The 55,360-nt window shown below is 73.3% G+C and carries 50 protein-coding genes and 1 riboswitch; of the genes, 29 read left to right on the top strand and 21 right to left on the bottom strand.

What is annotated here, in order from left to right:
• Positions 1 to 178 precede the first annotated feature (178 nt).
• A complete protein-coding gene (locus ACWEK3_RS28395) occupies positions 179 to 709 on the bottom strand; it encodes a hypothetical protein (protein WP_450546853.1) in 531 nt (176 codons plus the stop codon).
• Positions 710 to 1,236: 527 nt separating this feature from the next.
• Between ACWEK3_RS28395 and ACWEK3_RS28390 the strand changes: the two genes are divergently transcribed.
• The 3 genes from ACWEK3_RS28390 (at position 1,237) to ACWEK3_RS28380 (ending at position 3,355) form a co-directional block, all read left to right on the top strand.
• Positions 1,237 to 1,863 (top strand): lipoprotein, encoded by a 627-nt coding sequence (locus ACWEK3_RS28390; RefSeq protein WP_450546850.1) that lies wholly within the window; start codon positions 1,237 to 1,239, stop codon positions 1,861 to 1,863.
• Between the two features lie 92 nt (positions 1,864 to 1,955).
• Positions 1,956 to 2,420: a low molecular weight protein-tyrosine-phosphatase gene (locus ACWEK3_RS28385; RefSeq protein ID WP_450546851.1), complete on the top strand. Its 465-nt coding sequence runs from the start codon at positions 1,956 to 1,958 to the stop codon at positions 2,418 to 2,420.
• A 113-nt stretch (positions 2,421 to 2,533) separates the two neighbouring features.
• The gene (locus ACWEK3_RS28380) at positions 2,534 to 3,355 is read left to right on the top strand and encodes a fructosamine kinase family protein (RefSeq protein WP_453250912.1); all 822 of its coding nucleotides are present in this window, start codon (positions 2,534 to 2,536) and stop codon (positions 3,353 to 3,355) included.
• 2 nt (positions 3,356 to 3,357) lie between these two features.
• On the opposite strand, the gene ACWEK3_RS28375 is transcribed toward ACWEK3_RS28380, so the two are convergent.
• Positions 3,358 to 3,819, bottom strand: coding sequence for an SRPBCC family protein (locus tag ACWEK3_RS28375; RefSeq protein WP_453250909.1), 462 nt, complete (start codon positions 3,817 to 3,819; stop codon positions 3,358 to 3,360).
• Positions 3,820 to 4,068: 249 nt separating this feature from the next.
• On the opposite strand from ACWEK3_RS28375, the gene ACWEK3_RS28370 reads away from it, so the two are divergent.
• From ACWEK3_RS28370 to ACWEK3_RS28355, 4 genes are all read left to right on the top strand, one after another.
• The gene (locus ACWEK3_RS28370) at positions 4,069 to 4,533 is read left to right on the top strand and encodes a hypothetical protein (RefSeq protein WP_450547789.1); all 465 of its coding nucleotides are present in this window, start codon (positions 4,069 to 4,071) and stop codon (positions 4,531 to 4,533) included.
• 255 nt (positions 4,534 to 4,788) lie between these two features.
• Positions 4,789 to 5,481, top strand: a complete 693-nt coding sequence (locus ACWEK3_RS28365; protein WP_450538668.1) for a GAF and ANTAR domain-containing protein — start codon at positions 4,789 to 4,791, stop codon at positions 5,479 to 5,481.
• A 206-nt stretch (positions 5,482 to 5,687) separates the two neighbouring features.
• Positions 5,688 to 8,447 (top strand): SpoIIE family protein phosphatase, encoded by a 2,760-nt coding sequence (locus ACWEK3_RS28360; protein ID WP_453250908.1) that lies wholly within the window; start codon positions 5,688 to 5,690, stop codon positions 8,445 to 8,447.
• Between the two features lie 117 nt (positions 8,448 to 8,564).
• Complete coding sequence (locus ACWEK3_RS28355) at positions 8,565 to 9,329, top strand: chitosanase (RefSeq protein ID WP_453250911.1); 765 nt, start codon at positions 8,565 to 8,567, stop codon at positions 9,327 to 9,329.
• 32 nt (positions 9,330 to 9,361) lie between these two features.
• On the opposite strand, the gene ACWEK3_RS28350 is transcribed toward ACWEK3_RS28355, so the two are convergent.
• Positions 9,362 to 11,206: a glycoside hydrolase family 15 protein gene (locus tag ACWEK3_RS28350; RefSeq protein WP_450538649.1), complete on the bottom strand. Its 1,845-nt coding sequence runs from the start codon at positions 11,204 to 11,206 to the stop codon at positions 9,362 to 9,364.
• Between the two features lie 200 nt (positions 11,207 to 11,406).
• Here ACWEK3_RS28350 and ACWEK3_RS28345 point away from each other — a divergent pair, with 200 nt between their 5' ends.
• The gene (locus ACWEK3_RS28345; protein WP_141355358.1) at positions 11,407 to 11,613 is read left to right on the top strand and encodes a hypothetical protein; all 207 of its coding nucleotides are present in this window, start codon (positions 11,407 to 11,409) and stop codon (positions 11,611 to 11,613) included.
• 159 nt (positions 11,614 to 11,772) lie between these two features.
• A complete protein-coding gene (gene sthA / locus ACWEK3_RS28340) occupies positions 11,773 to 13,176 on the top strand; it encodes a Si-specific NAD(P)(+) transhydrogenase (RefSeq protein WP_453250907.1) in 1,404 nt (467 codons plus the stop codon).
• A 13-nt stretch (positions 13,177 to 13,189) separates the two neighbouring features.
• Here the strand turns inward: sthA and ACWEK3_RS28335 are convergent, their stop codons facing one another.
• From ACWEK3_RS28335 to efeU, 3 genes are all read right to left on the bottom strand, one after another.
• The gene (locus ACWEK3_RS28335; RefSeq protein ID WP_450538645.1) at positions 13,190 to 13,675 is read right to left on the bottom strand and encodes a DUF5709 domain-containing protein; all 486 of its coding nucleotides are present in this window, start codon (positions 13,673 to 13,675) and stop codon (positions 13,190 to 13,192) included.
• Positions 13,676 to 13,776: 101 nt separating this feature from the next.
• The gene (efeB, locus tag ACWEK3_RS28330) at positions 13,777 to 15,057 is read right to left on the bottom strand and encodes an iron uptake transporter deferrochelatase/peroxidase subunit (protein ID WP_453250906.1); all 1,281 of its coding nucleotides are present in this window, start codon (positions 15,055 to 15,057) and stop codon (positions 13,777 to 13,779) included.
• Between the two features lie 56 nt (positions 15,058 to 15,113).
• Positions 15,114 to 17,774: an iron uptake transporter permease EfeU gene (gene efeU / locus ACWEK3_RS28325; RefSeq protein ID WP_453250905.1), complete on the bottom strand. Its 2,661-nt coding sequence runs from the start codon at positions 17,772 to 17,774 to the stop codon at positions 15,114 to 15,116.
• Between the two features lie 354 nt (positions 17,775 to 18,128).
• Here efeU and ACWEK3_RS28320 point away from each other — a divergent pair, with 354 nt between their 5' ends.
• The 3 genes from ACWEK3_RS28320 to ACWEK3_RS28310 are packed head-to-tail and all read left to right on the top strand — an operon-like array spanning position 18,129 to position 20,121.
• Positions 18,129 to 18,797: a DedA family protein gene (locus ACWEK3_RS28320; RefSeq protein WP_361417998.1), complete on the top strand. Its 669-nt coding sequence runs from the start codon at positions 18,129 to 18,131 to the stop codon at positions 18,795 to 18,797.
• Complete coding sequence (locus tag ACWEK3_RS28315) at positions 18,794 to 19,396, top strand: phosphatase PAP2 family protein (protein ID WP_453250904.1); 603 nt, start codon at positions 18,794 to 18,796, stop codon at positions 19,394 to 19,396. Before ACWEK3_RS28320 ends, ACWEK3_RS28315 begins: the two co-directional genes overlap by 4 nt.
• Positions 19,393 to 20,121: a phosphatase PAP2 family protein gene (locus ACWEK3_RS28310; RefSeq protein WP_453250903.1), complete on the top strand. Its 729-nt coding sequence runs from the start codon at positions 19,393 to 19,395 to the stop codon at positions 20,119 to 20,121. Before ACWEK3_RS28315 ends, ACWEK3_RS28310 begins: the two co-directional genes overlap by 4 nt.
• Before the next feature lie 525 nt (positions 20,122 to 20,646).
• Here the strand turns inward: ACWEK3_RS28310 and ACWEK3_RS28305 are convergent.
• A complete protein-coding gene (locus tag ACWEK3_RS28305; RefSeq protein ID WP_450538637.1) occupies positions 20,647 to 22,143 on the bottom strand; it encodes a hypothetical protein in 1,497 nt (498 codons plus the stop codon).
• Positions 22,144 to 22,374: 231 nt separating this feature from the next.
• On the opposite strand from ACWEK3_RS28305, the gene ACWEK3_RS28300 reads away from it, so the two are divergent.
• Positions 22,375 to 22,758, top strand: a complete 384-nt coding sequence (locus ACWEK3_RS28300) for a BlaI/MecI/CopY family transcriptional regulator (RefSeq protein ID WP_450538635.1) — start codon at positions 22,375 to 22,377, stop codon at positions 22,756 to 22,758.
• Positions 22,755 to 23,648, top strand: coding sequence for a M56 family metallopeptidase (locus ACWEK3_RS28295; RefSeq protein WP_450538634.1), 894 nt, complete (start codon positions 22,755 to 22,757; stop codon positions 23,646 to 23,648). Before ACWEK3_RS28300 ends, ACWEK3_RS28295 begins: the two co-directional genes overlap by 4 nt.
• A 35-nt stretch (positions 23,649 to 23,683) precedes the next feature.
• Here the strand turns inward: ACWEK3_RS28295 and ACWEK3_RS28290 are convergent, their stop codons facing one another.
• Together ACWEK3_RS28290 and ACWEK3_RS28285 are read right to left on the bottom strand one after the other, a co-directional pair.
• Entirely contained in the window at positions 23,684 to 26,026 is a 2,343-nt protein-coding gene (locus ACWEK3_RS28290) for a glycoside hydrolase family 65 protein (RefSeq protein WP_450538632.1), read from the bottom strand.
• Positions 26,023 to 26,775, bottom strand: a complete 753-nt coding sequence (locus tag ACWEK3_RS28285; protein WP_450538631.1) for an HAD family hydrolase — start codon at positions 26,773 to 26,775, stop codon at positions 26,023 to 26,025. Before ACWEK3_RS28285 ends, ACWEK3_RS28290 begins: the two co-directional genes overlap by 4 nt.
• 205 nt (positions 26,776 to 26,980) lie before the next feature.
• Here ACWEK3_RS28285 and ACWEK3_RS28280 point away from each other — a divergent pair, with 205 nt between their 5' ends.
• From ACWEK3_RS28280 to ACWEK3_RS28265, 4 genes are all read left to right on the top strand, one after another.
• Positions 26,981 to 27,646 carry a nucleoside/nucleotide kinase family protein gene (locus ACWEK3_RS28280; protein ID WP_453250902.1) on the top strand — a complete coding sequence of 222 codons (666 nt, stop codon included), beginning with the start codon at positions 26,981 to 26,983 and terminating at the stop codon, positions 27,644 to 27,646.
• Between the two features lie 90 nt (positions 27,647 to 27,736).
• Positions 27,737 to 28,660, top strand: a complete 924-nt coding sequence (locus ACWEK3_RS28275) for a MurR/RpiR family transcriptional regulator (protein WP_384436064.1) — start codon at positions 27,737 to 27,739, stop codon at positions 28,658 to 28,660.
• A 331-nt stretch (positions 28,661 to 28,991) separates the two neighbouring features.
• Complete coding sequence (locus ACWEK3_RS28270) at positions 28,992 to 29,372, top strand: hypothetical protein (RefSeq protein WP_172632751.1); 381 nt, start codon at positions 28,992 to 28,994, stop codon at positions 29,370 to 29,372.
• A gap of 143 nt (positions 29,373 to 29,515) precedes the next feature.
• A complete protein-coding gene (locus ACWEK3_RS28265; protein WP_450538665.1) occupies positions 29,516 to 31,897 on the top strand; it encodes a SpoIIE family protein phosphatase in 2,382 nt (793 codons plus the stop codon).
• Between the two features lie 50 nt (positions 31,898 to 31,947).
• Here the strand turns inward: ACWEK3_RS28265 and ACWEK3_RS28260 are convergent, their stop codons facing one another.
• Both ACWEK3_RS28260 and ACWEK3_RS28255 read right to left on the bottom strand, forming a co-directional pair.
• Positions 31,948 to 32,676 (bottom strand): peptidoglycan-binding protein, encoded by a 729-nt coding sequence (locus tag ACWEK3_RS28260; RefSeq protein WP_453250901.1) that lies wholly within the window; start codon positions 32,674 to 32,676, stop codon positions 31,948 to 31,950.
• Between the two features lie 103 nt (positions 32,677 to 32,779).
• Positions 32,780 to 33,613 (bottom strand): hypothetical protein, encoded by an 834-nt coding sequence (locus tag ACWEK3_RS28255; protein WP_453250900.1) that lies wholly within the window; start codon positions 33,611 to 33,613, stop codon positions 32,780 to 32,782.
• A gap of 160 nt (positions 33,614 to 33,773) precedes the next feature.
• On the opposite strand from ACWEK3_RS28255, the gene ACWEK3_RS28250 reads away from it, so the two are divergent.
• Together ACWEK3_RS28250 and ACWEK3_RS28245 are read left to right on the top strand one after the other, a co-directional pair.
• Positions 33,774 to 34,535, top strand: a complete 762-nt coding sequence (locus tag ACWEK3_RS28250; RefSeq protein ID WP_453250899.1) for a TetR family transcriptional regulator — start codon at positions 33,774 to 33,776, stop codon at positions 34,533 to 34,535.
• Positions 34,536 to 34,681: 146 nt separating this feature from the next.
• Positions 34,682 to 35,095: a Zn-ribbon domain-containing OB-fold protein gene (locus tag ACWEK3_RS28245; RefSeq protein ID WP_450538663.1), complete on the top strand. Its 414-nt coding sequence runs from the start codon at positions 34,682 to 34,684 to the stop codon at positions 35,093 to 35,095.
• Positions 35,096 to 35,129: 34 nt separating this feature from the next.
• On the opposite strand, the gene ACWEK3_RS28240 is transcribed toward ACWEK3_RS28245, so the two are convergent.
• Positions 35,130 to 36,389, bottom strand: coding sequence for a glycosyltransferase 87 family protein (locus tag ACWEK3_RS28240; protein ID WP_453250898.1), 1,260 nt, complete (start codon positions 36,387 to 36,389; stop codon positions 35,130 to 35,132).
• Between the two features lie 74 nt (positions 36,390 to 36,463).
• On the bottom strand, positions 36,464 to 36,844 hold the full coding sequence (locus ACWEK3_RS28235; protein ID WP_450538622.1) for a PPOX class F420-dependent oxidoreductase: 381 nt from the start codon (positions 36,842 to 36,844) through the stop codon (positions 36,464 to 36,466).
• Between the two features lie 84 nt (positions 36,845 to 36,928).
• Here ACWEK3_RS28235 and ACWEK3_RS28230 point away from each other — a divergent pair, with 84 nt between their 5' ends.
• Together ACWEK3_RS28230 and ACWEK3_RS28225 are read left to right on the top strand one after the other, a co-directional pair.
• The gene (locus tag ACWEK3_RS28230; protein WP_450538661.1) at positions 36,929 to 37,939 is read left to right on the top strand and encodes a hypothetical protein; all 1,011 of its coding nucleotides are present in this window, start codon (positions 36,929 to 36,931) and stop codon (positions 37,937 to 37,939) included.
• 130 nt (positions 37,940 to 38,069) lie between these two features.
• Positions 38,070 to 39,440, top strand: coding sequence for a S1 family peptidase (locus ACWEK3_RS28225; RefSeq protein ID WP_453250897.1), 1,371 nt, complete (start codon positions 38,070 to 38,072; stop codon positions 39,438 to 39,440).
• Positions 39,441 to 39,498: 58 nt separating this feature from the next.
• Here the strand turns inward: ACWEK3_RS28225 and ACWEK3_RS28220 are convergent, their stop codons facing one another.
• The 7 genes from ACWEK3_RS28220 to ACWEK3_RS28190 form a co-directional block, all read right to left on the bottom strand.
• Positions 39,499 to 39,684, bottom strand: a complete 186-nt coding sequence (locus ACWEK3_RS28220; protein ID WP_376407832.1) for a hypothetical protein — start codon at positions 39,682 to 39,684, stop codon at positions 39,499 to 39,501.
• A gap of 150 nt (positions 39,685 to 39,834) precedes the next feature.
• Positions 39,835 to 40,530, bottom strand: coding sequence for a L,D-transpeptidase family protein (locus ACWEK3_RS28215; RefSeq protein ID WP_450538618.1), 696 nt, complete (start codon positions 40,528 to 40,530; stop codon positions 39,835 to 39,837).
• Between the two features lie 137 nt (positions 40,531 to 40,667).
• On the bottom strand, positions 40,668 to 41,474 hold the full coding sequence (locus ACWEK3_RS28210; protein ID WP_376606367.1) for an SDR family NAD(P)-dependent oxidoreductase: 807 nt from the start codon (positions 41,472 to 41,474) through the stop codon (positions 40,668 to 40,670).
• Positions 41,475 to 41,614: 140 nt separating this feature from the next.
• Entirely contained in the window at positions 41,615 to 42,529 is a 915-nt protein-coding gene (locus tag ACWEK3_RS28205; RefSeq protein WP_450538615.1) for an SDR family oxidoreductase, read from the bottom strand.
• A gap of 170 nt (positions 42,530 to 42,699) precedes the next feature.
• The gene (locus ACWEK3_RS28200) at positions 42,700 to 43,329 is read right to left on the bottom strand and encodes an MBL fold metallo-hydrolase (protein ID WP_361417925.1); all 630 of its coding nucleotides are present in this window, start codon (positions 43,327 to 43,329) and stop codon (positions 42,700 to 42,702) included.
• Complete coding sequence (locus tag ACWEK3_RS28195) at positions 43,329 to 44,414, bottom strand: S-(hydroxymethyl)mycothiol dehydrogenase (RefSeq protein ID WP_365418035.1); 1,086 nt, start codon at positions 44,412 to 44,414, stop codon at positions 43,329 to 43,331. Before ACWEK3_RS28195 ends, ACWEK3_RS28200 begins: the two co-directional genes overlap by 1 nt.
• Positions 44,415 to 44,549: 135 nt before the next feature.
• Positions 44,550 to 44,696 carry a hypothetical protein gene (locus tag ACWEK3_RS28190; RefSeq protein ID WP_450538613.1) on the bottom strand — a complete coding sequence of 49 codons (147 nt, stop codon included), beginning with the start codon at positions 44,694 to 44,696 and terminating at the stop codon, positions 44,550 to 44,552.
• Positions 44,697 to 44,869: 173 nt separating this feature from the next.
• On the opposite strand from ACWEK3_RS28190, the gene ACWEK3_RS28185 reads away from it, so the two are divergent.
• The 3 genes from ACWEK3_RS28185 to ACWEK3_RS28175 all read left to right on the top strand — a co-directional run bounded on the left by ACWEK3_RS28185 (position 44,870) and on the right by ACWEK3_RS28175 (position 47,582).
• Positions 44,870 to 45,058 (top strand): hypothetical protein, encoded by a 189-nt coding sequence (locus ACWEK3_RS28185; protein ID WP_450538611.1) that lies wholly within the window; start codon positions 44,870 to 44,872, stop codon positions 45,056 to 45,058.
• Positions 45,059 to 45,290: 232 nt separating this feature from the next.
• Positions 45,291 to 45,376: riboswitch (ZMP/ZTP riboswitch) on the top strand.
• Between the two features lie 20 nt (positions 45,377 to 45,396).
• A complete protein-coding gene (locus tag ACWEK3_RS28180; protein ID WP_450538609.1) occupies positions 45,397 to 46,245 on the top strand; it encodes a bifunctional 5,10-methylenetetrahydrofolate dehydrogenase/5,10-methenyltetrahydrofolate cyclohydrolase in 849 nt (282 codons plus the stop codon).
• 107 nt (positions 46,246 to 46,352) lie between these two features.
• The gene (locus ACWEK3_RS28175; RefSeq protein ID WP_450538659.1) at positions 46,353 to 47,582 is read left to right on the top strand and encodes a glycosyltransferase; all 1,230 of its coding nucleotides are present in this window, start codon (positions 46,353 to 46,355) and stop codon (positions 47,580 to 47,582) included.
• Between the two features lie 535 nt (positions 47,583 to 48,117).
• On the opposite strand, the gene ACWEK3_RS28170 is transcribed toward ACWEK3_RS28175, so the two are convergent.
• Positions 48,118 to 50,088: a GTP-binding protein gene (locus tag ACWEK3_RS28170; protein WP_453250896.1), complete on the bottom strand. Its 1,971-nt coding sequence runs from the start codon at positions 50,086 to 50,088 to the stop codon at positions 48,118 to 48,120.
• Positions 50,089 to 50,342: 254 nt separating this feature from the next.
• On the opposite strand from ACWEK3_RS28170, the gene ACWEK3_RS28165 reads away from it, so the two are divergent.
• The 4 genes from ACWEK3_RS28165 to ACWEK3_RS28150 are packed head-to-tail and all read left to right on the top strand — an operon-like array spanning position 50,343 to position 54,981.
• Positions 50,343 to 50,849, top strand: a complete 507-nt coding sequence (locus ACWEK3_RS28165; protein WP_453250895.1) for a (2Fe-2S)-binding protein — start codon at positions 50,343 to 50,345, stop codon at positions 50,847 to 50,849.
• Positions 50,846 to 53,239 (top strand): xanthine dehydrogenase family protein molybdopterin-binding subunit, encoded by a 2,394-nt coding sequence (locus tag ACWEK3_RS28160; protein ID WP_450538604.1) that lies wholly within the window; start codon positions 50,846 to 50,848, stop codon positions 53,237 to 53,239. Before ACWEK3_RS28165 ends, ACWEK3_RS28160 begins: the two co-directional genes overlap by 4 nt.
• On the top strand, positions 53,236 to 54,090 hold the full coding sequence (locus tag ACWEK3_RS28155) for an FAD binding domain-containing protein (protein ID WP_453250894.1): 855 nt from the start codon (positions 53,236 to 53,238) through the stop codon (positions 54,088 to 54,090). Before ACWEK3_RS28160 ends, ACWEK3_RS28155 begins: the two co-directional genes overlap by 4 nt.
• Before the next feature lie 15 nt (positions 54,091 to 54,105).
• A complete protein-coding gene (locus tag ACWEK3_RS28150) occupies positions 54,106 to 54,981 on the top strand; it encodes an AAA family ATPase (RefSeq protein WP_453250893.1) in 876 nt (291 codons plus the stop codon).
• Positions 54,982 to 55,360: the final 379 nt, after the last annotated feature.

Raw genomic sequence — 55,360 nt, 5'->3', positions numbered from 1 at the left:
TGAGCAGGGCGTCCAGGTCATTCGTCACAGATCGATCTTGGACGCCCTGTCCGCGTTCCCAAACGCACCGTCAGCATTCGGAATGACTCGTCTAGTTGGCGCGGGGCAGGTCAGTGCCAGGGATGCCCTGCCTTGCCAAGGGTCGGATCCCGCGGGTCGGTGCCGGGGCCGTGTCAGGTCAGGCAGCGAAGGCTTCGCCCTGTTCCTCGAGGCGGGCGAGGAGTTGGGGGTGGTGGAGGGTGGAGACCGGGGCGAGGAGGTCGGGGTGACGGAGCAGAGCCGCTGCCCGCCGGTCGCCGTCGTCGGGGGCGACCAGGCGGCGGAACTCCGGGGGCGTGGAGGCCGGTTCGGTCGCCTCGGTGAGCGCGTCCACCGCGCGCCCGGCCAGTTCGGGGTCGATGAGCAGGCAGGCGGCCCAACTCAGCACGACCTCGTCCACCCAGGTGCGCCAGGCGTACGCGTCCGGGTCGTCGGTGTCGACGCCGTCCGCGCCGGCGATCCAGTCCAGACGGGCCGAGCCTCCGGGGCCGGCCATCATCACCAGCGCGGCGTCCATCGGCGTCGGGTAGCGCAGCCGCGCCGCGACCGTCACCGCCTGGCGCGCCTGCACCTCGCACAGGGCGCAGGCCAGCGCGCCGCCGGACGCCGGGTACGCGCTTGTGAGCCAGTGGGTGGTCGCCGCGATGAGCGGGGAGAGATCTTCGTGCACTGCCAGGCCGTTCGAGCCGTTCACGGACAAAAAGGACTGCGTGAAACGGTAGCCCGCGCCCCGGGCCGAGCAGTATGACCCAGGCCGCCTCCGGGGCGTGGCTTCCGCCACATTCCCCTGCGGCCGTGAGCGGCGGTGCCCGACCGGAGGCGGCCCGGAGGCCGTTGCCCGTACGTACCGGTGCCGGTCAGGCCCCGGCGGAGAAGCGTTCCCAGACGCGGTGGGCGCCCAGAAGGGAGATGATCTCCTCCAGCATGGCGGACGGCCTTGCCCTCGGGCACCGTGGGCGTCGGGCCGTTCCTCCGCTCGTCGGCCGTTCCGCTGCGGGCCGCGGCCGCGTGCTGTCGGGGTACTGGTGGTCGCCCGCCGTGGGTCGCCGCCGAGCGCGTACCGCCCGCGCCATGGGCACCGTCAGGGCCTCCGAGCCGCAACGGGCCTGGGCCGCCCCGATTACAGTGACGCACCGGCAAAAAGGGGAGAGAGCGGTGCGGGTTCGGGCGGGGACGGCTTGGCGGGGTTCGGCCACAGTGGTGGTACTGCTGCTGGCCGGGGCGCTGACGGCGTGTTCGGGGGCGCCGCGGGAGGGTGCGTCCACCGTGCGGGCGACGAACGCGACGGGCGCGACGGACGCGGCCGTCCGCAGCGGGGGCACGATCGGCGCCCGGGGCTCGGTGTGCGAGCTTCCCGTCACCTTCGACGTCGCCGAGGGCTGGGAGGCCGAGGCGGTGGATCCGGCGGCGGCCGGCGACTCCCCCACCGGCAAGGAGGTCGCGGACGCGCTGCTGCGCCAGGGCCCGGTGACCGCCGTGTGCGAGGTCGACGCCAAGCCCGCGGGGAACATCGGCTTCCTCCGCGTGTTCACCGGCTCCCCGGGCGCGGGGGACGCGAACACTGCGCTGCGGGCCTTCGTCGCCGCAGAGGAGGGCGTGAGCGGGGAGACGTACCGCTCGTTCACGACGGGCGGACTCGAAGGCGTCGAAGTCGAGTACCTGCGTACGAGCGAGCTCCTGGACGAGTCGAAGAAGGAACGCGCCCTGGCCGTCGGCACGGCCCAGGGCCCCGTGGTCCTGCACCTCGGCGGCATGGACACCGAGGAACACGAACAGATGCTCTCCGCCTACGAGCTCGCCAGGCGCACTCTGCGCGGCGCCTGAGCCTCCCCCGCGGAGCGACGGGCCCGGCCGGCCGGTCTCCGGAGTACGGCGTCCGGTCGGCGGCTTTGGGAGGGGCCCGTACTCTGGGGGCCGTGCACATCTGTTTCGTCTGCAGCGGGAACATCTGCCGGTCGCCGTCCGCGGCGCTGGTGTTCGCCGAGCGGTTGCGCCGGGCGGGGCTCACGGACGCGGTTCGGGTCAGCAGCGCCGGCATCGGCCCGTGGCACGCCGGGGAGGCCATCGACGAGCGGGCCGGTGAGGTGCTGGTCCGGCACGGCTACCCGGTCCGGCACGTCGCCGCCCAGGTCGGCGCCGAGCACCTGGACGCCGACCTGCTCCTGGCCATGGACCGCGGTCACGAGAAGGCGCTGCGCCGGCTCGTCGACGATCCGTCCCGGGTGCGGCTGCTGCGCTCCTTCGACCCGGACGCGACCGGGGACCTGGACGTGCCCGACCCGTACTACGGCGGCGCGGAGGGGTTCGAGGAGGTGCTGGCCATGATCGAGGCCGCGACCCCGGGCCTGCTCGGCTGGGTGCGCGAGCGCCTGCCCACGTGACCGGGCGACCGCCCTCCGGCTCCGGCTCCGGCTCCGGCTCCGGCTCCGGCTCCGGCTCCGGCTCCGGCTCCGGCTCCGGCTCCGGCGAGGATCCCGCTGCCGCGGCCGCCCGGCTGACCGGGCGTGCGGCGGCCGGCCGCAGCCCGTCGGCGGCGAGCCCCACCGAGGTGACCCTCGACGACGGCGCGGTGGTCGTGGTCAAGGGCGGTGAGGATCCGCAGGCGGTGCGTGCCGAGGCCGCGGGGCTGCGCTGGCTCGCCGAGGCGGGCGCGGTGCGGGTCCCCGCCGTGCACGGCCACGACCGGCGCTGGCTGGTCACCGACCGGGTTCCACCCGGCCGGCCGAGTCCAGGGGCGGCGGCGCGGTTCGGCCGTGACCTCGCCGCCCTGCACGCCGCCGGGGCGCCCGCGTTCGGTGCCGCTCCGCCCGGCGGGCCGCGGGAGGCGTACATCGGACTCGCGCCGATGCGCAACGTTCCCGGCAGCGACTGGCCTGGCTGGTACGCCGAGTACCGGGTGCTCCCCTATCTGCGCCGCGCGGTCGACGACGGCACCCTGCGCCCCGCAGAGGCGGCCGTGTTCGAACGCGTACTGGAACGGCTGCCCGAACTGGCCGGCCCCGCCGAACCGCCCGCGCGACTCCACGGCGACCTGTGGAACGGCAACGTGCTGTGGGGCGCGGACGGCGAGGTCTGGCTGATCGACCCGGCCGCGCACGGCGGGCACCGGGAGACCGACCTGGCGATGCTGCATCTGTTCGGCTGCCCGCACCTGGACCGCGTACTGGACGGATACCAGGAGGTCGCACCGCTCGCCGACGGCTGGGCCGGCCGCGTCGGGCTGCACCAGCTCTTCCCGCTGCTGGTGCACACGGTGCTCTTCGGACGCGGCTACGCCGAACAGGCGGTCGCGGCGGCCCGCGGCGCCGGCCGGTGACCCTACCCGTCGCCCTCCACCAGCCGGGCGAGGTTGTCCAGGGCCATGCGCGTCCCCAACTCGTTGTCCGCGCGCGGCACCTCGTCGGGGATGCCCTCGTGCACGATCACGACCTCCGTCCCGCCGTCCACCTCGGCCAGTGACGTGGTCATCGTCATCGTGCCGTGCAGGGCGTCCTCGTCGGTCTCGAACGCGAGCACCTCGACCACCAGCCGATCGGGTACGAGCCGGGCGAAGTGCCCCCGGTAGGTGTCCGTGCGGGCACCCGACTTGCCCCGGGCGCCCGGCTCGTCGTACGAGAGGGACACCCGGAACGTGCCGCCCTCACGGGCGTCGAACGTGTGGACATGGGCGGTCATGCCGTCGGGGACGCGCCATCCCGCGACCGCGTCCGGGTCGGTGAGGGCCCGGTAGACGGCGGCGGGAGACGCCTGCACCCGCCGTGAAACCCGTGTGGCATACATGGCAGCAACGTACACACGCGGTGCCCGGAGCCGGGACCGAACCGTACGACACCGGACGGACGGTGCCTCACGATTGTCCCGGTTCTGTCACCAAGTGGCCCTGGAGTCCCAGGTGTTGCTCCCGCACATTCACCGCGTGCTAAGAAATACGGCGTCACAGTGGCGCGTAGCGTCCCACGGGGACGCCGCACGCCATGTCGGTCCGGTCCGTGAGGGCCGTAGGGGGAAGGTGTCACCTCAGTGAACCGCATGCGCACGACCGTCGCGGCGCTGGCCGCGGCCGGTGTCGTCACCGCCGCTCAGCTGGGCTTCGCCGCGGCCGCTTCCGCGGCGACCGCCGCACCGCAGAGCTCCGGCTGCCCGATCAACATCGTCTACCCGTCCCGTTTCTACGTGGACCACAACGGGTGGGTGACGAACGGCGGCCTGTACTTCGGCATCAAGAGCAAGACCACGAAGCAGTTCAAGAACGTCACGTTCACGGTCACCAACGTCAAGAACATCCGCTTCGGCACGGCGACGCCGAAGGGCGGCAAGATCAGCCACAGGACCTCGCAGACCGTGTCGGTCCGCACCACGACCTTCAAGGGGAAGGCAAGCCTCGGCTTCAAGGTCCGGACGCACCTGCTGAACACCAGGAGCTACAAGGTGAAGTTCACCCTGCACGGCTCCGGCTGGAACTGCGCCGTCAACCAGGGCACCTGGGGCGCCTGACCTCGCGCGCACCGGACGGCCGGCGACCGTTTCGGTCCCCCGCCACCCTGCGTGCCGATGCCCCCGGCCCCTGCGGCCGGGGGCATCGGCACGCGCGGCCGAGGCGCGGGAGTGCGCGGGACCGTGACGTGCCGGGACCATGATCGGTGCGGCCCGGATACACACGTGACCGCGGGGTACGCTGCGATTGCCGGCCGGTTACGGGCGATGCCATGTGCGCACCGGTGCGCATGGCGGGGAGAAGGGCGGGTGCGGATGGACTGGCGCGAGTTCGCCGAGCAGATGGCCCAGCTGGCCCGGCGCCTGCTGGCCCAGGACTCCGCGCAGGAGACGCTCGACGAGATCGTCCGGGCGGCCGTCGAGCTGATCGACGGGTGCGAGGCCTCCGGGATCCTGGCCCTGCGCAAGGGGCGCGCCGTGACGCTGGCCGCCTGCGGGGACATGGTCCGGGAGTCCGACCGGTTGCAGGGCGAGGTCGGCGAGGGCCCCTGCTTCGACGCGGCCCGCCGCGTCGACGGGGACCGCCTCTTCCGCATCGCCGACCTCACGCAGCCGCAGCCGGCGTGGCCGCGGTACGCGCCGGCCGCCCGCGACCTGGGCATCGGCAGCATGATGGGTTTCCTGCTGTACACCCACGACCAGGACTTCGGCGCGCTCAACCTCTACTCCAGCCGTCCCGGCTCCTTCACCAAGGACAGCGAGACCGCCGGCTGGCTGTTCGCCTCGCACGCCGCCGTCGCCGTGGCGGGTGCCAGAACCGTCGACCAGCTCGAACACGCGCTGGAGACCCGGCACGCCATCGGTGAGGCCATGGGCATCCTGCGGGAGCGCCACGGCATGAGCGAGGAGGACGCCTTCGCCGTCCTGCGCCGCATCTCCCAGCACCACAACGTCAAGATCCGCGACGTCGCGCAGACCATCCGTACCGACGCCTCCAAGCAGAGCTGACACGGGCCGAGCGGGCCGGGACTCCCCTGCGCCGTCCCCCGGCTGGTGGGTGCTGAGCGGCCGGTGGACGGTGTCGCGGTCATATTCGGGGGGCCAGGACCGCCCGTTCGGGTGGCGCCGCCCGCGCGGGCGCCCTCCGCCCGCCCTCGTGACCGAGGGGGTGACTGCCTCTCGCCTCACGCGGCGCGGCAGTGTAGACATGGCTCATGGTCCGACTCCCGGGTCGTACCGGCCCCCGGTCGGCCCGCCGTCTCAGCGGACGGCGTCTCCAGCTCGCGTCCGGCCCGGCCCGGCGGGCGCACGAGCTGGCCGGGCATGGCCGATCGGGCCGGAGCAGACCGTCCGGGCTGCGGTCGCTCGGCGGGCGCAGCGTCGCCGGACAGGTGTTCCTGCTCCAGGTCGCCATCGTGGTGCTGCTGGTCGCGGCGGCCGTGGTGGCGCTGGTGCTTCAGGTGCGGCACGACAGCGGCCAGGAGGCCCGCAACCGCTCGCTCGCCGTCGCCGAGACGTTCGCCAACGCCCCGGGCGTCCGGGAGGCGCTCGCCGCCCCGGACCCGACGGCGGTGCTGCAACCGCGGGCCGAGGCGGCCCGCAAGGAGGCGCACGTCGACTTCCTCGTCGTGATGAACACCAAGGGGATCCGCTACACCCACCCCGAGCCGGACCGCATCGGCAAGAAGTTCGTCGGCGCCCTCCAGCCCGCGCTGGCCGGCGGCACGGTCGTCGAGCAGGTCGACGGGACGCTCGGGCCACTGGTGCAGGCCGTGGTGCCGGTCCAGGCGCCGGACGGCAAGGTGGTGGGCCTGGTGTCGGCCGGCATCACCACCAGGAACGCCGGCGGCCTCGTGGACCGGCAGCTGCCGGTCGTCCTGGGCGCCGCGGCCGTGGCCCTGGCCCTGGCCACGGCGGGGACCGCGCTGGTCACCCGCCGGCTGCTGCGCCAGACCCACGGGCTCGGCCCCCGGGAGATGACCCGGATGTACGAGCACCACGACGCGGTGCTGCACTCCGTCCGGGAGGGCGTGACCATCGTCGGCGACGACGGGAGGCTGCTGCTGGCCAACGACGAGGCGCACCGCCTGCTCGGCCTGCCCGAGGACGCCGAGGGCCGGCATGTGCTCGACCTCGGACTCGCCCCCGAGACCGCCGACCTGCTGGCCTCCGGCCGGATCGCCACCGACGAGGTGCACCTGGTCGGCGACCGGCTGCTGGCGGTCAACCAGCGGCCCACGGACATGGCGGGCGGCCCGTCGGGCACCGTGGCCACGCTGCGCGACTCCACGGAGCTGCGCGCCCTGTCCGGCCGGGCGGAGCAGGCGCGGGAACGCCTCAGCCTGCTCTACGACGCCGGGGTGGGCGTCGGCACGACCCTGGACGTGACCCGGACCGCCGAGGAACTCGTCCGGGTCGCCGTTCCCCGGTTCGCGGACTACGCCACCGTGGACCTGTACGACGCCGTGCTGGACGGCGAGGACCCGGATCCGGGGGCCGCGCTGCGCCGTACGGCCTGCGCCGGGATCCGCGAGAACACACCGCTCTATCCGCTGGGGCAGGAGATCCGCTTCGTCCCCTCCACCCCGCAGGCGCTCGGTCTCAAGGCCCGCCGGCCGGTCCTCGAGCCCCGGCTGGAGGCGGCCCCGGGCTGGCAGGCCCAGGACGCCGAGCGCACCGAGCGGGTGCTGGCGTTCGGCATCCACTCCCTGATCACCGTGCCCGTGCGGGCGGGCAATCTGGTGCTGGGCCTGGTCAGCTTCTGGCGGTCGGAGAAGGACGAGCCCTTCGACTCCGAGGAGCTGGCCCTCGCCGAGGAGCTGGTCGCCCGGGCCGCCGTCTCCATCGACAACGCCCGCCGCTACACCCGCGAGCACGGGCTGGCGGTCACCCTTCAGCGCAGCCTGCTGCCGCGCAGCCTGCCCGAGCAGAACGCGCTGGACGTCGCCTACCGCTATCTGCCCGCGCAGGCGGGCGTGGGCGGGGACTGGTTCGACGTGCTGCCGCTGTCCGGGGCGCGGGTCGCGCTCGTCGTCGGGGACGTGGTCGGCCACGGGCTGCACGCCGCGGCCACGATGGGGCGGCTGCGGACCGCGGTCAGCAACTTCTCCGCCCTGGACCTGCCGCCCGAGGAACTGCTCGGGCTGCTGGACGAGCTGGTCGGCCGTATCGACCAGGACGAGACGGCCGACGGTGCCGGCGCGCCCGTCACCGGCGCGACCTGCCTGTACGCGATCTACGACCCGGTCTCGCGCCGGTGCGCGGTCGCCCGCGCGGGGCATCCGCCGCCCGCCGTGATCGGGCCCGACGGGGACGTGACGTTCCCCGACGTGCCCGCCGGTCCCCCGCTCGGGCTGGGCGGGCTGCCGTTCGAGACGGCGGAGCTGGAGCTGGCGGAGGGCAGCCGGCTGGTCCTGTACACGGACGGGCTCGTGATGGACCGGGAGAGGGACATCGACACGGGCCTCGAGGAGCTGCGCACCGCTCTCGCCTCCGCCGGCGAGTCGCCGGAGGACACGTGCCGGGCCGTCCTGGACGTCCGGCGGCCGTTCCGGCCGGTGGACGACATCGCGCTGCTCGTGGCCCGCACTCGCGCCCTGGGGCCCGGGCAGGTCGCCGAGTGGGACGTGCCCGGGGAGGCGGCGGCCGTCGGGGGCGTGCGCGCGGCGGTGATCCGGCGGCTGGCCGAGTGGGGACTGGACGAGCTGACGTTCACCACCGAGCTGATCCTGAGCGAGCTGGTCACCAACGCGATCCGGTACGGCGCCGAGCCCATCCGGGTCCGGGTGCTGCGTGACCGCGCCCTGATATGCGAGGTCTTCGACAGCAGCAACACCTCCCCGCACCTGCGCTATGCGGCGAGCACGGACGAGGGAGGCCGCGGACTGTTCCTCGTCGCGCAGCTATCCGAGCGGTGGGGCACCCGCTACACGCCCACCGGCAAGGCAATCTGGGCCGAGCAGCCACTGCCCTGAGACGCTTCTCCCACCATCGAGTCTCTTGGAGCCCTTTTGGCGCACGACACCCCCGGCACGACCGCACCGGCCGGCAGGACCGCGCCGCAGGGCGCGGCCCGCCGCAGCGTCCTCGCCCTGGTCGGCGGTTCGCTCGTCGCCCTCCCCCTGCTCGGCGCCCGGGGCGTCGCCGCGGCCCCGGGCCTGGACGCCCCGGCGAAGAAGGAGGTCGCCATGAAGCTGGTGTCGAGTGCGGAGAACTCCACGCTCGACTGGAAGGCCCAGTACGCGTACATCGAGGACCTGGGCGACGGACGGGGCTACACGGCCGGCATCGTCGGCTTCTGCTCCGGCACCGGCGACATGCTCGGCCTGGTGCGGCACTACACCGACCGCAGGCCGCACAACGTACTGGCCGGGTACCTCCCGGCGCTGCGCCAGGTCGATGGCACCGACTCGCACCGGGGACTGGACCCCGGCTTCCCCGAGGACTGGCGCAGGGCGGCGCGGGACACCGCGTTCCAGCGGGCCCAGAACGACGAGCGCGACCGCGTCTACTTCGACCCGGCCGTCGCCCAGGGCAAGGCGGACGGGCTGCGCGCCCTCGGCCAGTTCGCCTACTACGACGCGACCGTGATGCACGGCGGCGGTGGCCTGACCGGTTTCCGCGGCATCCGCGAGCGGGCCTTGCGCACGGCCCTCCCCCCGGCCCGGGGCGGCGACGAGGTGACGTATCTGAACGCGTTCCTCGACGCACGCCTGTGGGCCATGCGGCAGGAGCCGGCCCATCGCGAGACCAGCAGGGTCGACACCGGGCAGCGGGTCTTCCTGCGCCAGGGCAACCTCGATCTGGAACCGCCGCTGGACTGGAAGGTGTACGGGGACGGCTACCACCTCGGCTGACGCCGCGGCGGACCGGGGCCCCGCGCTCGGCGTCAGCCCAGGGCGCGGTCGAGGTTGTAGGCCGCGCTGATCAGGGACAGGTGCGTGAAGGCCTGGGGGAAGTTGCCCTGCTGCTCGCCGGTGGGGCCGATCTCCTCGGCGTACAGGCCGAGGTGGTTGGCGTAGGTGAGCATCTTCTCGAAGGCGAGTCGGGCCTCGTCGAGGCGGCCGGCCCGGGTGAGGGCCTCGACGTACCAGAACGAGCAGATGGAGAACGTGCCCTCGTCGCCGCGCAGCCCGTCGGGGCTGGCCTGTGGGTCGTACCGGTAGACGAGCGAGTCGGAGACCAGGTCGCCGGTCAGCGCGTCGAGGGTGGACAGCCACTTGGGGTCGGTCGGCGCGATGAACTTCGCCAGCGGCATCATCAGCATGGCCGCGTCCAGTACGTCGCCGTCCTCGTGCTGGACGAAGGCCTGCCGCTCGGCGGACCAGCCGCGGTCCATGATGCGGCGGTAGATGGCGTCCCGGCTCTGCCGCCAGTGGGGCAGGTCGGCGGGCAGGCCGCGGCGGTTGGCCAGCCGCATGGCGCGTTCGACGGCCACCCAGCACATCAGGCGCGAGTACAGGAAGTTCTTCCTGCCGCCCCGGGTCTCCCACACCCCCTCGTCGGGCTGGTCCCAGTTCTCGCACACCCATTCCACCAGCGCGGACACGTCGTCCCACTGGGCGCTGGAGATGGGCTGGGCCCACTTGTCGAAGAGGTAGATCGAGTCGATCAGGGCGCCGTAGATGTCGAGCTGGAGCTGGTCGGCGGCGGCGTTGCCGACCCGCACGGGCGCGGAGCCCCGGTGCCCCTCCAGGTGGCCGAGTTCGCGTTCGGGCAGTTCACTGCGGCCGTCGATGCCGTACATGATCTGCAGCGGGCCGGTGGCCTTGCCGTCGCCGGGGCTGATGTGCCGGGTCAGGAAGCGCATGAACGCCTCGGCCTCGCCGGCGAAGCCGAGCCGCAGCAGCGCGTAGACGGCGAACGCGGCGTCGCGCACCCAGACGTAGCGGTAGTCCCAGTTGCGCTCACCGCCGACCCGCTCGGGCAGGCTCGTGGTGGGTGCGGCGACGATGGCGCCGGTCGGGGCGTAGGTGAGCAGTTTGAGGGTGAGGGCGGAGCGGTGGACCATCTCGCGCCAGCGGCCGCGGTAGCGGGACTGCGCGAGCCAGCGGCGCCAGTAGGCGACCGTGGCGCAGAACTGCTCCTCGGCCTCGGCGTGGGCGCACCGCCGTGGGGCCACCTCGCCGCCGACCTGGTCCAGCGCGAAGACGGCCGACTCGCCCTCGGCGAGCTTGAAGTCCGCGCGCAGGTCCGTGCCGTCGCTCTCCAGGGGCACGGTGGACGTCAGGGCGAGGGACAAGGTCGCCGACTCGAACAGGGCCGTGCAGCCCTCCAAGCGGACCGTGTGCGGGTCGGCGCCGTAGTTGAAGCGGGGAGCCACCCGGGCCCGGAACGGCAGGGTGCCGCGTACGCAGAGCACGCGCCGGATGAGCCGGTGCCGTTCGGTCTCGGCGGATCCCTGCCGGTCTCCGGACACCGGCATGAAGTCCTGCACCTCACCGACGCCGTCCTCGGTGAAGAACCGGGTGATCAGCACATTGGTGTCGGGGAAGTAGAACTGCTTGGTGCGCACCGCCTCGGCCGCGGCGAGCTCGAAGCTGCCGCCGCGCTCGGCGTCCAGGATCGCGGCGAAGACGCTCGGGGCGTCGAAGGCGGGGCAGCAGTACCAGTCGATCGTGCCGTCGGTGCCGACGAGGGCGACACTGCGCAGGTCGCCGATCAGGCCGTGGTCGGCGATCGGAACGTAGCGGGGTGGGCCCGTCTCGGGCCCTCGGCTTCGGGTGTCGGCCATCGCGGCTTCCTCCTGTCCCCCTCGCATTCCCCCTCGCACGGAGCGGTACTCGCGGCTCCCGCGATTCCTCCAGCTTAGGAGCGGTCTTCCGGATGCAGGGCGCCGTCCGACGGGCAATCGTGGGAGGAGGTCCCGCTCCCGCAGCACGAGGGCCGCAGTCCGGACCCGGGCGGGGACCCAGCCGGACCCGAGGAGGACACATGTCGACGTCACAACCCGATGCATCCCGCGAGCCCGGGGAGCGCTGCACCCCGGACGACGTGCTCCACGCCCGTACCGGCACCGACGTCTCGCCCGAGGACGTGGTGCTGGCCGCGGGCCGCGACATCACCCCGCGCAACCTGGAGTGGGCCAAGCGCAAGATCGAGACGGAGGGCCCGGCCGCCCTGGACAAGCTGCTGCCTTAGGGGCTTTCGTGTGGATCAGGCCGGCCCGCGAGCCCGGCCTGATCCACACGAGAGGCCGTAGGTCTTCCGGGCCGTGTGCGAGGGATCGGAGCCCTGTCGTTCCGGTCCCTTTCGTTCGTCCCTTTCGCTTGCGGGCGTCGCTCTGCGAGACTCCGGGGCGTGCCCGACTTCGACATGATCGTCATAGGATCCGGACCGGGCGGCCAGAAGGCCGCCATCGCCGCGGCCAAGCTGGGCCGCCGGGTCGCTGTCGTCGACAGACCCGACATGGTCGGCGGGGTCTCGATCCACACCGGAACCATTCCCTCCAAGACCCTGCGCGAGGCGGTGGTCTACCTCACCGGACTCACCCAGCGCGATCTGTACGGTCAGAGCTACCGGCTGAAGGAGGACATCACCGTCGCCGACCTGACCGCACGCACCCAGCACGTGGTGGGCCTCGAGGTCGACGTCATCCGCAGCCAGCTCTCCCGCAACCATGTGGCCCTGCTCGCCGGGACCGGCCGCTTCGTCGACGAGCACACCGTCGCGCTGCGCGAAGTGAACGGCGAGGAAAGGCTGTTGACCGCCGAACACATCGTCATCGCGACCGGTACGCGGCCGGCCCGTCCGGACAGCGTGGAGTTCGACGGACGCACCATCATGGACTCCGACAACGTGCTCACACTGGAGCGGGTGCCACGGTCGATGGTCATCGTCGGCGCGGGGGTCATCGGGATGGAGTACGCCTCCATGTTCGCCGCGCTCGGCAGCAGGGTGACCGTCGTCGAACGGCGGCCGGGCATGCTCGACATGTGCGACGTCGAGATCGTGGAGTCGCTCCGCTACCACCTGCGGGACCTCGCCGTCACCTTCCGCTTCGGAGAGACGGTGGCCGCCGTGGAGCGGCACGAGAACGGCACGCTCACCGTGCTGGAGAGCGGCAAGAAGATACCGGCCGACGCGGTGATGTACTCGGCGGGCCGGCAGGGCCTCACCGACGGACTCGACCTGGAGAAGGCCGGGTTGAGCGCCGACGCGCGCGGCCGGATCGCGGTCGACGAGCACTACCGCACGCAGGTGCCGCACATCTACGCGGTCGGTGACGTGATCGGCTTCCCCGCGCTCGCGGCGACCTCGATGGAACAGGGGCGGGCGGCGGCGTACCACGCCTGCGGGGAGCCGGTCGGCAGGATGAGCGACCTTCAGCCGATCGGCATTTATACAATCCCGGAGATCAGCTTCGTGGGGCGGACCGAGGACCAGCTCACCGAGGACCGGGTGCCGTTCGAGGTGGGCGTCTCCCGTTACCGGGAGCTGGCCCGCGGGCAGATCATCGGTGACTCGCACGGCATGCTGAAGCTGCTGGTCTCGCCGGAGGACCGCACGCTGCTCGGGGTGCACTGCTTCGGCGCCGGGGCCACCGAACTCATCCACATCGGGCAGACGGTGATGGGCTGCGGCGGCACCGTGGACTACCTCGTCGACGCGGTGTTCAACTACCCGACGCTCGCGGAGTCGTACAAGGTGGCCGCCCTGGACGCGACGAACAAGCTGCGGCAGATCGACCGGATCGGGGGCTGACCCCGGGGCCGGGTCAGGGCTGGGTGCCGTCGTCCGGCAGCGTGTCGTCGTGGACGATGTGGACGGCGGCCTCCTCGGCTCCGGCGGCTCCCGCGTCGATGCCCATGTCGGCGGCGACCTCCTCCTTGGTGGTGTCGCCGCGGACACCCTCGTCCGGGGCGACGAGGCGGCCGGCGCGATCCCCGCCCGCCTCGGGGTCGACCGGTTCGCCCTCACCGCCGGGCAGGTCGCCCACACCGTCGCCCTCGGGCCCGGCCTCATCGGGCCGCTCCTGCGCCAGCCGCTGGTCGAGGCTCTCGCCCTCGCGCTGTTCGGCGGCCGTCGTGCCGAACTTGGTGACGCCCAGCGGCTTCTCCGGCGGGGAGTAGCCCTCGTCGAGAACGTCGTCGTAGGTCCGCTCCCCCACCGCGTTCTCCATGTCCGGCGGCGCGGCGTCTCCCTGTTCCTCGCTGTCCCCGGTGGGCTGGTAGACGTCTTCTGCCATCGGATCGGTGCTCACGGGTTCCTCCCTGGCGGGCCTTGCGGCGTGACCTGATCCGCGTTTCCCGCAGGGCCCGTCCCAATCACCCCGGCGTGTGGGAGGGAATGGTCCCGCGTCCGTCAGGCGGACAGCAGTCCGCGGCCGAGCCAGTCGGAGGAGTCGCGGACGCCGGGCAGGGCGAAGAAGTAGCCGCCGCCGGTCGGGGAGATGTAGTCGACGAGGGGTTCGTCGATCAACCGGGTCTGGGTGGCCTCGAACTGGCGGACGACGTCCTGCTGATAGCAGCAGAAGACCAGGCCCATGTCGAGGTTGCCGACGCTGTCGACGCCGCGATCGTAGTTGTAGCCGCGGCGCAGGATGCGGGAGGTGTCGGTGGCGGGGGTGCGCGGGTTGGCCAGCCGTATGTGGGAGTCCAGCGGGATCGCCGTGCCCTTGGGGTCCTTGGCGTACTGGGGAATGTCGGTCTCCTTGGCGCCGTCCAGCGGGGCGCCCGTGTCCTTGCGGCGGCCGAACATCTTCTCCTGCTCGGTCAGCGACACCCGGTCCCAGAACTCCACCAGCATGCGGATGATCCGGATCACCTGGTAGCTGCCACCGGCCGCCCAGGCCGGCTCACCCTGGCCGTCGCCCACCCAGACCAGGCGGTTCGTCTCCCGGGCGGAGGCGACGTCCGGGTTGGCGATGCCGTCCTTGAAGCCGAGCAGATTGCGCTGGGTGCCGGTGGGGCGCGGGCCGCTCTGGAAGCCGTCGACGCGCCACTTGATCTGGAGGGCGCCCCGGGTGTGCCGGGCGATGTCGCGCAGTGCGTGCAGCACCGTGTCCTGGCGGTCGGCGCAGATCTGCAGGGACAGGTCGCCGTGGCACTCGGCGGGGTTCAGGTTGTCGTTGGGGAAGGTCCGCATGGGGATGAGCCGCCGCGGTATCGCCTTGGCCAGCCCGTAGCGGTCGTCGAAGAGGGAGGCGCCGACGCCGACGGTGACGGTGAGGGAGTCGGCGGGGATCTCGGGACCGAGGATGCCGTTGTCGGACGGCGGGGCACCGACGCCGAGGTCGGTGGGGGTGCCGCCGGCGGTGAGGAAGCGGGCCCGCTCGGTGATGGTCCGCAGCAGTCCGGCGAGTTCCTCGCGGTCCTCGGCGATGACGTCGAAGGAGACGAAGGCGGCGGCCGCGGGGGCGGGCGTGAGGACGCCTGCCTGGTGGACGCCGTGGAACGGGACCGTGGCCCCGCCGGTGCCGTCCGCGGCGTGCGCCTGGCCCGCGCCGCTCTGGGCGAGGGCGAAGCCGCCGCCGGCCAGGACCGCGCCGACGGCACCGGCGCCCAGGGCCGTCTTGACGAAGGTGCGGCGCCCGTGGCCGGCGGGGCAGCCGCCCTCGGGTGCGGACGTTTCGGCGGACGGCATGGAGCGGTTCCCTCCGGTGCGTACGGTCTCGGGTGTCACGGCGCGCGGTGCGATCATCAGGCGGACTTCCGGATCTCCAGCAGGTCCGGTACGGGGGCGAGGTCCTCCAGGAGCTGTCCGGTGGCCCCGTCGAGGCGGGCCCGGGTGATCGCGTCGAGCCGGTTCACGGGGGTCCAGGCGTTCCCGTGGTGGGCCGCGTCGAGCAGCTTCCGCAGCCGGGCGGTGTCCGCGTCGAGCGTGGGCAGCAGGTGCGGGGCGCGGGAGGTCAGCAGCGGCTTGAGCACGGTGAGCAGTTCGCTGGTGCCGGCGAGGTTGGCGTCGGCCGTGGCCAGCTCGGTGCCGCTGCCCTGGTCGGCCTGGCCGGTGAGCTCGAACTGGAGGGTGTTCTCGAGGATCTCGTGGGCCCGCAGCGGCAGGTCACCGGGGTCGAACGCCTGCGTGGGGAAGGCCTTGCGCAGGCCGGCGGCGTCGTCGGCGAGCTGCTGAGCGGGGGCCGTCAGGCGGTCCGCGCTCTGGCCGTGCCACAGGCCGTACTCGATGCGGTGGAAGCCGGTGAAGTCCTTGTCGTCCACTCCGCCGGGCAGCCCGTCGGGCCGGCCGTTGATCTTCTTGTCGAAGTCCTCGAAGGTGCCGTAGGCGGCGCCGAGGGAGGAGTAGGTGCGGTGGGCGGTCAGCCAGTCGGCGCGGGCCGCGTCGAGGTCGCCGCCCTGGATGTCGGCGTTCAGCCGGCCGGTCTGGGCGACGAGCGTGGCCAAACCGCGTTCGACGTACTGCCTGTACTCCTTGAGCGGGGTGGCGAGGTCCTGCTCGGACACCGGGACGACCGCCGTGGCCCCTGCCCCGCCGCCGACCCGGACGGCCTTGGAGGTGACGGCCGTGCCGCCGGCGGGCACGCAGCGCCAGGCGTAGCTGCCGCCCGCGACGGTGGCGACCAGGTCGCGGGTGGTGCCGGGGGCCAGGCCCTCGATCTCGCCGTAGACCGCGTTGGTGGCCGGGTCGATCAGGTACACCTCGGACGTCTTCGACCCGGTGTTCTGCATCTGGAACGTCTGGCGTCCCGGCTGGGGCGCGGTGAAGCCCTTGCCGCACTCGGTCTCCGAGACGGCGACGGTCTGGGCTCCGGCGGGCTTGGGCCGTCCCAGGGCGACCACGAGCCCGGCGACGACCGCGGGCACCGCGACGACGGCCACGGGCACGACCCAGGCGGGACGCCCCCGGCGGGCGACGGCCGCCCGCGCGTGCGGTTCGGCCGGTGTCTCGCGGACGCCGCGGTCCGGCCTCCGCGCCGGGTCAGCCCCCTCGGCCCGCACCCCACCGGCGCCGCCACGACCGGACGGGTCGTCGGCCCCGGAGGCTGCGGGGGTCCCGGCGTGGAAGGCGTCAGGCGTCTCCGTCCGGGAAACGGCGGGCGTCTCGGGCCGGGAAACGGCGGGCGTCCCGGCCCGGGAAACGGCGGGCGCCTCGGCCCGGGAAACGGCGGGCGCCTCGGCCCGGGAAACGGCGGGCGTCCCGGGCCGGGAGGCGGCGGGCTTCCCGGCCCGGAAAACGGCGGGCGCCTCGGCACGGGAGGCGGCGGGCTTCCCGGCCCGGAAAACGGCGGGCGCCTCGGCCCGGGAGGCGGCGGGCGTCCCGCTAGCCGCCACTGTCGTCGCCGCAGTGGCGGCACCCGCGTGCGGCCCGGCGGCGGCTCGGTCCCCGCCCTCGGCGGCCGCCCCGGCAGGGCTGCCGTCCGGGGCCTCGGCCCCGGCAGCGGCACGCGGCCCGCTCGCGGCGGCTGCCCGAGGCCCGCTCTCGGCGTCGGCGCCCCGCGCGGCCTCCGGCAAGGCAGCGGCCGTCGTGCCGGTCGGCGCCGTGACGGGCACCGGCTTCGTGGCGCGCGCCGGCTTCGTGGCGCGCGCCGGCTTCGTGTCGCGTACGCCCCGGACGAACAGGGTCATCACCACGGCGAGGTAGCCGACGTAGCCGAGGACCTGGAGCCAGGTCATCGTCGGGGTGAGGTTGAAGACGCCCTGGACGAGGGTGCTGTACCAGGAGCCCGCGTCGACGGTGCCGCCGAGGTCGACGGCGTACGCCGCCTTGCCGGGAAGGACTCCGCCCTCCTGGAGGTCGCGCAGGCCGTAGCCGAGGACGCCGGCCGCGATCACGATCAGTACGGCGCCGGTGGCTGTGAAGAACTTGGTGAGGTTGATCTTCAGCACCCGCCGGTACAGGCCCCAGCACAGGCCGGCCGCAAGGACCAGACCGATCCCGGCGCCCGTCAGCGGTCCCGCGGACTCGCCGGCCGCGCGGGCGGTGGTCCACAGGAACAGGGCCGTCTCCAGGCCCTCTCGGCCCACCGCGAGGAAGGAGGTGAGGATCAGCACGCCGGCGCCCATACCGAGCGCGCCGGCCACCTTCTCCTTGATCTCACCGGAGAGGCTGCGGGCGGAGCGGCGCATCCAGAACACCATGGCGGTGACGAAGGCGACGGCCACGACGCTGAGGGCACCGCCGAACGCCTCCTGCGCGGTCGCGGACAGCGAGGCCGCCGTGAAGGTGAGCACCGCGCCGAAGCTCATCGCGAGCGCGATGGCCGCGAGGACGCCGGTCCACACCTGCGGCAGCCGGGACTTGGCTCCGGCCCGGACCAGGGTGGCAACGAGGATGGAGACGATCAGTCCGCCTTCGAGTCCCTCTCGCAGCCCGATCAGGAAACTCGGAAACGCGTCGTCCCACATACCGTCGGCCCCTCCCTGGCACACCGCCCCGGCCGCTCTGGGACCGGGTTAGCGAAGGCATGCCTAACTTCGTGATCCATCATGACTACAGGCGTGTAGTCGGCTGGTCATGAAGCGGCAATGGGCCGGTAAAGGTCGGCGTGGGTACGGGAGTCCTCGGTCACAACCGATCTCGCCGCGCTGGCGACGCGTATGGGTCCGACCGGGCGATCTGGTTCACTCGTTCGGGCGATCGCGGGAACGCCCGGAGGGTCTCCGTCGTCTACAGTGACGTAGACGGTCTACAGATTTGTAGTCACTCGGCCGGTGCCCTCAGCCGCGCGCCCGCCGACCCGACGGAAAGGGCCCGCGACGATGATCGCACCCCCGCACCTGTCGTCGCAGCTCGCTGTCAATGTGCTGGACGCCCAGTCGCTGCTGGCCGCCTTCGGCGTGCTCGGCGTCGGCGTGGTGATGTTCGCCGAGACGGGGCTCCTGATCGGCTTCTTCCTGCCCGGCGACTCGCTGCTGTTCACCGCGGGCCTGCTGTGCACCGGCACGGCCGACCGGGGTGTGCGGCTGTCGCTGGCCCCGTTGCTGGTCGCGGCCGTCGTCGGCGCGCTCGCCGGCTCGCAGTGCGGCTTCCTGCTGGGGCGCAGGGCGGGCGGCGCCCTGCTCGCCCGCAGCCGCTCCCCGCGCCTGCACGAGGGCGCCGGTCGCGCCGAGGAACTCCTGGAGCGGTACGGGTTCGCGAAGGCGATCGTCCTGGCCCGTTTCGTGCCGGTGGTGCGTACGGTGCTCAACCCGATGGCCGGCGCCCTGGGCGTGCCGACCCGCACGTTCACCCTGTGGCAGGTCGTCGGCGGTCTCGTCTGGAGCGTCGGCCTCACCCTTGCGGGGTACGCGCTCGGCTCCTCCGTCCCGAACATCGACAAGTACCTGCTCCCGGTGATCGGACTTATCGTGATCGTGTCGCTGATCCCGCTCGTCCCGGAGGTCCTGCGCTCGCGCCGGGCCGCGAAGGCCAAGGAGGCGCGCGGATGATCCTCGCCCTGTCGGGCTCGTCCATCGACGGCCCCCTGTACTCGGACGTGGTGGACCTGGCCCGCCGCTCCCCCGTGTGGTGGGACGACACGGTGACGGTGTGGTCGGCCTACGGCCTGGCCGTGTTCGCCGTGCTGATGCTCGCGGTCTGGTGGCGCTCCCGCCGAGTGGACGCCGGGACGGCGGTCATGGCCCTGGTGCTGCCACTCGTCGTGGTGCTCGCCTACGCCGTCAACTCGCTGGTGAAGCTGCTCGTGCACGAGGTGCGCCCGTGCCGCACGCTGCACGTGGTCACCCTGGAGGCCTGTCCGGCCCGCACCGACTGGTCCTTCCCCAGCAACCACGCGGCGATCGCCGCCGCGGCCGCGGTGGCGCTGCTCCTCGTCTCGCGCCGGCTCGGCGCGATCGCCTGCGTGGCCGCCGTCGCGATGGCCGCCTCCCGGGTCTGGGTCGGCGCCCACTATCCGCACGACGTGGCGGCCGGGCTCCTGACCGGCGCCCTGGTGGCCTACGTCGTGATGAAGGCGCTGCTGCGCCGGCCGGAGATACTCGCCCGGCGCCTGGCCGCGACGCGGCTGCGGCCGCTGCTGGTGTCATGAGGCCCCGGGACACCGCCGACCTCGCGGGCAGTGCGGGGCTCGGCGCCTGGGCCGCGTTCGCCGTGCTCGGACTGGTCGTCGGCGGCCATGGCGCCCCCCTGTCCGTGGACGACACCCTGCTCTCCTGGTCCCTCGACCACCGCCCGGCGGTGGCGGTGGCGGTGGCCCGCGGGCTCACCGCCACGGGGACGGGGGTCGTCCCGTACCTGCTCGTCGCGCTGGCCGGCCTCGCCGTCGGCCGCACGGCCCGGCAGCGTGCGGTCGCGGCCGCTCTCGGCCTCGGCTGCCTGGTGGCGGGCCAGGCCCTGCGCTACGGCGTGATGGAGCTGATCTCCCGGCCGCGTCCGCCGCGGCAGGACTGGGCGGCCCACGCCTCGGCCTGGTCGTTCCCGTCCGGGCACACCAGCACGTCCGCGCTGACCGCCGGGCTGTTGATCCTGGCGATAGTCGTGCGTGCCCCGCGCGGCCGTGGGGCGGTCTGCCTCGTCGTCGGCTGCTGGGGTGTGCTGGTGGGGCTGACCCGGGTGTATCTCGGGGTGCACTGGTTCACCGACGTGATCGGCGGCTGGCTGTTCGCCGCAGGCTGGCTCGGGGTGTGCCTGTGCGCGGCGGCCTGGTGGCTGCCATCCGGCTTCGTGTCCGAGTTGACGACGAGATCCGGAGGGCCGGTGGAGGAACATGCGGACCAGGGTTCCGGCGGTCGAGGACGGTCACGCCCTGTGTGACGCCCCGGCGCCGCGGCCTGCACGACGATAACTTCGACCCACCCTCGACGCGAACCCACCGCCGCGACCGGCCGACGACGGACGCCGGGGGCGCCGGGGGGCGAACCGCGCGGCCACGAGCCGCCCACCGGGCAGCGGCTCGGCCACACCGGCGCGGGGCCCCGACCAACTGGTCTACGAGACCGCGCCGGTCGGATCCTCGCCGAACAGACCGGCCGAGGACGTTCTCGTCGGCGACGGGGGGTATCCCGCCGGTCGGTTCGGCGCGGGGGTGTGCTCGGCGGCCGCACGGCGCTGCGCGCCCCGCCGGGCCAGGGCCGGGCCCGCCCAGGTGGCGAGCGAGACCGCGGCGGCAAAGACCCTGCACGCCAACCGGCCCATGGCCGCGGACCGGGAAGGCCCGCAGGAGCGCGGCGCCGACCCGCCCCGGCCGGGAGACACACCGCTGTCGCGGGCCGTTGCCCCCAGTCGTGCCACCAGGCCCGCGGGCACGGCGCGTTGGTGACGGGCGGGCGGATCCAGGCGTCAGGGGCCGGTGGTCTTGCGCGCCTGGGGCGCGACGTACAGGCGCAGGTCGCCGAAGCGGTGGGAGGGCCAGGTGCGGGCGTACGCGGGCGGGGTGCCGTCGGCGGTGGTGAGGGCGGCGACCGGCAGGCGCCGTGCGGCCTGATCGATGGCCGCCGGGGTGCTGTTGGTGTTGGGGCCTGCGGTCGCGGCCGAACCGCAGCCGGTGTAGAAGGCGATCGGGATGGCCTCCTCACCGGTGAGCAGACAGGGCGGGCGCACTCCGAGGCGGTGCAACGTGGCGGCGGTGCCGGACCAGGCGCGGCGGTCGACGGTGGTGCGGTGGACGGTGTGGGCGAGGACGGCGTACTGCACCCCCAGATGCCCGGCGAGGCCAACGGCGGCCAGGGACACGGCAAGCGGCCGCCACTTGCCGTTCGGCACTCTGAGGAGGTGGACGAGGGCGTCGGCGGCCGGGATCGCGAGCAGGGCGTAGGCGGGCAGCAGGAAGCGGGGCGCCGCGTATCCGATCATGAACAGGTACGGGAAGGCGGCCGTGGCCGCGCAGGCCAGCGCGACCAGCGTGGGCGGGCTCCGCCGGGCGCGCACGGCCAGGGCGAGGCCCAGCAGGGCGAGCAGCGGAAGGACGTACCACCAGGCGGTGACGGCCGGGTTCGGCTGCGCGCCGGTGCAGGGCCGGCACAGGGCGCGCCCGCCCAGGCTGCGCAGTTGGTCGGCCACGGCGAAGTGCCAGCCCAGGCCGCCCTGTATGGCGGAGCCGTCGGACAGCCGCTGGAACAGGCCCCCGTAGGCGACGTACGCCTCGATCACCCATTCGGCGGACCCTGCGACCAGTCCGGCGAGCAGCGCGGCGAGCGGCTTCCAGCTCCGCTCCAGCAGGGTGAGGCCGAGCAGGGGCAGGACCACCCAGACGGCGTCCATGGGGCGCATCAACGCCATGAGGGCGGCGCCGCCGGCCAGGCCCCACAGTGCGGTGAGGTCGCGCCGGGCGGTCCGGACCCGCAGACAGCAGCCCGCACAGGCGAGGGCGCCGATGGCGACCCAGTAGTTGGGCATGGCCTGCGGACCGTAGAACAGGGTCACCCACAGGGAGGCGAACAGGGCGCCGGCCAGGGCCAGGACACCGGAGCGGAACGCATGCCGCCACACGCGCAGGGCCAAGTACAGGGCGAGCCCGGAGAGCACCGCGAGATAGACGCGCAGCAGCGTGGTGGACGACGACCAGGAGGCGACCGGCGCGACCAGCAGCGAGACGCCGCGGGCGCGCGGGGCGCTGAAGTAGGCGGCCGGTGCGTGTCCGCTGACCTGGCTGACGTAGATGGACTCGTCCCAGCCGAGGCCCATGCCGGGCCGGACGAGGAGGAGTTGGGCGAGGGTGAAGGCGGCCGCCACCGCTGCCACGAGGACGTCGCCGCGGGCCCGGCGGGCGCGGGCGGAGCCGGACCCCGGTCCCGCTCGCCGCGTCCCGGCGAGTATGGCGTGCGTACTGTCGGCCATCTCCACCCCTCACCCCCGCACCGCGGGGTTTCGGACTCCCCGCGTTCCGCGCCGCCGGCGCAGGAACCAGGTAAGCAGGAACCAGGTAGGACGTCAGAGAAACAAGTAACACGTCAGGGAAAACAGGTACGACGTCAGGGAAAACACGGACAAACTAACCCGCGCCGCGCCCACGTGCCGGGCGGGACGCCGCCGGACGCCTGACCCCCTACGCGCTGTAAGGTTGAGGGCATGGCTGGAAGAGGGCCTCACGGCAGGGTGGAACGGCGCAGTTCGGGCGAGTTGGAGAGCGAGGTCCTCGCGGCCTTGTGGTCCACGGAGCACCCGCTCACCCCCGCCGAGATCCAGCTGGAGATCGGCGGCGGCCTGGCCTACAACACCGTGCACACCATCCTCAAGCGCCTGTACGACAAGGGCCTGGTGCTGCGCGAGGTGGACGGGCGGCGGGGCGCCTACCGGCCGGCCAAGAACGCGGCCGAGCTGACCGCCCAGGCGATGCACGACGCCCTGGACCGCGGCCCCGATCCGATCGCCGCCCTCCAGCAGTTCGTGACCGGGCTGAGCTCCGAGGAGGAGCGGGCCCTCCGTGAACTGCTCACCGGAGGCGCCGCGTGACGGTCGACGTCTACACCCCACTGGCGCTGTCCGCGCTGCTCGCCGCGATCAGTCCCGCGGTCGGCCGGCGGGTGGCCCCCGCCCTGGCCGCGCGCGTGCTGACCGCCGCTGCCGCGGTGACGGCCGCCGCCACCGTGTGGTCCCTCGTCCTGCTGGCCGCCACCCTCCTCAACGACGCCCCGCCGGTCGTCGCCGAGGCCCGGGAGGCCGGCCACGTCATCCCGGACCCGGTGCCCGAGGCGATCGGGATCGCCGCCTGCCCTGCCCTGGCGCTGATCGCCCACCGGCTGTGGCGGACCGTCCGCGCCGAGTACGCCACGCGCCGTACGCTGCGGCGGCTGTGCGAGGGGCAGCCGGGGGACACCGAACTCATCGTCGCCGCCTCGCCCGTGCCGCGGGCGTTCGCCATCCCCGGCTCACCGGGCCGGATCCTGGTCACCGCGGCGATGCTCGGCGCGCTGGAGCCGGTCGAGCGCCGGGTGCTGCTCGCCCACGAACGCGCCCATCTGGCGCACCGGCACGCGCTGCTGGTGACCACGGCAAGGCTGGCCTGCGCGGCGAACCCGCTGCTCGGGCCGGTCCGCGACCAGGTGGCCTTCCTCGTCGAGCGCTGGGCGGACGAGCGGGCCGCCGCGGCGGTCGGCGACCGCACCACCACCGCCCGCGCGCTCGCCCGCGCGGCGCTCACGGCCGGGCGGGCGGAGCCTTCGTGCGCGCTGGGCTTCACCGATCGCGCCGTCACCCGCCGTATCGCGGCGCTCCAGTCCGCCCCGCCGCCGTATCTGCGCTCGGTCGCGGCGGCCGTCCTCGCCCTCGGTGCGCTGCCCGCCCTGGGCGCCGCCGACGCCACGGGCGACCTGCTGCGTCTGCTGGTGCACATCGTCCCGTAGGCCGACGGCATCCCCTGCGGCGGGGAGCGCGCGCGTCAGCGGGCATTGGGCTTGCGGTGCGGGGGCTGCTCCGGGGCCGGCAGGTGCTTCGGCGGTGGGACCGGGCGGGCCGTGGCGGCTCCCGGGCGGAGCGTGACCGGGGTGTCGTGGTGACGGATCGTCATGGTCGGCCCGTCGAGCAGCGAGTACGTGGCGCTCTGCTGGGTGACCTCCACGCGCAGCCGGCGGCCACGGAACTGGAGTGTGAAGGCGAGGCGGCTGAACTTCTCCGGCAGCCGCGGCGAGAACCACAGCTCCTCACCGGCCCGGCGGGTGCCGCCGAACCCGACCACCAGCGCCTGCCAGGTACCGGCCAGGGAGGCGATGTGCAGCCCGTCGCGGGTGTTGTGCTCCAGGTCCTCAAGGTCCATGAGGGCGGCCTCGGCCGCGTAGTCGTAGGCCAGGCGCAGATGTCCCGCCTGGGCGGCGATGACGGCCTGCACGCAGGCCGACAGCGAGGAGTCCCGTACGGTCAGCGGCTCGTAGTAGGCGAAGTTGCGGGCGATGTGCTCCTCGTCGAACTCGCTGCCGCAGGTGTACATCGCGAGGACCAGGTCGGCCTGCTTGATCACCTGCTTGCGGTACAGGTCGAAGTAGGGGAAATGCAGCAGGAGCGGGTACTGGTCGGCGCGGGTGCCGGCGAAGTCCCAGCGCTGGTAGCGGGTGAAGCCGGCGTGCTGCTCGTGCACGCCCAGCTCGGCGTTGTACGGGATGTTCATCGCCTCGGCCGCGTCCCGCCAGGTGGCGCTCTCCTCGTCGTCGGCGCCGAACCGCTCTGCCTCGTTCGGATGGCGTTCGACGACGTCGGCCGCGGCCAGCAGGTTCGCCCGGGCCATGAGGTTGGTGTACGTGTTGTCGTCGGCGATCGCGCTGTACTCGTCGGGGCCGGTGACACCGTCGATGTGGAAGGTGCCGTGGTGGTCGTGGTGCCCCAGGGAGCGCCACAGCCGGGCCGTCTCCACCAGCAGTTCCACTCCGGTGTCGCGTTCGAAGTCCTCGTCGCCCGTCGTCGCGACATAGCGCACCACGGCGTGCGCGATGGCGGCGTTCACATGGAAGGCGGCGGTGCCGGCCGGCCAGTACGCCGACCCCTCCTGACCCTCGATGGTCCGCCAGGGGAACGCGGCGCCGCGCAGGCCCAGCTGGGCGGCGCGCTCCCGGGCGGCGGGCAGGGTGTTCTGCCGCCAGCGCAGCGCCTCGGTCACGGCGTCGGGCGCGGTGTAGGTGAGCAAGGGCAGCACGAACATCTCGGTGTCCCAGAAGGCGTGCCCGTCGTAGCCGGAGCCGGTCAGCCCCTTGGCCGCGATCGCCCGCTCCTCGGCGCGGGCGCCGGCCTGAAGGACGTGGAAGAGGGCGAAGCGGACGGCCTGCTGGATCTCCTCGTCGCCGTCCACCTCGACGTCGGCACGGGACCAGAAGTCGTCGAGGTACGCCCGCTGTTCCTCGACCAGGCCGGTCCAGCCGCCGGGCGCGGCGGCCGCCAGGGCCGCGTCGACCTGGTCGCTCATCGCCGGCAGGGAACGGGCGCCGGACCAGCCGTGCGCGACGAACTTCTCCACCCGCAGCCGCTCTCCCGGCTGGAGGACGGAGGTGACCGTCAGCCGGGCCAGGTGGGGATGGCTCTCGCTGTCGGTCCTGATGTGCTCGGGGCCGGAGACGAGGTGGTCGGCGGCCACGGCCACCCGCAGGCCGCTGTGCCGGGTGCGGTGGACCAGCCGCAGCCGCTTGCCGGAGGCGAAGTCGTCCTCCGGCTCCAGCGGCGACTCCAGAGCCATCGCCGCGCGGGGGTCTCCGTTGGACTGCGGCATCTGCTCGTTGGCCACCAGCTCCGACTGGATGACCACGCGGGCCTGGGAGCCGACGGGCTCCACCTCGTAGGCGACCGCGGCGATCGACCGCTGGGTGAGGGAGACCAGGCGGGTGGAGCGCACCCGGACCGTCGTGCCGGCCGGGGAGATCCACTCGCAGGTCCGCTCCATCACCCCGCGGCGCAGGTCGACGGTGCGCTCGTGGGAGACCAGCCGGCCGTAGCGCAGGTCGAACGGCTCGTCGTCGACGAGCAGCCGCAGCACCTTGCCGTTGGTGATGTTGATGAGCGTCTGGCCCGACTCGGGGTAGCCGTAGCCGGCCTCCGCGTACGGCAGCGGGTGCACCTCGTACACGCCGTTGAGGTAGGAGCCGGGCAGTCCGTGCGGTTCGCCCTCGTCGAGGTTGCCACGCCAGCCGATGTGCCCGTTGGACAGTGCGAAGACGGACTCGCTCTGGGCGAGGACGTCGAGACTGAGTTCCGTCTCGCGCACGGTCCACGGCTCGACGGCGTACGAACGGTGGGTGATCACGCGGATCCTCCTCCCGCGCCGAGAAGTTCGGCGAGGTCCTTGACGACCACGTCGGCGCCGTGCGCGTACAGCGCGTCGCGCTGGCCCACGCGGTCGACGCCGACGACGTATCCGAAGCGGCCCGAGCGGCCCGCCTCCATGCCGGCCAGCGCGTCCTCGAAGACGGCGGCCCGCCCGGCGTCGACGCCCAGGTCGCCGGCGGCGGCCAGGAAGGTGTCGGGCCGGGGCTTGCCGGGCAGCGCGCGTTCGCGGGCGACCACTCCGTCGATGCGGACGTCGAAGAGGTGTTCGGCGTCGATGGAGTGCAGGACGTCCCGGGTGTTGGCGCTGGAGGAGACGATCGCGGTCCGCAGGCCCTCGGCCCGGACGGCCCCGATGTAGCGCAGGGTGCCCTCGTACGCCTCCACACCCTCGGTACGGATCTTCTCCAGGAGGAGTTCGTTCTTGCGGTTGCCGACCCCGTTGACCGTCGGGGCGTCCGGCGGGTCGTCGGGGCTTCCCTCGGGCAGTTCGATGCCGCGGGAGGCGAGGAAGGTGCGCACCCCGTCGGCGCGGGGGCGGCCGTCGACGTACTCGTCGTAGTCGGCGATCTGGTCGAAGGGCCGGAAGCCGGCGCCCTCCCGCTCGCGCAGGAAGGCGTCGAACGTCTCCTTCCAGGCGGCCGCGTGCACCACGGCCGTCTTGGTGACCACCCCGTCGAGGTCGAAGAGGCAGACGGTGATGTCTTCGGGCAGACCGAGCTGTGTCATAAAGGCACCTTTCCCCGCATCGCGGCTTTGAGAGGGTGTCGAGTGCCACATCCGGCCGATCCGTATCTGACGTTCAGTCGGGGCGAACGGTCGTCAGTCCCGCGGCCATCGTGCTCCCGGCGGCGGGCGTACGCCGGTTGTGCGGGCGCGTCCTCCCCGCGGCGCCGGGATCCGTCCCCGCCGACCGGGTGACACACTGTGCCGTGTGCCGCCGACCTTCGACGACCTCCTCGCCCGTGCCCGAGCCCTCCAGCGTGCCCGGCAACGGGCGATCCTCGGGGTCGCGGGCAGCCCCGGCGCGGGCAAGTCGACCCTGGCCGAGCACCTGGTGCGGGCACTGAACGCGGACGGGGACGGGGAGCCGTGGGTGGCGCACGTCCCGATGGACGGCTTCCACCTCGCCGACGTCGAACTCGACCGGCTCGGCCGCCGGGACCGCAAGGGTGCGCCGGACACCTTCGACGCGGCGGGGTACGCGGCGCTGCTGCGCCGGCTGCGCGAGGAGCCGGACGAGACGGTGTACGCGCCCGGCTTCGACCGCGTCCTGGAGCAGCCCGTGGCCGGTACCGTCCCGGTACCGCCGTCGGCCCGGCTGGTGGTGACGGAGGGCAACTACCTGCTGCTGGACACCGGACTCTGGGCGCGGGTGCGGCCCCGGCTGGACGAGGTGTGGTTCTGCGAACTCGACGAGCCGGAGCGCGTACGCCGCCTGGTCGCCCGCCACGAGGAGTTCGGCAAGTCGCACCAGGAGGCGGTGGCCTGGGTCCTGGGCACCGACCAGCGCAACGCGGACCTGGTCGCGGCGACCCGGTCCCGCGCGGACCTGATCGTGCCGCGGTCGGCCCTGCCGCCCTGCACACGCGCGGCCTGAGCCCGCCCGGTCCCGGTCGTCCGGCGCGACGGGCGCCCCTGCCGCGTTGGACTATGTTGGGCCTCTGTGGGAGACAAAGGAGGCGCCTCGGTGTCATCGCCGCAGCAGGCGCGCGCACAGGCGTCCGCGATCACCTCGGGAAAGACGGTTGCGCGGGCGGAGGCCGCCCCTACGTCCCAGCTCAGAACGATCTTCGACGGGCCCCATCTGTCTCCCGGGCAGCGCCGCATCGCCCAGTACCTGATCGAGAACATCACCGAGGCGGCGTTCATGTCGATCACGGAGCTCGCCGACCGGGTCGGCGTCAGCCAGCCGTCGGTGACGCGGTTCGCCGCGGCGGTCGGCTTCAGCGGCTACCCGGCGCTGCGCGAGAGGCTCCAGTCCATCGCGTTGCGGACGCTGGCGGGCGGACCGGGCACGTCCGTGCAGGACCGGAGCAACGAACTCCAGGCGGCCGTCGACGCGGAGATCGGGAACCTGGAGAACCTGCGCCGGGACTTCGCCGACCCCGGCCTCGTGATCGACACCGGCCGCGCGTTGTCGCGCTCGACCCCGCTGACCGTGCTCGGCCTGCGCATCTCGGGGTCGCTCGCCGAGTACTTCGCCTACGCGGCGCGGCGCATCCATCCGGACGTGCGGCTGGTGACCCGCGGCGGCAGCGTCGCCTACGACGCGCTCTTGCAGGCCCGGGAGGCCGGCGGCAGCTGGGTGCTGGCCTTCTCCATGCCCCGGCACGCCCACGAGACCCTGGCGGCCGTCCGGGTCGCCCGCGACGCCGGGCTCAAAGTGGCCGTGATCACCGACCTGGCGCTCGGACCGGTGGCCGACGAGGCCGACGTCACCTTCGCCACCGGGACCGGGTCCCGCCTGGTCTTCGACTCCTACGCCGCGCCTGGCGTGATGTGTGCGGCCCTGCTCCAGGCCATGACCGACGCCGACCCGGAACGGACCCACGCCCGGCTGGAGGAGTACGAGCAGATCGCCGACCAGCACCACTTCTTCCTCCGGGACTGACCGGCTCACCACCGGTCTGCCACGGTCGGCGCGGCGTTGGAAGATCGCCGTCTCCGGGCGGGCAATGCAAGCGGGCATGAATGTTTACTTACTCCTTGCCAACCGAACGGCATATATAAATACTGCTCACGGATCACGCCCCGGACCAACCCCGGTACGTGCCACACCCTGCACGGGCACCCCGAGCCGCCGTCTCCCACCGGCGCCGGCACACGGGGTGCCGGGTCGGGCATCGCCTGCGCGAACGCCCGCGGCGGCCCCGGTCATCCCCTAGGCCGGGGCCGTTCACCTCGTCGTACCACCCCTCCACGACGCCGCACACCCGGAAGCGATGACCATGCCCCCGACGACCACGCGCCTCAGCCCGGACTGGCCCCGCCAGGTCAAGACCCCCGGCAGCTACGACTGGGAACGCTCCGCGGCCAAGTGGCTGCGCGAGCTCGTCCCGGCGCGCTACGGCAGCTACCCGGCGCTGATCCGCCACCCCGTGCTGCTCGCCCGCCATGCGCGGATACAGGTCGAGCAGGAGATCCGGGTGGCCCGCACCGCCCTCCAGACCGCGCGCACCGAACTGCCCCGTTTGGGCATGCCCGAGTCGGTCATCGAGCACACGATCAAGCTGTACGCCGCCGAACTGCTGCAACTCCAGCACATCGCCCGCAGCGTCCGCGCGGTGACGGAGGCACTCGTGGAGCGCGCCGGACACCGGTGAGACGTCCCGGCCGCGCTCGCCCAGCGCCGGGTCGCGCGTGAATCCGGGCCGGCAATCCGGTGATCGGACCGGCCGGTTTGTGCGATGCTCGACGCGTGACCAGCGAGCCCGCCGTTCCCGCGGAGTCCGGCACCGTCCCCGACATGGCGGCGCTGGCCAAGGTGGTGGCAAGGCAGCGGGCCGAGCTCGACCGGCTCGAGGACCAGGCGGCGATCTCGGCCGTACTGGAGCGGGCCAAGGGAGCGCTGATGGCGCTGACCGGCTGCGCCGCGGAGGCCGCGTACGAGGAGCTGCTGGCGCGTTCCAAGGCCGCGAACCGCACGCTCATGGAGGAGTGCTGGATCACGCTCGGCGCCCTTCGGTCCCGGCCCGACCACGCCGGCGCCGAGCCGGCCACCCCATCCCCCGCACCCGCGGGCGCCGCACCCTCCTCCGCACGGCCCGCTCCCGCCCGGACCGGGACGGACGTCCCCGACGGGAGCGGCGGCTCGGACGTGCTCGCCGTGCTCGGCCGGGCCCTGGTCCGGGTCGGCACCCCGCGGGACCTCGCCCGGTGCCTGCTGGACCACCTCGCCGTGCCCGTGGGGGCCGCCGCGGTGATGATCTACCGGCGGCTGCCCGCCGGAGGGCTGGAGCTGATCGGCCACGCCGGCATCGACGACGTGTTCGCCGACCTGTGGCGGCACGTGCCCCCGGTCAGCGGGGTGGCCGCGCGCCACGCCCTCGACACCCGCGAGGAACTGTGGCTGGAGGACCTCGACGCGGACAGCGAGCGGTACCTGCCGATCAGCGGCCCGGCCGGCCCGTGGCTCACCCGGGCCTGGCTGCCCGTGCTCAACGGGGACACGGCGGACGCCGTCATCGGTGTGCTGCGCGACCGCCCCGGACCGTTCCTCCCGGACGTCCGGGAGCTGTTGCGCGGGGTGACCCGGCTGTGCGCGGGCCGGCTGCGCGCCTTCGCCGCCCGGCCGGAGCCCGCGGTGGCGGGCGCCACGGACGGTGCCGAGGCGGTGGTCCGCGCCCTGTTCGACGCGCTGCCCGGCACCACACTGCTGCTCACCCCCCTGCGGTCACCGTCGGGCGAGGTCGAGGACTACCGCATAGACGCCGCGACGGCGCAGACCGTCGACACGGTCGGCCGCGGCGGACGCGAACTGGTCGGCCGGCGACTCCTCGAGTGCTGGCCGGCCATCGCCCGGGAGCCGTTGTGGCAGGGCTGGCTGGACACGCTGACCGACGGGGAGCCCTACGAGGGCGAGCCGTTCGCGCGGCAGGAACTGGTGGCGGGCGGCCAGGAGTTGTCCACGTACTCGGTGCGGGCCGCCCGCCTGGGCGACGGCCTGGTGGTCACCTGGCTGCGGCACGAGTCCTCCGACCGGCAGGAGCAGCGCCTGGCGGACATCCAGCGGCTGGGCCACCTCGGCTGGGCCACCTGGAACCTGGTCACCCAGGAGGCGTTCTGGTCGTACCAGGTCTACGAGTTGTGCGGCCGCGACCCCGGCGACGGACCGGTCCGCCTGGCCGAGCTGCCGGAGCTCGCCCTGCCCGAGGACGCGCCCGGGCTGGCCCGGGTGGTGCGCGAACTGCTCACCGAGGGCAAGCCGTTCGACGTGCCGTTCCGGATCAGGACGGCGGGCGAGGTGCGGCATCTGCGGCTCGTCGCGGAGGCCGTCCCGGACGCCGAGGGCACACCGGTCCAGGTGCACGGCTTCGTACAGGACCTCACCGCGCAGCGCAGCGCCGAACTCGCCCTCGTCGAGAGCGAACGGGCGATCCTGGCGCAGCACGGGATCCTCCAGGCCGAGCGGACGCTGGCGGGCCGGCTCCAGCACGCGCTGCTGCCGCTGCCGCGGCGGCCCGTGCGGCTGGCCGGGCTGCGGGTCGACGTGGTCTACCTGCCCGCGCAGTCCGGGATCCACGTCGGTGGTGACTGGTTCAGCGCGATCGAACTGCCGGGCGGCGACGCGCTGTTCGTGATCGGCGACGTCGCCGGGCACGGCATCGACGCGGTGGCCACCATGGCCCAGCTCCGGTTCACGGCCAAGGGCATGATCTTCACCGGTTCGGCGCTGACGGACGCGCTCCTCGGGCTGAACACCCTGCTGCTCCACTCCCGGGACACCAGTCGCACGGCCACCATGGTGCTGGCCCGCTACAAGCCGGCCGAACGCCGCCTGCTGTGGGCCCAGGCGGGACACCTGCCGCCGCTGCTGCTGCGCCGGGGCGAGCCCCGCTACCTGGACCGTCCGCGCGGTGTCCTGCTCGGGGCGACCGGAACCCCGGTGTTCGAGGAGGCGGAGTGCCGGCTGGAGCCGGGAGACCGGCTGCTGCTGTACACCGACGGCCTGGTCGAGCGGGCCGGGGAGGGCATCCAGGAGGGCCTGGAGCGACTCGCCGCGGCGGCCGCGACCGGCCGCGGCGAGCCGGCCGGTGCGCTGGGGCCGCTGCTGGCCTCGATGCTGGAGAGCGAACGCCGCGATGACGTCTGTGTCCTGGACCTCCGGGTACCTGGGCAGCCCGTGTAGGCCCCGCTCGCCGCGGCCGTCATCCCCCTCCCCCACCCCGTCCGCCCGGTTCATCCGTCGTCGGCCGTCGTGCGGGACTCCAGGGCGCGGCGGGTGTCGTCGCCGTAGACGCCGGTCTCGTCGCCGCTGATGCCGTACCAGAGCTGGAAGCGGGCGACGGCCGCCCTCAGTTCGCCGTCGTAGCGGCCGCCGGTGGAGCCGTCGCGGTAGACGTCCGGGACACGCAGGAGGCGTTCTTGCAGTTCGGTGACGTCCGGGCCGCTGTCGCCCTCGCGCAGGGTGCCGGGGCCGTCCGGGTCGGCCGACGGGGTGGCGGTGGGGGTCGCGGCCTGGATGGGCGTGGTGGCGACGCTCGCGGACGGCGGCGGTGGGGCCACTGCCGCGCCGGCGGCCTCGCCCCGGGCGGGCAGCAGGAGGGCGCAGCCGAAACCGAGCAGCGCGGCCGCGGCCACGGCGACCGCGACGGCGGCCCCGCGCAGTGAGCGCCCCGCCGCGTCCGGCGTCCGGACCGGCGCCCGACGGGGTGCGGGGCCCCGAGGCACGGGGCCCCCGGGTGTGGAACTCCCGGCCGGTGCGGCCGGGAGTTCCTCGGTCGCCGCGCCCTCCACGGATCCGACGGGCGGCCCCGGCGGATCCTCACCGCCGCCGGCGTCCCTCTGGTACTCCCTGAACTCCCGCATGAGTTCGGCGAGGGCGTCGGTCCGTCTGGGCCGGATGACGCGTACCGGCTCCAGGGGCGCCCCGCCGTGCGGCTGTTGGTGTCCGGGCGGTGTCGGCACACTGCACTCCTCACGCTCTGCGTCCGGGCCCATCCCGAGGAGTGATACGCGGCCGCCGCCCGGCCGGTTCAGCGCCGCCCGCGGTGCGGCGGGCGGTGGCGGCTCACCCCGTGGCGGCGAGAAAGCGGTGCAGGGAGGACTTCATCGCGGCGACGAAGGCGTCCCGGCGTGTGTCGTCGACGGCGTCCAGGGACAAGTACGGGTTGAGGTCCTCCAGTTCGACCAGCAGCAGTTCGCCGCTCGGGGCGCGGCAGGCGTCGACCCGCTGGATGCCGTGGGCGAGGGTGTTCCATTCGACGAAGCTCCGGGCGAACTCCAGGTCCTCGCGGGAGGGTTCGTGGGGGCTCAGCTCCCAGCGCCGTTCCGGGGCCGGGGCGTGGAGGGCGTACTGGAAGTCGTGGTCGACGAAGTAGAACGACACCTCGTAGGCGAAGTCGATGTGCGGCTGGACGAGGAGGGTGCCGTCGGCCAGGCCGGGCAGTTCCCCGGCGGGCACGATGCGCAGGCCTATGGAGTCGGCGCCCAGCTTGGGCTTGACCACGTAGCGGTCGGCCGCGGGCAGCCGGTGCAGGTCCTCGGGGCGGTCGACGGTGGGGATGACCGGGCGGCCGGCGGCGCTGAGATCGAGGAGGTACTGCTTGCCGGCCATGTCCGCGCGCCCGGTGAGCGGGTTGTAGACCGGTGTCTTCCGGTCCAGGGCCCGGGTCCGGAAGTCGTCGTAGGCCGCCTGGTATTCCAGGACGGGTCCGCTGTTGCGGACGACGACGGCGTCGAAGGCGTCCATCAGCGCTGCGGCGTCCCGGGGGTTGCACAGGGCCAGGTCGAAGTCCTCGCGCAGGCGCGAGGTGAGCCGGATGTCCTCGTCGCAGTAGCGGCGCCCACGGGCCGGGTACGCCAGGTCGGTGACGTAGAGCAGGCGGGAACGAACGGGCGGCATGGGCGTCTCCTGGAACGTGGTGTCCGCCGGGGCAGGGGGAGCGGGAGAAGGTGGGGAAAGGTTACTGCGCACACCACCCGATGCTCCCCCTTGCACTCGGTTCCCCCATCAGGCTGCACTGAGTGCCTTCTACGCCCGTCCAGATGCTACGTTCCCGTCCATGAGCTCCAGCAGCGCCGCGTCCCGCCGCGGCGAGAAGGCGCGGACGGCGGCCGGGCGGACGCCCATGCGGGAGGCCCTCGTGGCTGCGGCGTTCCGGCTGTTCCTGGAGCACGGCTACGAACAGACCACCGTCGACGACATCGTGGCGCTCGCCGGGGTCGGACGGCGGTCGTTCTTCCGCTACTTCCCCTCCAAGGAGGACGTGGTCTTCCCCGACCACGAGCGGTACCTGGCCGATATGACGGCCTTCCTCGCCGCCGGCGGCGACGAGGACGACCCCGTGCGGCGGGCCTGCGACGCGGCCCGCCTGGTCCTGCGGATGTACACCGAGGACCCGGCGTTCTCCGTCCAGCGCTATCGGATCACCAAGCGCGTACCGGGGCTGCGGGCGTACGAGTTGTCGGTGGTGTGGCGCTACGAGCGCGCGCTCGCCGGGTATCTGCGGACCCGGTTCGCGCAGCGGCGCGACGGGACGCTGCGGGCGGACGTGATCGCGGCGGCCGTGGTGGCGGCGCACAACAACGCCCTGCGCTCATGGCTGCGTTCGGATGGACAGGGCGACGCGGGTGCGGCGGTGGACCACGCGCTGAACCATGTGCAGGCCGCCTTCTGCGACCCGGCCGCCCCCCGCGCCGAACGGCGGCCCGGGGCGGCCCGGGAGGACGTGGTCGTCGTGGTCGCGCGGCGCGGAGCGCCCCTGTGGCGGGTGGTGCGGGAGGTCGAGACGGCGCTCGCGGAGGGCCGGCAGCCCCCGAACTGAGGGCAATTGAGGGTACGCAGTGCCTTTACGGGTGACACCCAGTGCCATACGCTGTGGTCGTGCACGGTGGCGCGACCACCGTGCCCATGCGTGCCCGGGTGCGCCGCGCACGAGGGATTCCGGCCGAGCGCAGGGAGTTGACCAGCGTGTACTACCACTCAGGAAACACCGTTCTTCCGGCAGCCGGCGCCACGACCGGCCTTCTCGAGCCCGCGGGCCGCGATGCGCGGGCCCTGTACTTCCAGCGCTGCACCTGGTGCGGGACGGCCGTGTACCACCGGCTGCTGTGCCCGGTGTGCCGGGGCAGCGACCTGCGCACCGAGCGCAGCGCGGGTACGGGCACGGTCCGCCACTCCACGGTGGTGAACCGCAACTCCCCCGCCGCGCGCAATGTGTCGCTGGTCGAGATGAGCGAGGGCTTCGTCGTACGGGGCCGGGTCATGGGGCCGCCCATCGGCATCCACGGCGGCGACCGGGTCCGGCTGACCACGGCCAAGGACCCGGTGCGCGGCGAGCCGGTCTTCCAGCTGGTCGACGAGCCGTACGGCGCCTGGAGCTGACCGGCGGTCAACCGTCCACGACGGTGACCGGCCGTCAACCGCCCGCGACGTCCGAGCGATCCCGCTGCGGCGCGCTGTCGGGCGCGATGACCGGCCGGTCGTGCCCCGTGGGTCGGAGCGCCACGGCGGCGAGCGTCAGCATGGCGCACCCGGCGTAGACGCAGCCGGGCCAGGCGAGCAGCGCCGGATAGGCACCGGGGTGGACCAGGCGGTCCTCGGCGCCGATCAGGAAGGGCACCACGCGGGCGACGGTGACCACGGCCCACAACGCGAGCGCGACGCGGCTGAGCAGGCGGCCGCGGAGGGGTCCGTGGGCCAGCCAGATCATGGCGGGCAGGCACCAGATCCAGTGGTGGCTCCACGAGACGGGGCTCACCAGCAGCCCGTACAGCTCCACGGCGACCAGGACGCCGAGCAGGTCGTGCCGCCGTACGGCGGAGCGCAGGGCACAGACCAGCACCACGGTCACCAGAGCGAGCACGCACCAGAGAACCACGGCGGCGGTGATGTCCTGACCGAGCAGTCTGGCGACGGCACCGCGCAACGACTGGTTGCGCACCGACCAGACCGGGCCGACCCTGCCGGTGTCCGTGACGAGCGTGGACCAGTAGCGGGCGGACTCGCGCGGGGCGACACCCCAGGCGAGCGCCGTCGCCAAGGCGGCGGTCGCGACCGCCCACGCGGCGGCCCGCCACTGCCGGGTCGCCAGCAGGTACAGCCCCCCGACGGCCGGCGTCAGTTTTACCGCCGCCGCCAGGCCCACCCCCGCTCCCCTGGCCAGTGCCGCACGCGGCACGGCCAGGCCCCACAGGACCACGGCACCCAGAAGCAGATTGACCTGGCCCTGGTCGAGGGTGTGGCGCACGGGTTCCAGCCACAGCCCGGCGGCGGCCCAGAGCAGGGCGCGCTGCCGGACCCCGCCGCCAGGACGCGGGCCCAGCAGCCGCACCGCGCACACGGCGACGACGACCAGGGCCGCCACGGACAGCGACTGCCAGAGCGCGACCAGCGCCCCCCAGGGAAGCCGCGCCAGCGGCAGGAACACCAGTGCGGCGAAGGGCGGGTAGGTGAACGGCAGCCGAGGGATGGGCGGGGTGGTGCGCAGCGCGTAGTCGTACAGGCCGCCGGAGAGCACGTGCGGCGCGGCCTCGCGGTAGACACGCAGGTCCAGCGGGTGTGTGGGGTGGGTGACTACGGCTACGACGTGCACCGCCAGGGAGACGGCCAGGCACCAGCCGGCATGGCCGGTGAGCCACTGTCCGATCCCCCGGCTCCTGGCCCAGATCCCTCGCACCGCACCAGCCCCGTCGTCTCGCAGCGCCCCGCACACTAGCCGAGCGGGTACCGCGTGCGGCGGCTGCCACGCGGTCAGAGGGTCACGCGGATTCCGACGGTTCCTCCGAGGCCGCGGCGCAGCCTGCTGCCCAGCAGGGTGAGTCGGCCGATCAGCCCGTACTTGCGGGCGATCAGCCCCCGGTAGCGGGCGGTGGTGTCCGCGTCGCAGATCTCCGCCCGTGCCTCCACCTGTTCCCCGGTCGGATGCCCGCGCAGGTCGCAGGGGCCGACGAGGACGTCGGCGCGGTTGCGGATCCGCTTGACCTTCCAGGAGTCGGCGGTCGTCCACACACCGAGCGCGTCGCCGTCGCGCACCACCCAGACCGGGGTGGCGACCGGGGTGCCGTTCCTGCGATAGCTGGTGACGAGCAGGTACTTCCCCGCTCCGAGCCGCTCCAACAGGGTGTCGTCCATGCGCCGCAGTCTAGGTCCGGCGCGACGCGACGGTGGAAGACTCGGGCTGTGGTCCGGGACGACGAGGACGGGGAGGCAGGACGGATGGTGCGGGACGGGGTACGGGAGGTCGCCTGCGACGAGTCGGGGTCGGACGGTGAGAACCTCACCGACGGCAACACCGACGTCTTCGCGCACGCCAGCGTGCTGCTGCCGATGGAGTCGGCCGCCGGGTGCGTGCGGGAGATACGGAACCGGATCCGCTCGCCCGCGCAGGAGTACAAGGCCGGCCATCTGCTGCGGGAGAAGCACCGGGCGGTGCTGGAGTGGGTGCTCTCCCCTGCCGGGCCGCTGTACGGGCACGCCAGGGTGGACCTCACCGAGAAGGTGTTCTTCGTGGTGGACCGGGCCCTGGACCTGCTGCTCGGGGACGCGGCGGCCGCGGACGCCCTGTACGGCGCGGGGTGGGAGGCCTTCGGCGCGGGCGGATGGCGGCGGTTCCTGCGGGCGGCCAACCGGCTGCTGCGGGCCAGGAGCGACGCGGAGCCCGTGGATCCGGTGGACGTCTTCCTCACCGCTGTCGAGGAGTTGCGGCGTACGGAGGTTCCCGAACCGGCCGCGACGGTTCTGGAGCGGCTGGCCGGCAGCCGTGGGCGCGCCGAGGCCTACCGGGCACGGGTCGCCACCGGCCCGCCCCTGATCCCCGCGCTCAACCCGCTGCTGCCCGCGATCCTGCGCACGGCCGCGCTGTGGAGCGCGCCGCGAATCGCCGTGCGGCTCGTGCACGACCGGCAGAACATGCTCACTCCCGACCGCGTCGACTGGCTCCTGCGGACGGCCCGGCAGCGGGGCGTGACCCTGGACGGCGTGGAACTCGTCCACTCGCGGCTGGATCCGCGGGTGCAGCTCGCCGACTTCCTCGCCGGTGTCGCCCGCAAGCTCGCCTCCGACGAGCTGAACGGCTACGGCGACCCGGTGCTCACCACCCTGCTGCGCCCCTACGTCGGTGCGGCCTCCGTCTGGGGGGACGCCCCGAGCTGGATCCGCCTCGGCCCGATCCCGGACGGCCCCGGCCGGGAGGCGCGGGCCGGCTCGGGGGCGCCGCTCCCCTGTTGAGCGGGCGCGCCCGAAGGAGATCATCCAAGCGCTGAACGCGGCCGTGCCATGCCACGTATGGAGGAAGGGCGCTCAACGACCGTAGCGCCCCGCGGTGTTGAGACCGCGCGTTCGGGTTCGGGAGCCATTGATGGGGCACGCACGACGACGGGTCGTCCGGCGGGTGACACGGCTGACGGCCGTCGCGGGACTCCTCCTGGGAGGAGCGATGGTCGCGCAGGCGGCGATGGCGAGCGAGCCTCCCGGCGCCTCCGCCGCGCGCGGCTCCGCGGGGCCGGCCGGCACGTCCGGCCCCGATTTGATGGCCCGGCTCGGCACCTCGCGCACGGCGGGCAACTGGATCGGTTCCGACGGGCGCCCGGTGGTCGCCGTGACCGACGAGCGGGCGGCCGCGGAGGTACGGCGGGCGGGCGCCGATGCGAAGGTCGTGCGGCACAGCATGAACGAGCTGAAGGCGGCCACCGCGACACTACGCGCGGCGCCCCGGGTGGCCGGCACGGCCTGGATGATGGACTACCGCGCCAACCGGGTGACGGTCGAGGGCGACAGCACGGTCTCCGCCGCGGACTGGGCCCGGTTGACCAAGGTCGCCGGCAAGATCGGCGGCTTTGTGCGCATGGCGCGCACCGAGGGCGCCTTCACCACCCGTCTCAACGGGGCGCAGCCCATCCTGTCGACCGGCGGGCGCTGCTCGGCGGGTTTCAACGTGACCGACGGGCGGACCGACTTCATCCTCACCGCGGGCCACTGCGGGCCCACCGGTTCCCTCTGGTTCGCCGACGGCCAGGGCGACCAACAGCTCGGCAGGACGGTCGCCGGCTCCTTCCCGGGCGGCGACTTCTCGCTGGTGCGGTACGACTCCGGCAGCGCGGGCCAGGGCGCCGACGTAGTGGCGATCGGCGGCGGCAACGGCGTACGGATCACGGGGGCGGGCGATCCGGCCGTGGGACAGCGGGTGTTCCGCAGCGGCAGCACGAGCGGGCTGCGCGACGGCGAGGTGACCGGCCTGGACGCGACCGTGAACTACCCCGAGGGCACCGTCACCGGTCTCATCCGGACCACGGTGTGCGCCGAGCCGGGCGACAGCGGCGGTCCGCTGTTCTCCGAGGGGATCGCCCTGGGGGTGACCTCGGGCGGCAGCGGCGACTGCACAAGGGGCGGTACGACGTTCTTCCAGCCGGTCACCAAGGCGCTGTCCGCGCTCGACGTGCGGCTGATCGTGACCGACGCGCGGCAGGGCACGGGGCAGAGCGCGGAGCCGTCCGCCCCGGCCACCCACAGCGCCATCGCCCCCGGCGCGGCCTCCCCCGGCTCCGCGGCGCCGGTGACCGGCAGCGCCCACGGGACCGCGCTGCTCTCCCGGCTCTCCGACCCCGGAAACGTCGGCCCGGGTCTTCTGATCATGGGGGGCAGTCTGATCACCCTGGTGGCCACCCGCTGGATCCGTGCGGAACGGGACCGCAAGGCCTACCAGAGGTACTACTCGGCGACGTGGAGCTGATGGAAAGCACGGATGGCGACGGCCGGACCGACGGCGGAAGGCAGAGGTCGAAGCCGGCTCAGGCCGCCCTGTCGGAATGCGGGGCGGCCGTGGCCCACTCCATCACCAGGCGCTGGTACTCCTCGCGCTGCTCGGTGGTCAGTATCCCGCCCGACCTGAGCCACAGCGCCCGGATCTCCTCGTTGACCTCCGCGGCCGATCGCTCGGAGACGGGTTCAACACTGGTGGACATGCCGTGAAGCATATGCCGCCCGACGTGAAGGCGCTGTGAATAAGTACGAGCTATACGGGCATATCGGACCGTGTCGCTCATCACGTCAATTCGGCAGGTCACCGGCGCGAGTTCACACTCGGCCGACGGGTCGCGGCGTCGGCCGTGCCCGTGCCCATACCGTCAGGTGCCCGGCTTGCGCCCGTAGACGAACACGTCGTCGCCCTTCTTCAGCAGCGACCAGTACTTCTTGGCGTCCTTCGGCGTCATGTTGACGCAGCCGTGCGAACCCGGCGGGTTCCACATGCTCAGGCCGACGGAGTGGAAGGCCTGGCCGCCGTCGAAGAACTGACTGTAGGGCATCGGCACGTTGTAGAGGGTCGAGACGTGGTCGATGTCCCGCCAGTAGACCTTCTTCAGGCCGGTGCGGGTCGTGTACCCCTTGCGTCCCGTGCGCACCGGCACCGGCCCGTAGACGAGCCGGCTGCCGTCCTGTATCCAGCTGAGCTGGAGAGTGAGGTCGACACAGGCTATGCGGCCCTTGTTCACCGGGCACTTGCCGCTCTTGTTGGGCTTCTTGCCGACGGCCTTCTGCTTGTTCATGAGGTTCATCACGCCCCAGGTGACGGAACCCGCGTAGCCGATGTTCGGCGTGATGCCGTGCTTGTTCTGGAAGGCCCGGATGGCCTTGCAGTCGGCGGCCGACTGCCGTCCGTCGACCGGCCGCCCGAGGAACTTCTCCACCTGCTTCTGGTACGGCCCCGCCTGCGTCGTGCAACTCGCCGCCTGCGCCGGTGCGGTACCGAGCGCGAGCGTGAGCGGCGCCACCAGTCCCGTGACGCCCAGTACGACCGCTCCCCGCCTGCCGATTTCCTTCATAACGGCCTTGCCCCCTAGGTGCGTTCCGGCACTTCCCGACACCTAGACCCGTGGCGGGGCACATCGGTTGCAAGGGGGCGCGTGCCGAGACGAAACGGTGACACGCTCCCGGCGGACGCGGCCGGGGCCGGGACCGCTCAGGTGTCCCCCTCTTCCCGCTCCTCCTGAACGGCCGCACGGAAAGCGGTGTTGACCGCGGTGAGGCCGCCGTCGACGGTCAGGGTGGTGCCGGTGATCCAGGCCGCGTCGCGGGAGGCGAGGAAGGCCACCGCGGCGGCGATGTCCTCCGGTTCGCCGACCCGGCCCAGCGGGTACAGGCCGCGGACCCGGTCGAGTTCGGCCTCCCGCCCCTCCCAGGCCGAGGTGCGGACCGTGCCCGGCACCACCAGGTTGACGCGGACGCCGCGGGAGGCGGCGTGCCCGGCGAGGGTGCGGGTGAGCGACGCCAGCCCCGCCTTCGCCGCGCTGTAGCCGTGGTTGCCGAAGTCCTGGACGCCGTTGACCGAGCCGATGCTGACGATCGCTCCTCTGCCGCCCGCCGCCAGGTGGGGCAGGGCGGCGCGGCAGCAGCGGTAGGCACCGGTCAGGGTGATGTCGAGGTCGCGGGCCCACACCGCTTCCGGGTCGTCCTCGAACAGCGGGGTGTCGGGCGTGCAGTGGGCCGCGCAGTTGACCAGGACGTCGAGGGATCCGAAGGCCTGGACGGCCAGGTCCACGGCCGCCTGGACCGCGTCCCGATCCGCGACGTCCAACGGGTGCGCCCGTGCCGTGAGTCCGCGCTCGCGCAGCGCCGCCGCCGTGTGCTCCGCCACGTCCCCGTCCAGGTCGGTGACCAAAACCCCGGCCCCCTCCTCGGCCAGCCTGCGCGCGGTGGCCGCGCCGATGCCCCGGCCCGCGCCGGTGATGAGAACCCCATGTCCGTCGAACCGCCCACTGTCCGTCATGCGCCGAACCTACTTCCACGAAGGGCGTCTCGGGCAGTCAGCGCGCGGTATGTCCTCGCTCCCGCGACTTCCGCAACTCCCGGCGCATATCGGCGTCGTGGCCGGTGCACCGGGAGCAGCGGCGGTTCGGCGGGGCCCGGTCAGCGGTAGCCGGTCGGGTCGGCGGGCAGGCCCGCGTCCTGGACCTCGACGAGGTAGCGCCAGGCGTCGGGGCGGCTGCCGTCCAGGTCGGTGAAGCCGTAGTCCTGGGCGAGGCCGCCACTGGAGAGGGAACGGCCGTTCCAGCGGGCCACGTCCGGGTCCGCGGCCAGGGCGGCGACGGCGCGGCCCACATAGCGCGGGGTCTCGGAGATGGCGAAGTGCGGGACGCGGTCCAGGGCTTCGCGCCAGTTGTCCTCCCGGACCCCGAAGTGGTCGAGCATCAACTCCGAGCGCAGCCAGCCCGGGGTGAGGGCCACCGCCGTGGCGCCACGCGAGCCGAGTTCGTGGCCGAGTGCGAAGGCCATGCGCAGGACGGACGCCTTGGCGAGGTCGTAGAAGAAGTTGACGCGGTAGGTGTCCCGGTTGTACTCGGCGGTGCCGTCGGTCATCTCCACCACCAGGCCGCCCGGGTGACGCAGCAGCAGCGGCAGGGCGTGGTGGCTGGTGATCGCGTGCGTCTCCACCGCGAGCCGGAGCAACCGCAGTCCGTTGCCGAGGTCGTGCTCCCACACCGGGGTGTCCCACGCGAAGAGGTGCTCCGCGCCCCAGATGTCGTTGACGAGGACGTCGAGACGGTCCTGCTCGCGCGCGATGCGGTCCACGAGGGCGCGGACCTGGTCGGACTCGAGATGGTCGACCGGTACGGCGATGCCGTGACCGCCGGCCTCGGTGACCAGGTCGGCGGTGTCCTCGATGGTCTCGGGGCGGTCGTACTCCGAGCGGCGGGCGCGGGTGGTGCGTCCGGTGACGTAGACGGTGGCGCCGGCCGCGCCGAGTTCCACCGCGATTCCCCTGCCCGCTCCCCGTGTCGCCCCCGCGACCAGCGCGACCTTGCCTTCCAATGGGCCTGGCATGTCCGACCTCCCGATGCGTCTTCCGTCGATGCCGTCATCGAGGATGCCGGGGAAACCGGACATCTTCTGTCGCCTTTCGGCGCGGGAAACGGCACACGTGGGCGGGCCGCACGAGCGCCTTCCGGTCTCGTGCGGCCCGCCACCCGGGCTCCGGGCTCGGTTCTCCAGCCTCAGTGCCCGCGGGCGATCCACTCCTGGAGGTGCGGGGCCTCGGCGCCGATGGTGGTCGGGTCGCCGTGGCCGGTGAGGACCTTCGTCTCGGGCGGCAGCGTCAGCAGGCGGTCGCGGATCGAGTCGATGATCGTCGGGAAGTGGGAGTAGGAACGACCGGTGGCGCCGGGACCGCCCTGGAAGAGCGTGTCGCCGGTGAAGACCACGCCGAGTCCGGGGTCGTACAGGCAGATCGCGCCCGGGGCGTGGCCGGGCGTGTGCATGACCTTCAGATCGGCGCCGGCCGCCTCGATGACCTGCCCGTCGACCAGGTGCTCGTCGGGGTCCCGGTTCGGGTGGGTCATCTTCCACAGCGGCAGGTCGTCGGGGTGCAGCCAGATCGTCGCGCCGGTGAGGTCGGCGAGCGCCGGGGCCGCGTCGATGTGGTCGTTGTGGGCGTGGGTGCACACGATGGCGGTCAGCCGGCGGTCGCCGACCGCCGCGGCGATGGCCTCGGCGTCGTGGGCGGCGTCGATGACGACGGCTTCATGGTCGTCGCCGACGATCCACACGTTGTTGTCGACGTCCCAGGTGCCGCCGTCGAGCGTGAACTGCCCGGAGGTGACGAGGCGTTCGATGCGGGCGGCCATCAGAGCACCACCACCGAGCGCAGCACGTCGCCGTGGTGCATCCGCTCGAACGCCTTCTCCACCTCGTCCAGTTGGATGGTCTCGGTGACGAACTTGTCCAGCGGCAGGCGTCCCTGCAGGTGCAGGTCGATGAGCATCGGGAAGTCCCGGGAAGGCAGGCAGTCGCCGTACCAGCTCGACTTCAGCGCCCCGCCGCGTCCGAAGACGTCCAGCAGCGGCAGTTCCAGCTTCATCTCCGGGGTCGGCACGCCGACCAGGACGACCGTGCCGGCCAGGTCACGGGCGTAGAAGGCCTGACGGTACGTCTCGGGGCGCCCGACCGCCTCGATGACGACGTCGGCGCCGAAGCCTCCGGTCAGCTCGCGGATGGCCTCGACCGGGTCGTTCTCCTTGGAGTTGACCGTGTGCGTGGCGCCCATGGTGCGGGCGGTCTCCAGCTTGCGGTCGTCGATGTCGACGGCGATGACCTTCGCCGCGCCCGCCAGGAACGCCCCGGCGATCGCCGCGTCGCCGACACCGCCGCAGCCGATGACGGCGACCGAGTCGCCGCGACCGACGTTGCCGGTGTTGATCGCCGCGCCGATGCCGGCCATCACGCCGCAGCCCAGCAGCCCGGCCACCGCCGGGGAGACCGACGGATCGACCTTGGTGCACTGACCGGCCGCCACCAGGGTCTTCTCGGCGAACGCGCCGATTCCGAGCGCCGGGGAGAGTTCGGTGCCGTCGGTCAGGGTCATCCGCTGCCGCGCGTTGTGGGTGTCGAAGCAGTACCAGGGCCGCCCGCGCAGACAGGCGCGGCACTTGCCGCACACGGCCCGCCAGTTGAGGATGACGAAGTCGCCGGGCGCGACGTCGGTGACGTCGTCGCCGACCGACTCCACGACGCCGGCGGCCTCGTGGCCGAGCAGGAACGGGAACTCGTCGTTGATTCCGCCCTGCTTGTAGTGCAGGTCGGTGTGGCAGACGCCGCAGGCCTGGATCCGTACGACGGCCTCTCCCGGCCCCGGGTCCGGCACGACGATCGTCTCGACCCGCACCGGTTCGTTCTTGCCGGGTGCGATCACGCCGCGCACTTCCTGCGCCATGGTGGTGGTCCCTTCCGTCGAGCGGTGTACGTCCCCCGACCCTACGTCCGACTGATCGGTAAGGGCACCGAGGGGGCCTCTGATCTGCGGGGACGGGCGGGCGAGGCAGGGGCGCCCGGCCTGCGGGGCGGAACGTCAGTGCTGGACGGCGGGAACCAGCAGGCCGAGGGCCTGGAGCCCGCCGACGGACGGGGCGCCCGCGGCGCTCGCGGGCAGCGCGGTCAGGCCGGTGACCGAGACGGCGAGTCCGAGGGCGGCGACGATGCGTCGAGTGCAGATCATGCCCTCGGCAACTCCCTCCGCGCCCGCCCGGACACGGGCCCGCGGCCGCGCTCACCCGTCAGGCGCAGCGCCCGGACCGCGCTTGCCGCGCCCGCCGGGGCGGAGGAGTCTCGAACGGTGAGGCCCGCCGCGGCCCGCTCCTCGCCGGGCCGCGGCCCTTGTAGGAGGTCGTCATGTCCACCTCGGCAAGCCCCGCCTTCGACACCGACACGCTCCGCCGCGGCATCGTGCAGGGCGACCGTGCCACGTACGTGGAGTCCTGCCGGTACGCGGACGGCGGCCGGGTCCTCGCGGAGTCCATGGTCTTGCTGCGGGACGGCAGGATCGCCGAGCGGATACTGATCCAGGCATGGGACGCATAGGCGGAAGGGCCGCGAGGTTCCAGGTCAGCTCCCGTCTGACCTGGACCTTCTCGGCCCGCGCCGGCCTGGGCCGGTCCCGCTCCACGCGGTCGCGCCGGCCGGGGCCGGCATCCACGGTGTCCCCCTGGCGTTCGCCGCGCTGGTCCGCTCGCTGCTGCGGGCGGCGCGGCCGCGTCCGGGCCGTACGGCGGTGCACGGCCATCGGCCGCGGCGGGCCGTGTCGGTTAGGGTGAGGCGGGGCCGTGACTGGCGCTGAGGTGGAGCACCACCGGGGAGCGGCCCACGCAGAGTCGTGAGCCGCGCGCCTGGGCAATTCCCCGAACGCCCAGGAGTGGACCATGTCCCAGGCCCGTTTGATGGACGGCACCGCGCTCGCCCGCCGTGTCGTCGAGGAGACCGCGCGGAAGGCCGCCGCACTCACCGAGCGCACCGGTACGGCGCCCTGTCTGGCGGCGGTGCTGGTCGGTGAGGACCCTGCCTCCGTCACCTACGTACGGATGAAGCAGAAACGCTGCCGCAAGGCCGGTATCGAATCCCGCCATGTGGCACTGCCGGCCGCGACCACCACCGAGGAACTGGTCGACACGCTGCGGTCGCTGTCCAAGGATCCCGCCGTGCACGGCATCCTGCTCCAGCACCCCGTCGGCGAGCACATCGACGAGCGGGCCGCGTTCGAGGCGATCGTGCCCGAGAAGGACGTCGACGGGGTCACCTGCGCCTCGTTCGCGGCGATGAGCTTCGGTCTGCCGGGGTTCGCGTCCTGCACGCCCGGCGGCATCCTGCGGCTGCTGGACGCGTACGACGTCGAGCTGCGCGGCCGGCGCGCCGTCGTGGTGGGCCGCAGCGCGATCCTCGGCAAGCCCGTGGGGATGCTGCTGCTCGCGCGGGACGCGACGGTGACGTACTGCCACTCACGGACCGCGGACCTGCCGGCCGCCGTGCGCGAGGCGGACATCGTGGTCGCCGCGGTGGGCCGGCCCCGGCTCATCCGCGGCGAGGACCTCAAGCCCGGCGCCGTGGTGATCGACGCGGGCTACAACCCGGGCAACGTCGGCGACGTCGACTTCGACTCCGCCGTGGAGCGGGCCTCGCTGATCACTCCGGTGCCCGGTGGGGTGGGCCCGATGACGATCGCCACGCTGCTGGAGCAGACCGTGACGGCCGCCGCCCGGCAGCTCGGGGTGTGAGCGGCGTACCGGGGCCGGAGCAGGAGTGAAGGCACCGACACCCCTCGGGTCGTTCACCGGCGGCGGGCGGCCTCGCGGCCATACTGGCCGTCGTGCGCGTAGCGATCATGACGGCGGGATCCCGGGGCGACGTCGCCCCCTTCACCGGACTGGGGCACGGCCTGGCTCTCGCGGGTCACGAGGTCACCCTGGTCACGCACGGATGCTTCGAACCGCTGGTCGCGGGCTCGGGCCTCGGCTTCCACCCACTGCCGGTGGACCCGCGGGCCGAGTTGGAGTCCTCGCGTGGCCGGGGACTCCACCGCAGCGCCTCCGGCACGGGCAAGGTGGTGCGGGCCGTGGGGCTGGTGCGGGCGGCCATCGCCCGGATGACGGACGATCTGATCGCGGCGGCCGAGAAGAGCGACGTACTGCTGCTCGCCGGCTCGCTCGGGCCGGTCGGGCACGCCATCGCCGAGGCGATGAACCTGCCCAGTATCGGCGCTCATCTACAACCTCTCTCCCCTACAAGGGAGTTCGCGCCTCCGCTGCTGGGTGGCGGGCACTGGGGCGGAACTGCGAACCGCCTCGCCGGACATGGAGTGAACCTGGCCGTGGAACGGGTCTTCTCGGCGGCCGTACCCGCCGTGCGGACCCGGCTGGGACTGCCGCCCGCCCGCGCGGGCACCGGCCGCCGCATCCGCCGTGGGCAGCGCCGGCCGGTGTACCACGGCTTCAGCCCGCTCGTGGTGCCCAGGCCCCATGACTGGCGCAGTGGGCTCCAGGTGTGCGGGTACTGGTGGCCGTACGACCGTTACACCCAACTCCCCGACGGCCTGTGGGACTTCCTCGACGCGGGCCCTCCGCCGGTCTACGTGGGACTGGGCAGCGCCACCGTGCCCGACCCCGGGCGGCTCAGCGACACCATCGTGCGCGCGCTGCGCCGGGCCGGACTGCGCGGTGTGGTCCAGCGGGGCTGGGCCGGGCTGGAGGCGTCCGGCGAGGACATGCTGACCATCGGCGAGGTCCCGCACTCGGCCCTGTTCCCGCGGCTGGCGGGCGTGGTGCACCACGCCGGTGCGGGCACGACCGCGGCCGGGCTGCGGGCCGGCGTCCCCGCGGTGCCCGTGCCCGTGCAGTTCGACGAGGGTTTCTGGGCCGATCGTCTCGTCGGCCTCGGCGTGGCCCCCTGCTCGGTTCCGCTGCGCAGCCTCACCGCGGACAACCTCGCCGCGGCCCTGGTCCGCGCCACCCGTGGCCACGGACATCGTGAACGGGCACGGGCCCTGGGCGCCCGGATCCGCGAGGAGAACGGCCTGGCCCCGGTACTGAAGGCGGTCGAACAACTCGCCCGCTAGGACCGCCGTCCTCCTCCCGCCCCGAAGCCCACCGGACGCCCGACGGCCGGCGGGGCGGACAGCCGCCTCGACCAGGGGCCGCCGCAACCCGGCGGGCACGCCCGCCACACCGGTGGCCACCGGATGCCAAGCGGCCGGCAGGGCGAGCGGCTCCCTCGACCAGGAGATGTCTCGACCCGGCGAGCACTCCAGCCCTGCCCGCGACCACCGGCTGCCCTGCGGTTGGCGAGGCGGACCCGTCCGCCAGTCGCCTCGCGCACAGGCGCCTCGACCCGACGGGCGCTCCACCCCTGCCGGAGGCCACCTGCGCTGCTCGCGAACGCCACGGCGGTCACACGGCGGCACGGACACACCGACTCACCACCCATGCCCCGAACCGTCGCCGCCACCCTGGCCCCGCGGCCACGACCCGTCGGCACAAGCACGCCGCCTTGCCCCCGCACGCCCGAACCGCCACCACCATGCCGCCCACCGCGTCCCGGACCCCGGCGAGCGGGCGCAAGGGCGCGGTCAACCACGAGCGGGCGACCGGTCGTCATCGCCCCGCCCGTTGCGTCAGGTTGAGGAGGTACTGCTTGCGGTCCAGTGGGTTGTGGTCGGTGCGTGGGCGTTCGGGGACCGTGTCGCCCGTGACCGGTGCGTAGTGGTCGAAGGCGCTCTCCAGGTCCCCCTCGCCGCGAGTCAGCCCCGGCAGCCGCTGCTCCAGCGCGTGCACCCGGGCCGCCGGGACGCCGCCCTCCAGAAGGCACACGGATCCGTGGGTGACGGTCGTCCGCGGCACGGCCCGCAGCGCGGACAGCACCGGCAGCAGGGCGCCGAGCGTGTCCGCCGGGGCCTCGACGCGGAAGCGGTGCACCGGCTCGTGGACCAGCGTGCCCGCGCGGCGCAGCGCCTCGATCAGCACCAGCGGGGTCAGGCCCCGGAAGTCGGCCCCGGTGCTGGACATGCTCTTGTCGAAGCCCTGGTGGGCGTGGCTCTGCCGGGGGCAGTAGCCGCAGTGGGTCAGGGTGACCGTGCAGTCGGTGACCTGCCAGCCGTGCAGCCCCTGCCCGAGGGCCTCGCGCACGGTGTCCTCCACCGCCTTGAAGAAGGCGTACGGCATCGAGCCCAGCTCGACCTCCAGCCGGAAGTCCACCCCCGAGCCCGCCGGCGCGGGGTCGACGCGCAGCCCGACGGTGGCCAGGAAGGGGTTGCCGTCCTTCTTGATGAACTCCGCGGCCCCACCCGTGCCCACCGGCCGCTCGACACACAGCGGGGTGGTCTCCCGGAAGGTGACAGGCAGCCCGAACTCGTCGGCGAGCGTCGCCTGGAGGACCTCCTTCTGCACCTCCCCGTACAGGGATACGGAGGTCTCCTGCCGCCCCTCGTCGTGGCGCAGCCCGATCAGCGGGTCCTGCTCGGCCAGCCGGGTGAGCGCGAGGTGCAGGGCCCCGCCGCCCACGCCGGGGCCCGGTACGACGACGGTCTCCAAGGTCGGCGGCGCGAAGAAGTGCTCGTAGGCCTTGCCGGGCTCGCCGACCGTGTCGCCGATCCGGATGTCGGCCAGGCCCCACAGTCTGGCGATGCGGCCCGCGGACACCGCGTCGGCACGGACGTCGATGCCGTGGTCGAACACGCCGATCGCGGTGACCCTGCCCTCCGTGCGGGCGTCGCCGTAGGGCACGCGGTCCCGTACCCGGAGGGTGCCGGAGAACATCCGCGCGTAGGCCACCTTCTCCCCCGCGAGGCCTCGCTCGACCTTGAACACGGTGGCCGAGACAGGCCCGTCGGGGTCGCCGCCCGCGGCGGGCAGCAGTTCCTTGACACCACCGATCAGCGCGTCCACTCCGGCACCGGTGATCGCGGAGCCGAAGTACACCGGGTGTACGAGCGCCTGCCGGGTCTGGGCGGCGAGGGCGGCGCGCAGGCGAACGCCGCGGAGGGTGCCGTCGACGTACGCGGCCAGCAGGTCGTCGTCTTGCTCGGCGAGGACGTCCGGCGCGGACGGGCCGAGGCCGGGCACGAAGCGGGCCTCGCGGGCGCCGATTCCCGTCACCCGACCCATGGGCACGACGGCCGGTGTCAGCCGCCGGGCGACGTCACCCAGCAGTTCCTCCTGCCGGGCGCCCCGCCGGTCGATCTTGTTGGCGAAGAGCAGGGTCGGGATGCGCAGCCGCCGCAGGGTGCGCATCAGGACGCGGGTCTGCGCCTGGACGCCCTCGACGGCGGAGACCACGAGTACCGCGCCGTCGAGCACGCCCAGCACCCGCTCCACCTCGGCGATGAAGTCGGGGTGGCCGGGGGTGTCGATGAGGTTGACGGTCACGTCGTCGACCGGGAAGGAGACGACCGCGGACTTGATGGTGATACCGCGCTGCCGCTCCAGCGCGAGGGTGTCGGTCCGCGTACTGCCGGCGTCGACGCTGCCGAGCGCGTCGATCACCCCCACGGAGTGCAGCAGCCGTTCGGTCAGACTGGTCTTACCCGCGTCGACGTGCGCGAGAATGCCGAGGTTGAGCAAGTGCACCGGGCGTCATGTCCTTCTTGATGGCAGGGATTCCTTCCGGGGTGGACATGGACGCTGTGCGCATGGATGCTCCTCGTTCGGTGACGGCGTGGTGACGTGCAGTGCAGCAGAGCCGGAACGCCGGGGCAATGGATTAACGGTCAACAAAGCCTGTCGCAGCACTCGCCGCCGCCCTGACGCGGCCATAGAGTGACGTACACCACACGGTCGACGACATTTCCCCCACCCACGCCCATATGGCCCCCGGAGGGAACATGACCCACATCTCGGTCACGGTGGACGGCACGGCCTACGAGGACGAGGTGGAACCCCGTCTGCTCCTGGTCCACTATCTGCGCGACCGCCTCGGACTGACCGGTACCCCGATCGGCTGCGACACCTCGAACTGCGGAGCCTGCACGGTCGAGTTGGACGGCGCGAGCGTCAAGAGCTGCACGGTGCTGGCCGTCCAGGCGGACGGCGGCGAGGTGACCACGGTCCAGGGACTGGCCAGGGACGGCGAGTGGACGGGGCTGCAGCGCGCGTTCCACGAGCGGCACGCGCTGCAGTGCGGCTACTGCACCCCCGGGATGATCATGGCCGCGCGCGATCTGCTGCGCGAGAACCCCCACCCCGACTCCGACGAGGTGCGCAAGGCGCTGGAGGGCAACCTGTGCCGGTGCACCGGCTACCAGAACATCGTCCGCGCGGTGCTCGCCGTCGCCGAGGGGGAGACGGCCTCCGGTGAGCGGACCGGGTCCGCCCAGGAGGTGACGGCATGACCGACCAGGCCGTCGAACGCGAGGTCGGCAGGGCCCGGCTCCGCAAGGAGGACGCCCGGCTGATCACCGGGCAGACCAACTGGACCGACAACATCACCGTCACCGGACTGCTGCACCTGGCCATCCTGCGCAGCCCCATGGCGCACGCCCGCATCGAACGGATCGACGTCTCCCCCGCCCTCGAACGCCCCGGCGTCGTCGCCGCTTTCAGCGGCCGCGACCTCGCCGGGGGACTGGGGTCGCTGCCCTGCGCCTGGCCGGTCACCGAGGACATGGTGCTGCCGGACCATCCGCCGGTCGCGGTCGACGAGGTGCGCCACGCCGGTGACCCGGTGGCGGTCGTCGTGGCCCGCGACCGGTACGCGGCGGCCGACGCGCTGGAGGCGATCGAGGTCGACTACGAGCCCCTGCCGCCGGTCCTGGACCTGGAGGAGGCACTCGCCGAGGACGCCCCGCTGGTCCACGCCGACAAGGGCACCAACCGCGCCTACGTGTGGCCGCTGAGGACCGGCGAGGACTTCGAGGCGGTCAGGCAGCGCGCCGACGTCGTCCTCACGCGCCGCTACCGGCAGCAGCGGCTCATCCCCAACGCCATGGAGCCGCGCGCGGTCGTCGTCACCCCGCTGGCCGCCTCCGGGGAGTTCACGGTGTACTCGTCGACGCAGATCCCGCACATCCTGCGGATCATGCTCTCGGTGGTCACCGGCGTGCCCGAGCACAAGCTGCGGGTGATCGCCCCCGACGTGGGCGGCGGCTTCGGCTCCAAGCTCCAGGTGTACGGCGAGGAGGCCATCGCGGTCGAGGTCGCGCGCAGGCTGGGACGGCCGGTGAAGTGGACCGAGTCCCGCTCCGAGGGCTATCTGGCCACCCACCACGGCCGCGGCATGATCCAGGACATCGAGATCGCCGCGACCCGCGAGGGCCGGCTGCTCGGTCTCAAGGTCGACCTGATCGCCGACATGGGCGCCTATCTGATGCTGGTCACTCCCGGCACCCCGCTCCTGGGCGCCTTCATGTACCCGGGGATCTACAAGATGGACTCCTACGAGTTCAAATGCACCGGAGTGTTCACCACCCGCACCCCGACCGACGCCTACCGCGGCGCCGGGCGCCCGGAGGCCACGTACGCCATCGAGCGGGCCATGGACGAACTCGCCGCCGAGGTCGGTCTCGACCCGGTGGAGGTGCGGCGGCGGAACTGGATCCGGCACGAGGAGTTCCCGTACGCCTCGATCGCGGGACTGACCTACGACAGCGGGAACTACGAGGCGGCCACCGACAAGGCGCTCGCCCTGTTCGGCTACGACGACCTGCGCGCCGAGCAGCGCAAGCGCAACGAGCGCGGGGACGGCGTGCGCCTGGGCATCGGCGTGTCGACGTACACGGAGATGTGCGGGCTGGCACCGAGCCGGGTGCTGCGGGACCTCAGGTACTCGGCCGGCGGCTGGGAGGCGGCGAGCATCCGCATGCTGCCCACCGGCAAGGTCGAGGTGGTCACCGGCACCAGCCCGCACGGGCAGGGGCACGTGACCTGCTGGAGCCAGATCGCCGCGGACGTGCTGGGCGTGCCGTTCGAGGACGTCGAGGTGCTGCACGGCGACACCCAGGCGGCCCCGCAGGGCATGGACACCTACGGCTCGCGCTCGCTGGTCGTGGGCGGGTCGGCGGTGCACCGCGCCGCCGAGAAGGTGGTGGACAAGGCGCGGAAGGTCGCGGCGCACCTGCTGGAGGCCAGTGAGGACGATCTGGAGTTCAAGGGCGGCGTGTTCTCGGTGAAGGGCTCGCCGGAGGCGCGCAGGACCATCCAGGAGATCGCCTTCGAGACGTTCACCTCGCACGACGTGCCCGACGGCATGGAACCGACCCTCAACTCCGAGTACCTGCTCGACCCGGAGAACTTCTCCTACCCGCACGGCACCCATCTGTGCGCGGTCGAGGTCGACACCGAGACCGGGCAGACCCGTATCCGCTCCTACGTCTGCGTGGACGACGTGGGCCGGGTGATCAACCCGGTGATCGTCGAGGGACAGGTGCACGGCGGGCTGGCCCAGGGCATCGCGCAGGCGCTGTACGAGGAGGCCGTGTACGACGCGGAGGGCAACCTGGTCTCCGGCACCATGGCCGACTACCTCGTGCCGTCGGCGGCGGACCTGCCCGAGTTCGTGACCGACCGGACCGAGACGCCCGCGCTCTCCAACCCGCTCGGCGCCAAGGGCGTCGGCGAGGCGGGCACGATCGCCTCGACGCCCGCCGTCGTCAACGCGATCGTGGACGCCCTGCGCCCGCTGGGCGTGCACGACGTGCGGATGCCGTGCACCCCCGAGCGGGTCTGGGAGGCCGTACGGTCCGCCCCGCCGGCGCGGACGGCGCAGAAGGAGGGTTCGGCATGATTCCCCCCGCATTCGACTACGCTCGCCCGACCAGCGTCGACGAGGCCGTGCGCACCCTCGCCGACGCGGGCGAGGACGCGAAGGTGCTGGCCGGCGGGCAGAGCCTGCTGCCGCTGCTGCGGCTGCGGCTGGCCTTTCCCGAACTCGTCGTCGACATCGGGCGGATCCCCGAGCTGCGCGGGGTCCGCGAGGACGGCGGCACGCTCGCCATCGGGGCGCTGACCACCCACCACGACGTGCTGCACGACCCGCTGGTGCGGCGGCACGCGGGCCTGCTGGCTCAGGCCAACGCGACGGTCGCGGATCCCGCCGTACGGCACCGGGGCACCCTGGGCGGCTCCCTCGCGCACGCCGACCCGGCCGGAGACCTGCCCGCGGTGGCGTTGGCGCTGGACGCCGAACTGGTCGCCGAAGGGCCCGGCGGGCGGCGCACGATCCCGGCGCGGGAGTTCTTCGCCGACTATCTGCAGACCGCGCTCGCCCCCGACGAACTCCTGGTGGAGGTGCGGGTGCCCAAGCGGGAGGGCTGGGGCTACCGGTACGAGAAGTTCCACCGGGTGGCGCAGTCCTGGGCCATGGTCGGTGTGGCCGCGCTGGTGCGGCGCGACGACGGGCGCATCGCGGAGACGCGGATCGGCCTGACCAACATGGGCGCGACCCCGCTGCGGGCCGCTGCGGCGGAGGAGGCGCTGGCCGGTGCCGGGGACGCCGACGCGGTGGCGCGGGCGGCCCAGTCCGCGGCCGAGGGCACCCGGCCCTCGCGGGACGCGTCGGCCTCACCCGAGTACCGGGCGCACCTCGCGCGGGTGCTGACCAAGCGGGCGGTCCTGGCCGCCGCCGGGATGGGGTGAGCGCCGATCACTTCCATGGACAGCCCCGAGCAGGTGCGCTTCCGTCTGGAGCAGACCGGCTACCTCGTCGACGACGGACTCGCCATCGCCTGCTTCCTGGCGCTGCGGCTGCACCGGCCGGTCTTCTGCGAGGGCGACGCGGGCGTCGGCAAGACGGCGCTCGCCTCCGCGCTCGCCGAGGCGCTGGACGCGCCTTTGATCCGGCTCCAGTGCCATGAGGGGATCGACGCCTCCCAAGCTTTGTACGACTGGGACTTCCCCCGTCAGCTGCTGCATCTGCGGGCCGCCGAGGCCGCCGGGGTCAGGGACGCGGAGCGGCTGGAGCGCGAGCTGTACGACCGGCGGTTCCTGGTCGCCCGGCCGCTGCTGCGGGCTCTGCAGACGCAGCCGTCGGTGCTGCTGGTCGACGAGATCGACCGGGCCGACGACGAGTTCGAGGCGTTCCTGCTCGAGGTGCTGTCGGAGTTCCAGGTGACGATTCCGGAGCTGGGCACGCTGCGGGCCGAGGTGCCGCCGGTGGTCGTCCTGACCTCCAACCGCACCCGCGAGGTGCACGACGCGCTGAAGCGGCGGTGCTTGTACCACTGGTTCGACCATCCCGGCTTCGGCCGCGAACTCGCCATCGTCCGGCGCAGGTTGCCGCAGGTGTCGGCGCGGCTCGCGGAGCAGGTGACCACGCTGGTGCAGGCCCTGCGCGCCGAGGACCTGCTCAAGCCGCCGGGCGTGGCCGAGACCCTGGACTGGGCGAGCGCCCTGGACGCCCTCGGGGCGAACGAAGTGGACGCGGAGCTGGCGGTGGCCACCCTGGGATCGGTGCTGAAGTACCGCGAGGACACGGACCGGGCCCGCAGTCTGGACTTCGCGGCGGTCCTCGCGGGACGGGGAGCGTGATCGGCGTGACCGGGGAACGACGGGGACACCCCGAGGTACGCGCAGGCGCCGCCGCCCAGGGCAGCGGCGCGGACGCCGGGGCGGTCGGGCTTGGCGACGACCTCGGTCCGAACGGGCCCAACGGCCGGAGCAACACGCCGGACGTGCGAGAGCACCAGCCCAACACCCATACCACCGCAGACGCCGGCGCAGGGCACAGCACGGACACCAGGACGGGCAGGCGTGACGAAAACCCCGGACCCAACAGGCCCGACAGCCGAAGCAACACGCCGGACCCGCGCAAGCACCAGCCCAACACCCATACCACCGCAGACGCCGGCGCAGGGCACAGCACGGACACCAGGACGGGCAGGCGTGACGAAAACCCCGGACCCAACAG

This window comes from Streptomyces sp. NPDC004721, from assembly GCF_053601495.1.
The sequence above is the reverse complement of the archived record's forward strand: the minus strand, read 5'-3'. Positions and strand labels throughout refer to the sequence as shown.

Coding starts and splice junctions, on each gene's coding strand:
- ACWEK3_RS28310 (WP_453250903.1), top strand. CDS start 19,393: ATGAGGCCCCGGGACACCGCCGACCTCGCGGGCAGTGCGGGGCTCGGC.
- ACWEK3_RS28160 (WP_450538604.1), top strand. CDS start 50,846: ATGACCGACCAGGCCGTCGAACGCGAGGTCGGCAGGGCCCGGCTCCGC.
- ACWEK3_RS28220 (WP_376407832.1), bottom strand. CDS start 39,684: ATGCTTCACGGCATGTCCACCAGTGTTGAACCCGTCTCCGAGCGATCG.
- ACWEK3_RS28210 (WP_376606367.1), bottom strand. CDS start 41,474: ATGACGGACAGTGGGCGGTTCGACGGACATGGGGTTCTCATCACCGGC.
- ACWEK3_RS28250 (WP_453250899.1), top strand. CDS start 33,774: ATGAGCTCCAGCAGCGCCGCGTCCCGCCGCGGCGAGAAGGCGCGGACG.
- ACWEK3_RS28205 (WP_450538615.1), bottom strand. CDS start 42,529: ATGCCAGGCCCATTGGAAGGCAAGGTCGCGCTGGTCGCGGGGGCGACA.
- ACWEK3_RS28360 (WP_453250908.1), top strand. CDS start 5,688: ATGGTCCGACTCCCGGGTCGTACCGGCCCCCGGTCGGCCCGCCGTCTC.
- ACWEK3_RS28175 (WP_450538659.1), top strand. CDS start 46,353: ATGACGGCGGGATCCCGGGGCGACGTCGCCCCCTTCACCGGACTGGGG.
- ACWEK3_RS28345 (WP_141355358.1), top strand. CDS start 11,407: ATGTCGACGTCACAACCCGATGCATCCCGCGAGCCCGGGGAGCGCTGC.
- ACWEK3_RS28230 (WP_450538661.1), top strand. CDS start 36,929: ATGGTGCGGGACGGGGTACGGGAGGTCGCCTGCGACGAGTCGGGGTCG.
- ACWEK3_RS28195 (WP_365418035.1), bottom strand. CDS start 44,414: ATGGCGCAGGAAGTGCGCGGCGTGATCGCACCCGGCAAGAACGAACCG.
- ACWEK3_RS28150 (WP_453250893.1), top strand. CDS start 54,106: ATGGACAGCCCCGAGCAGGTGCGCTTCCGTCTGGAGCAGACCGGCTAC.
- ACWEK3_RS28285 (WP_450538631.1), bottom strand. CDS start 26,775: ATGACACAGCTCGGTCTGCCCGAAGACATCACCGTCTGCCTCTTCGAC.
- efeU (WP_453250905.1), bottom strand. CDS start 17,774: ATGTGGGACGACGCGTTTCCGAGTTTCCTGATCGGGCTGCGAGAGGGA.
- ACWEK3_RS28155 (WP_453250894.1), top strand. CDS start 53,236: ATGATTCCCCCCGCATTCGACTACGCTCGCCCGACCAGCGTCGACGAG.
- ACWEK3_RS28215 (WP_450538618.1), bottom strand. CDS start 40,530: ATGAAGGAAATCGGCAGGCGGGGAGCGGTCGTACTGGGCGTCACGGGA.
- ACWEK3_RS28320 (WP_361417998.1), top strand. CDS start 18,129: ATGATCGCACCCCCGCACCTGTCGTCGCAGCTCGCTGTCAATGTGCTG.
- ACWEK3_RS28370 (WP_450547789.1), top strand. CDS start 4,069: ATGCGCACGACCGTCGCGGCGCTGGCCGCGGCCGGTGTCGTCACCGCC.
- ACWEK3_RS28225 (WP_453250897.1), top strand. CDS start 38,070: ATGGGGCACGCACGACGACGGGTCGTCCGGCGGGTGACACGGCTGACG.
- ACWEK3_RS28315 (WP_453250904.1), top strand. CDS start 18,794: ATGATCCTCGCCCTGTCGGGCTCGTCCATCGACGGCCCCCTGTACTCG.
- ACWEK3_RS28255 (WP_453250900.1), bottom strand. CDS start 33,613: ATGCCGCCCGTTCGTTCCCGCCTGCTCTACGTCACCGACCTGGCGTAC.
- ACWEK3_RS28200 (WP_361417925.1), bottom strand. CDS start 43,329: ATGGCCGCCCGCATCGAACGCCTCGTCACCTCCGGGCAGTTCACGCTC.
- ACWEK3_RS28350 (WP_450538649.1), bottom strand. CDS start 11,206: ATGGCCGACACCCGAAGCCGAGGGCCCGAGACGGGCCCACCCCGCTAC.
- ACWEK3_RS28305 (WP_450538637.1), bottom strand. CDS start 22,143: ATGGCCGACAGTACGCACGCCATACTCGCCGGGACGCGGCGAGCGGGA.
- ACWEK3_RS28165 (WP_453250895.1), top strand. CDS start 50,343: ATGACCCACATCTCGGTCACGGTGGACGGCACGGCCTACGAGGACGAG.
- ACWEK3_RS28180 (WP_450538609.1), top strand. CDS start 45,397: ATGTCCCAGGCCCGTTTGATGGACGGCACCGCGCTCGCCCGCCGTGTC.
- ACWEK3_RS28365 (WP_450538668.1), top strand. CDS start 4,789: ATGGACTGGCGCGAGTTCGCCGAGCAGATGGCCCAGCTGGCCCGGCGC.
- ACWEK3_RS28190 (WP_450538613.1), bottom strand. CDS start 44,696: ATGATCTGCACTCGACGCATCGTCGCCGCCCTCGGACTCGCCGTCTCG.
- ACWEK3_RS28185 (WP_450538611.1), top strand. CDS start 44,870: ATGTCCACCTCGGCAAGCCCCGCCTTCGACACCGACACGCTCCGCCGC.
- ACWEK3_RS28300 (WP_450538635.1), top strand. CDS start 22,375: ATGGCTGGAAGAGGGCCTCACGGCAGGGTGGAACGGCGCAGTTCGGGC.
- ACWEK3_RS28235 (WP_450538622.1), bottom strand. CDS start 36,844: ATGGACGACACCCTGTTGGAGCGGCTCGGAGCGGGGAAGTACCTGCTC.
- efeB (WP_453250906.1), bottom strand. CDS start 15,057: ATGCCGTCCGCCGAAACGTCCGCACCCGAGGGCGGCTGCCCCGCCGGC.
- ACWEK3_RS28265 (WP_450538665.1), top strand. CDS start 29,516: ATGGCGGCGCTGGCCAAGGTGGTGGCAAGGCAGCGGGCCGAGCTCGAC.
- ACWEK3_RS28270 (WP_172632751.1), top strand. CDS start 28,992: ATGACCATGCCCCCGACGACCACGCGCCTCAGCCCGGACTGGCCCCGC.
- ACWEK3_RS28375 (WP_453250909.1), bottom strand. CDS start 3,819: ATGTATGCCACACGGGTTTCACGGCGGGTGCAGGCGTCTCCCGCCGCC.